The organism is Phycicoccus elongatus Lp2 (assembly GCF_000367525.1).
Lineage (GTDB): Bacteria > Actinomycetota > Actinomycetes > Actinomycetales > Dermatophilaceae > Phycicoccus_A > Phycicoccus_A elongatus.
In genome coordinates, this window is sequence record NZ_HF570956.1 from 1,305,185 (window position 1) to 1,362,855 (window position 57,671).

The following is a 57,671-nucleotide window of genomic DNA, read 5'->3' on the forward strand; positions in this document are numbered from 1 at the left end:
CCCGCCAGCTGGCGACGGCCCTGTCGGTGACCGACGCGGCCACCCTCGCCGAGCAGCAGGCTGGCGCGACCCTCGCCGCCGCCCGAGCCAGCGCCCAACTGCGTGACAGGGGCCGGTGGGCCCGGTCGGCCCTCGCGGCCCTCGACGCAGCCCTTCCCGCCCACGCGGCGAGGATGGCCGAAGTCGAGGCTGCACGCCGTGCCGCCGGGTTGGCCGGTCACCTGGCCGCCGTCCGCCGCACAGAGGCCGAGGTCGAGAGGGCGGCGACTGGCCTGCGGGCCAGCCTCACTGCCCTGACGGCACGAGGCCTCCCCACCGAGCCGGAGACCCTGGACGACGTGCTACGCGCTGCCCGGGACCTGGACCCCACGGCACGCGAGCTCCAGGCATCGCTCGACGGGGCCACCAGTGACGACCTGACGCTCCAGGCAGCACGAGACGCCGAGCGCACCGCCGCGGCTGCAGCCGAGGAGCGCAGTCACTTGGTCAGCGCCGCACAGGGGCGGGTCGACGAGGTCACGCGTCGACTGGCAGCCGCCACCGAGGCCGAGCACGACCTCACGGCGGTCGATCGTGACCTCGCCGCCGCCCGAGACCAGCAGACTCTCCTGGTGGCCAATGTTGCCGACCACGACACCCGATCTGGGCTGGTCGAGCAGCGCCGGGGGGCCCGGGACCACGCCCATGAAGCCCGCACCGCTCACGCCGACCTGCGCGACCGGCAGTTCGAGGGCCGCGCCGCGCAGCTGGCGGCGGCACTCGTCGACGGGTCGCCCTGCGCCGTTTGTGGGGCAGTCGAGCATCCCGCGCCGGCCTCGGATGCCGATCCGGTGAGCGACGTCGAACTGTCCGGCGCCGCCATGGCCGCTGATGAGGCACAGGCGCAGGTGGCGGCCCTCGATGTGCGGATCGCCGCGATCGAGGCGGCCATCGCCACCCGTGAGGCACAGTTGGACGGCCAGGACGTGGCGACGGTCGATGCACGGCTGGCTGAACTCACCCAGCGTCGCGCGCGTGTGCTCGCCGCCCACGACCGGCTCGCCGCCCTCCGGGCGGAGGCAGCCGACAGCACCACAGCGCTGGTGTTGGCCTCGGAGGAGCACCAGCAGGCACAAAAGGCCCACGCTGCTGCCCTGGCCCTGCTCGAGCGCGCGCGGGAGGCACAGGCTCGGCACCGAACCACGGTCGAGCGACTCACTGGCGAGCATCAAGGGTGTCCGTGCCGTCCGGACGGCGTTGAGCGATGGACCATCGAGCACCACGACGGGGTGTGCGCGCTGCTGCAGGCCGCACTCCGCGCTCGAGAGACACTGCGCACGGCCGGTGATGCCCACCGGGCCGCCACCGACGCGGCCACCGAGGCCCTGGCCGAGGCCGGCTTCGAGAATGCCTCTGACGCGGCTGCCGCTCGCCTCTCGGCAGATGCGCTCGCCTCACGACTCGAGGCTATCCGTGAGCACGAGGAGCGGCGCGTGGCCGCGCGCACCACCCTCACGGACCCGGGCGTCTCCGCGGCGATGGCCGACCCGCCCGTGGACCTCGAGGCCATCGCCGCAGCTCACGAGTCCGCGCGCGTCGCTCTCGCCGCTGCCACCCGCGACCAGGTCGATGCCGAGCGCACCGTCGCGGCACTTCGGCGGCTCACCCCGTCGGCGATCACCGCCGCTGCGGCCCGGGACGCAACCGTGGCCCGCCACGACCGCGTGCAGGCGCTCGCCGACCTCGCGACCGGGGTCGGTGCGGACAACACGCTCAGGATGCGGCTGACCGCCTATGTCCTGGCGGCCCGCCTGGAGCGTGTCGTGGCCTTCGCCAATGACCGACTGGGCTCGCTCGGAGCGGGTCGCTACCTGCTCGAGCACACGGACACCCGCTCCGGTCAAGGCCGCTCCGGGCTCGGCCTGCGGGTCCTCGACCAGTGGACCGGGCAGGCGCGTGAGACCTCCTCACTCTCCGGAGGGGAGACGTTCATGGCCTCCTTGGCGCTCGCCCTCGGCCTGGCGGATGCGGTCCGATCCGAACTCGGCGGCCGCGACCTCGGCACCTTGTTCGTCGATGAGGGCTTCGGCACCCTCGACGACGAGAGCCTCGAGGACGTCATGGCTCTCCTCGACGGACTGCAGTCCGGCGGGCGCATCGTCGGCATCGTCAGCCATGTCGCGGATCTGCGCGCACGGATCCCGCACCAACTCGTGGTGACCAAGACGCCGGACGGCTCGACGGTCGACGTGGTGCGGGATGACGCCCTGCACCGCACCGCCTGAGCGGGTTCCGGAGGCGACCGCTGCCGTCAGCTCTCGAAGGCCTCGGGCGGCGGGCAGGAGCAGACCAGATTCCGGTCCCCGAAGGCACCATCAATACGCCGCACGGGTGCCCAATACTTCGCCGTCGGGTCAACGCCGGGCGGGAAGACGGCCGCGGCTCGGTCATAGGAGGCCGTCCACTCCTGGGTCAGGGATTCGGCCGTGTGTGGGGCGTGCCGCAACACGCTGTCGGCGGCCTCGACCGTGCCGGCCGCGACCTGGTCGATCTCGCCCTTGATCGCGATCATCGCGTCGCAGAACCGGTCCAGTTCACCCTTGTCCTCGGACTCGGTCGGCTCGACCATCAGGGTGCCGGCCACCGGGAAGGACATCGTCGGCGCGTGGAATCCGTAGTCGATGAGTCGCTTGGCAACGTCGTCGACGGTCACGCCCGTGTCCTTGGTGATGCCACGCACGTCGAGGATGCACTCGTGGGCGACCAGATCACGGTTGCCCGTGTAGAGGACGGGGTAGTGCTCACGAAGACGGGCTGCGATGTAGTTGGCGTTGAGAACGGCGATCTCGGTGGAGCGCTTGAGTCCGGCCCCGCCCATGAGGCGGACGTAGGCCCAGGAGATCGGAAGGATCGATGCCGATCCGAAAGGTGCCGCCGACACCGGCCCGACCCCGGACTCGGGGCCGGCCTCCGCATCGAGGGGGTGATTCGGCAGGTGCGGCGCCAGGTGGGCGCGCACCGCGACCGGGCCCACGCCGGGGCCGCCGCCTCCGTGCGGGATGCAGAAGGTCTTGTGCAGGTTCAGGTGCGAGACGTCGGCGCCGAAGCGTCCGGGCCGCGCCAACCCCATGAGCGCGTTGAGGTTCGCGCCGTCGACGTAGACCTGCCCGCCGGCGTCGTGCACCATCGCGCACAGATCGGTGATCGTCGCCTCGTAGACGCCGTGCGTCGACGGGTAGGTCACCATGATCCCAGCCAGGTGTTCCCGGTGGTCCTCGACCTTGGCCTTCAGGTCGTCCATGTCGACATTGCCGGTGATCGAGTCGGTCTTGACGACGATGACCTTCATGCCGGCCATGACGGCGCTGGCGGCGTTCGTGCCGTGGGCGCTGCTCGGGATGAGCATCACGTTGCGCTCCGTGTCGCCATTGGCCCGGTGGTATGCCGCGATCGCCAGCAGCCCGGCGAACTCGCCTTGCGAGCCGGCGTTGGGTTGCAGGGACACCGCGTCGTAGCCGGTGACCTCGCACAGCCAGGCGGAGAGCTGCTCGACGATCTCCCGGCTGCCGCGCGTCTGGTCGGCCGGCACGAACGGGTGGAGGTTGCTGAATTCGGGCCAGGTGACGGCGAGCATCTCGGTCGTGGCGTTGAGCTTCATCGTGCAGGAGCCGAGCGGGATCATCCCGCGGTCGAGGGCGAAGTCGCGATCGGCCAGGCGGCGCAGATAGCGCAGCATGGCGGTCTCACTGTGGTGGCTGTTGAAGACCGGGTGGGTGAGGTACTCGCTGGTGCGCTGCAGATCGGTGTCCCACGCGGGGGCCGCGAGGGTGACCACGGGCCGGTTGACACCGAAGGCGGTGGCCACGGCGGCCAGGTCGGCCTCATCGGTCGTCTCGTCGACGCTGATCAGGACGGTGTCCGCGTTCGCGCGCCACAGGTTGACCCCCTGCTTCAGTGCCGCATCGACGACGGCGTCCGCGCGGCCCGGCACGTGCACGGTCAGGGTGTCGAAGAAGGGCTCGTCCCCCACCTCGACGCCGCCGGCCCGGAGGGCATCGGCAAGGGCGATGGCGTGGGAGTGGACGACCGTGGCGATCGCCTCGAGCCCACGCGGGCCGTGGTAGACGGCATACATGCTTGCCATCACTGCGAGGAGAACCTGCGCGGTGCAGATGTTCGAGGTGGCTTTCTCGCGACGGATGTGCTGCTCGCGGGTCTGCAGAGCCAGTCGATAGGCGCGCGCACCCACCTCGTCGACCGAGACACCGACAAGGCGTCCCGGGAGGTTGCGTTCGAGGCCGGAGTGGACGCTCATGTAGCCGGCGTGCGGGCCACCGAAGCCCATCGGCACCCCGAACCTCTGGGAGGTGCCGACGGCGATGTCCGCGCCCCACTCTCCCGGCGGGGTGGCCAGAGTGAGCGCGAGCAGGTCAGCGGCTGCCGTGACCAGTGCGCCGTGCTCATGGGCCGCCGCAGCGAGGGCTCGATGGTCACGCAGACGGCCTGCGCCGTCGGGGTACTGGACGATGACACCGAAGACGTCCTGGTCGCCAGCGGCGGCCCGCAAGGCGTCGACATCGTCGACCCCCCCGAGGTCCGCAACGACCACGGGCAACCCGAGGGGAACGGCGCGGGTCCGGATGACCCCCAATGTCTGGGGAAAGACCGCCTCGTCGACGAGCAGAACGGCACCCGCTGGCGCCTTGCTCACGCGTCGCATGAGAGTCATCGCCTCAGCGGCGGCCGTCGCCTCATCGAGCAGGGATGAGCCGGCCAGGTCGAGGCCCGTGAGGTCGGTGACGACCGTCTGGAAGTTGAGCAGCGCCTCCAGTCGTCCTTGGGAGATCTCTGGCTGATAGGGCGTGTAGGCGGTGTACCACGCGGGATTCTCCAGCACATTGCGGGCGATGACCGGGGGGACGATGGTCCCGTAGTAGCCCAGACCGATCATTGAGGTGAGGACCTTGTTGCGGTCGGCAATCCCCCGCAACTCCTTGACGACGACGTGCTCGCTCGGCGCTGCCTCGATGTCCAGTGCGTCGGCGGAACGGATCGCATCCGGCACGGCCGCGGAGGCCAATTCGTCCAGGCTGCTCAGACCAATGGTGGAGAGCATGTCGGCGACGTCGTGGTCACGAGGCCCGATGTGGCGGGCGGTGAACGCGGAAAGCGAGTCGGTCATGTCGGGAGGCTCCTGGCACGCGAGATCGAACACGATCTCCCCTTCTGTCGCGCGGGGACGCTCCAGAGGTGCCTGCTCCGCGTGGTCCTGGTGCCTGAGAGGTTCCGGGGAGTTTGCCCCTTCGGCGCCGGCAACAAACCCGGGACGGGCTTGCCGGTCTCTCCCACGCGGGGTGAGCAGCCCTCACAAGATATCAGTGCCCTGACGCAGCGGAGGTCCCACGACGGCCTGTGGCGCGTCTGGGACCTCGGTGCGGGTGGGCGCGGTCAGGCCATCTTGGCCTGCCGCCGGGCCCGCAACTCGTCACCGGGGACGGCGACCGGGGTCTCGTCCTCAGGTCGCTCGCTGGGCAGTTGGGCGAGTTCTCCCTCGACCTCGCGCCAGACCCTGCCGACCGCGATGCCGAAGACGCCCTGGCCACCGGCGAGAAGGTCGATGACCTCCTCTGTGGAGGTGCACTCGTACACGGAGGCACCATCGCTCATCAGGGTGATCTCGGCAAGGTCGTCGACGCCGCGTTCACGCAGGACATGAACGGCCCCGCGGATCTGCTGCAGCGAGACGCCGGTGTCGAGCAGGCGCTTGACGACCTTGAGCGCCAGGATGTCGCGGAAGCCGTAGAGGCGCTGGGTGCCGGAGCCGGACGCGGTCCGAACGCTCGGCTCGACCAAACCTGTGCGTGCCCAGTAGTCGAGCTGCCGGTAGGTGATACCGGCCGCCTTGCACGCGGTCGGGCCACGGTAGCCGCTCTCGGTGTCGTACTCCGGCAGGGCGTCGGTGAAGAGCACCCCCTGGCCGCCGGCGGGGACGACCGGACGCGGGGTGCTCCCCCGGGACTCCTCGATCGCGTTCACTTCTGGCTCCTCAACCCTCAAACCGGCCCATGGAATGACATCAGCGTGACTACACCGACGTTGTTCTCCCTCGAAGGTACGGCGCACGGCCCTGTAGGTCAATCACCAGTTGACTGTTGTCACTAGCGTGTCGCCAGCAACATTCGTAACAGTAAACCTGAAGTTGATCCTCAGGCTCGTGCATTCAGCCCTGCCGATCGTGCTCAGTTGGGACGTTGCTCCCCGGTCTCGAAGTCCTCGGGCGACACCGAGTCGAGGAATTCCTTGAACTCGGCGAGCACATCTTCGCTCGGCGTGTCGCCGGTCTCCCCGCCCTCGACCTCCGCCTCAGGGGCCATCGTCACCCCTACTTCGGCCAGGAGTGACTCACCCGCCTCGATCGGCGCCCCCGCGCGCAGGGCCAGGGCGATCGCATCAGAGGAGCGCGAGTCCACCCGGGTCTCGTGGCCGGCCTCGCTGCTGAGGACGAGCACCGCATGAAAGGCCCCGTCCTTGAGTTCGGTGATCTCGACCCGGCGCAGGGACGCTCCGAGTTGGACGAGGAGATCGGCCATCAGGTCGTGAGTCAGCGGGCGCGGCGGCACCACGCCTTGCTGCGCGTAGGCGATGGCACTGGCCTCGGCCGCGCCGATCCAGATCGGCAGGTGCCGACTGCCTTCGCGCTCCTTGAGGAGCACGATGGGCTGATTGTTGGGGAGTTCGACCCGCACGCCGAGGACGTCCATGACTGCCACCCGACCACCGTAATCCCTGACCGCGTCAAGGTCACCGGTCAGGGAGTTCCGCGCAGTCCCGCCTTGAGCAGGGCCGCGTGCAACTGCAGGCACAATCGCGCCACGGCAGCTCGTTCAGCGGCCGCATCCTTGCTCGATCGCCCAGCAACCGCCTGCTCGACCAAGCCGACCTCCCGATCGACCGCAGTGCGAAACATGCGCAGGTGTCTGGCCTCGATGCCATAGGCCGACAGGGCACCGGCGGCATGGGCCGCCCGCAGTGCCAATTCGTCGAAATGGCCGGTCTCGTCGGGGGTCAGCATCCCGAAACCGACCATCGTGTCCACGAGCGAGGTGTCGATGGCTGCCGCCTTGGCGAGTTCGGGAGCGGTCAGTCGTAGGCGCCCACCGGTGCCGGCGGGTTCGGCGAGGTCGGGATCTGTCGTGGGCTGTGGTGGGCCCGGCCGACCCGATTCCTGCATCGGCGGCGTCAGGCCGCGATCGAGGGCGTCCAAGGCCTCGCGGATGACCTTGAGGGGCCAGAAGTGCTCGCGTTGTGCTCGAAGGATGTAGCGCAGGCGCTCGACATCTCCTGGCCGATAGTGCCGGTAGCCCGATGGAGACCGATCAGGCGAGATCAGGCCCTCGGACTCGAGGAAGCGAATCTTCGAGATCGAGACGTCCGGGAACTCCTCGCGCAGACCCTTGAGGACGGCCCCGATCGTCAGCGGTCGATCGACGGACGGGCGTGGCACCGGCCGGTCAGGCCTTGGCGGCGTAGAAGACGAGGCGGTACTTGCCGATCTGGACCTCGTCACCCGTGGTGAGAACCGTCTCGTCGATCCGCTCCCGGTTGACATAGGTGCCATTGAGCGAGCCGACATCGCGCACGACAAATCGGCCGTCCTGACGGCTGAAGGTCGCGTGCTTGCGCGAAACGGTCACGTCGTCGAGGAAGATGTCGCTGTCCGGGTGCCGACCGCTGGACACCTCGTCATCATCGAGCAGGAAGCGGGCGCCGGTGTTGGGTCCACGAAGGACCACGAGCAGAGCGGTGCCCGGCCGGAGTGCATCGACGGTCGCCTGGTCGGCGCGGGTGAGGACATGCTCCCCCTGCAGTGCCTCGGTGGACTCCTGTCCACCCAAGCCCGGGAAACGCATCGTCGTCGGCTCGTTGGGACCGACGCCGGCAGCCTCCTGACCGTCACTCATGTGGCAGCACTCCTCGTCCATGGTTTACGGAGCACTCACCCTAAATCACGAGGTGAGTGTTGCGGTAGGGGGCCGTCGGCCCATTGCATGGTCAGCCGAGCTGACCCTCGTATGCCGTGGCGTCCATGAGGCCATCGATCGTGGCCGGGTCGGAGACCCTGACCTCGAAGATCCAGCCGTCGCCGTAGGGGTCGCTGTTGACCAATTCGGGGGTGGCATCCAGCGCGTCGTTGACGGCCACGACCTCGCCCGACAGGGGCGAGTAGAGGTCGCTGACGGACTTGGTGGACTCGACCTCGCCACAGCTGTCACCGGCAGTGACCGCGTCGCCGATGCTAGGGGCGGAGACGTAGACGACATCCCCCAGTGCCTCCTGGGCAAAGGATGTGATGCCGACCCGCACGGTGTCCTCTCCAGTGCTCTTCACCCACTCGTGCTCGGCGGTGTAGCGCAGGTCCGTGGGGTAGCTGGCGTCGCTCATGATGCTCCTTGGGCCGGGATGTTGGTCATTTGCTGGGACTCGCCTGATTCTCGGGCAGAGCGTAGCGAGGGGTCGAAAGCGGCCGCAATGCGGTGATGTCGACCGTGTCCCGGATCAACACGGTCGTGTCGCCGCCCATGCGGCGCGCAGTCTCACTGACCCCTCCGGGTATTTCCATGGCCGCGGCGAGGGTGTTGTTGTCACCGATGGCCGTGATCACGAAGGGACGGGACAAGGTGCGCCCGTCCATGGTCACGGCCCCGCTGGCTCCGTCGGCGAACCAGGTACTCGCCCCGACTCGGCCGTCGTTGATCTGCACGGCCTCGGCACCGGCATCCCGAAGTTCCTGCAGGGCGTCGAGCAGCATGGCGGCGGTGTACTTCGCCTGCGGATCGCGGATCGTCATGACGATGCCCGGCCCACTGGCCGGTGTCGTGCCGGCCAGGATGCCCAGCGCGTCGAGTCGCTGTTGGGCAGCGGCCCGCGCCTGCTCGAGGTCCGTGCTCGTGGCGAGTTCGTCGCGCTGCACCTCGAGGCGGACGATCTCGTCACTGAGGCGGGAGTTGTCCTGGTTGACGGTGTCCAGCAGTCGGACCAGGTCACCCTCGCGCAGGCCCTCCAGACCGGCGTTGGACGTCTGTCGGACCTGCACCGCGATCGCGAAACCCAGGGCGACTGCGAGGACCCCTGCCAGCAGAGTTCCCTTGGTCGGGCGCGGACTCGCTGCACGGAGCAGGCGCCGCCACGCCGTGCGGGTCGAGGGTTGCACGTCCAGGTCGCGTCCATCCTCGGGAGTTTGGGGTATCTGGGTCATCGCGAACGTCAGGCGTTGAAGAGGTGTCGGCGAATGGAGGCGACGTTCGAGAAGATCCGGACGCCGAGGACCACGACGACACCGGTCGAGAGTTGGCTCCCGACCCCCAACTTGTCGCCGAGGAAGACGATCAACGCCGCCACGAGCACATTGGACAGGAAGGAGACGACGAAGACCTTGTCGTTGAAGATCCCGTCGAGCACCGCCCGGACGCCGCCGAAGACCGCGTCGAGCGCCGCAATCACGGCGATCGGCAAGTAGGGCTGCAGCCACAACGGCACCGTCGGCTGCAGGGCCAGACCGATGATGACGCCGAGGAGCAGACCGAGCGCAGGGATCATTTGCGGTCTCCTGAGGACGCTGAGGGCGATGCTGCGGGGGTGGATGACGAAGCGGGCGCAGGGGCTGGGACGGCGGGCGGGGAAGCGGAGCCGGCGGGCGGATGCGCGACCCTCGTCTGGATGCCGGCCAGCCCCGGCAGGGTGACGGACTCATTGGTCCGGGTCTCGACGCGGATGCCGAAGGAGCCCTTCAGGGTGGACACATAGGTCCCACCCGGGCCTTGGGCGAAGCGCGTGGGCAGCGACGCCGGATCGCCGATGGCGGTCACGGCATACGGAGGAACCAAGGGCCGGTAGTTCACCAGGATCGCCTCGCCGGCGAAACGGATCGCGGAGGTGGCCGTGAGGCGCTGTCCGTTGATCATGATCGCCTCGGCCCCGGCCATCCAGAGACTGTTCGCGACGATCTGCAGGTCACGGGCCCGGACCACACCGTCCTGGGAGCGAGCGGAGTTGCGTGGATCGCTGTTGTTGCCCGCGGCGTTGGTGTCGGGCGCGTTGTCGAGGGTCACGACCAGTCCCGGTCCGGTGACCGTCGCGGAGCCGGTCACCAGGGCGAGCTCCCGGAGTCGCGAGGCGTCCTCGCCCGACTCCGCAGCCAGGATCTGGGCATCGCGCGCGGACACCTCGGCCGTCAGTGCCGCGACCCGGGCCGCTCGGCCGTCATGGGTGGAGCGGGCCGCGTCGATCTGCCGGATCAGCTCGCTGCGGGCCTCCGCCCGGGCGGTGGCGCTGCCACGCAGGGTGGAGGCGCCCAAGCCGATGACCGACCCGAGGACGACGAGGGTCACGACGAAGAGCGCAGAACGCGAGCCCCGGCTGGCGGGCAGCCCCGCGGCCACGCGGCGGCGGGCGAGCGCACCATAGGCAGGGTCGAGCGGTCGCTCGAGGATCTCGGTCAACAGGGTCATCGACTCATCGACGCGCCGCGGTGCCGACGGCGGTGCGTTCATGCCGTCGCCGGTTCGGCCACGAGCAGCCGCAGCTGCACGGCATACAGGATTCCGGCCACCCAGTAGAGAACGATGCCCCACCATGCGAAGCCCCACGCGATCGGTTGGGCGGCCGCCGCCACGGCGCCATCGCCGTCTGCCAACAACAGCAGGGGAAAGGCGTAGAGCAGGTTGAAGGTCGCGGCCTTGCCGACGAAGTGGACCGGGAGGCCGTTCCACCCGTGCTTCTTGGCGATGAGAACCACGACTGCCATGAAGGCTTCGCGCGCGAAGAGCACAATGACCACCCACCACGGGATGATCTCGCGCCAAGCCAGACAGAGCAGCGTCGAGACGATGTAGAGCCGGTCGGCGATCGGGTCCAGGAGCTGCCCGACACGAGAGACGAGGCCGAACTTGCGAGCGATCTTGCCGTCGAGGTAATCGGTGATCCCGGACAGCGTCAGGATGATCAACGCCAAGCCGTCGCGGTGGGTCAGGATCGCCCACACGAAGAGCGGCACCCCGAGCAGTCGCAATGCCGACAGGGCGTTCGGCAGGGTCAGGACCCGGCCACTCACCCCCAAGGTCTCCGGCATGCGCTCAGCCTATGTGACCCCTCCCCTAGGGTTCCTCCATGGCGCGCATCCTTGCCCGAGACGTGACCCAGCAGCGCCGGGACCGCACCAGCGTCAAGTGGACGCTCTGGGGCCCTGACGTGCTCCCCCTGTGGGTCGCGGAGATGGACGCCGCGCCCTGTCCGGCCGTCGTCGAGGCGGTGTCGTCGGCCATGGCACGCGGCGACACCGGCTATCCGGACGGTCTGGCGTATCCCGCGGCCTACCGCCGGTATGCCGCGGACTCGTGGGGTTGGGACGTCCCCCTGGACGCGGCCCGCACCTGTTCGGACGTCATGGGTGGGATCGACGCAATCCTTCGGGTCACGACCGCGCCCGGCGACGCTGTCGTGGTCTCTCCCCCGGTCTACGACAACTTCTTCAACCACATCGCTGCCGAGGGACGGCGGCGTATCGACGCGCCGCTCACGCCGGCGGGCCGGCTGGACCCCGACGCCCTGCGCTCCGCCTTCGCCGCAGCGATCGCGGGAAGTGGGCGCGCGGCATACCTGCTGTGCAACCCTCACAACCCGACCGGGACGGTCCCGAGCCGGGCCGAGTTGGAGACCCTCGCGGAGTTGGCGGACGAGTTCGGCGTGACGGTGGTGTCCGACGAGATCCACTCCCCCCTTGTGTATGCCGGTGGGCCGGGGTTCGTGCCATGGCTCACCGTGTCGGAGCGTGGGTTCGCCGTCTTCTCGGCCGGGAAGGCATGGAACCTCGCGGCGTTCAAAGCGGCCGTGCTCGTCGCCGGCGAACAGTCCCGCGAAGACCTGACCCGGCTCCCCCTGGTCGTGTCCTACGGGATGGGCCACATGGGGTCGATCGCGCACGTGGCGGCCCTCGACGCTGGGCGCGGATGGCTGGCCGAGGTGCTCAGCGAACTCGATGACAGTCGCGCTCTGCTTGCCCGCCTCGTCGCCGACCACCTGCCCGCCGTGTCCGTGAGGGTGCCGGATGCCACCTACCTGGCCTGGTTGGACTTTCGGGCGACCGATCTCGGGGAGGACCCGGCCACCGCGGTGCGCCAACGGGCCGGGGTCGCCCTGTCGTCCGGCCCGCACTATGGGGCCGTCGCGGGACGGGGCTTCGCCCGACTCAACTTCGCGACCGGCCCGGAGATCCTCGCCGAAGCGGTCACGCGGATCGCGTCCGTGGCGGGGAGCGCGATCGGCTGATCCGGGGTATCAGCCGATCTTCATGCGCTCCTTGAGGGTGTCGCGCTTGTCCTCGAACCGGCTCGCCTGCGTCTCGAGGGTGTCCATGAAGTCGGAGACCTCCTGTCGGGCCGACTCTCCCGTCTCGTCGAGTCCTTCCAGGTCCCAGATCTTCCAGAAGCGGAGCACGGGAGCAACGACATCGTCCCGGTGGATCCGCAGGTCGTAGATGCCGGCGACCGCCATCTCCACGGCCTTGCGCTGGAAGCCGGGGATGTCCGTGCCGGGCATCTGGAAACCCGTGACGACGTCACGGATCGCGGCCATCGCCTGATTCGGGCTGAGCTCGAGGGCCGCACCCAGCAGGTTGCGGTAGAAGATCATGTGGAGGTTCTCGTCGGCCGCGATCCGAGCCAGCAACTCCTCGCACATCGGGTCGGCGGTGAACGTGCCGGTGTTGCGGTGGGACACTCGGGTGGCGAGTTCCTGGAAACTCACGTAGGCCAGCGAGTGGACGAGTTCGCCAGAGTGCGCCGACTCGTAGCCCGTCGACATGTGGGTCATCCGGAAGCGCTCGAGGGCCACCGGGTCCACCATCCGCTTGACCAGCATGTAGTCCCGCATGGCGATCCCGTGCCGTCCCTCCTCGGCCGTCCACCGGTGCACCCACTCGCCCCAGGCGTCGTCCCGGCCGAAGATCTGGGCGATCTCGTGGTGGTAGCTGGGCAGGTTGTCCTCGGTCAGCAGGTTGACGATCAGGGCGCTGCGAGCGACATCGGACAGTGGCGCGTCGTCGGGACTCCACTCCTCGCCCCCCATCCGGCCGTCGAAGTTGCGCCCCTCGCTCCATGGGATGAAGTCGTGGGGGAACCACTCCTTGGCGACCCTGAGGTGGCGGTTGAGCTCTCCCTCGACGACCTGGTTCAACTCACGCAGCAGGTCGGTCTGGGTCAGGTCGACGGTCGTCATGGCGTGGCTCCTGGCGGGTGACACGGACGGCCTGCCTCGTAGCAGCCGTGAGCGCCAACCTACGCCTGCGTAAGTCCGCCGTCGCCCTACTCGTGAGTTGGGCTTCGGCGGCCCGCCTGAGACAGCTCAGGGGCGGCCTCGGATGCTCCGAGACCGCCCCTGACCTTCTTCCTCTGGTCGGGCTGACAGGATTTGAACCTGCGGCCCCTTGACCCCCAGGCGTCCAGACGGCTCGATTCGAGCTGAAAGCCGCGTAGTTCCGCGGGTCAGATCATGCAGGGCACGTCATGAGATGCATGGTTTGCATGATTCTGGTCCCCTTTTGGTCCCCCACGGAAATTATCGCGGAGGCTCACCAGCCTTGCCGCAAGACCTCTGCCTCTTCAAGACCTACTCGCGAAAACTCAGAGGACAGACGCTCCACCACCCTCTGCGCGTGATCAGTCTTGAGGTCGCCGACCCAGCGCCAAGACTTGCCTCTCCCTTTCACCTTCACCTCGGAAAACCGTCCGACTTTTCGGTACCAGCGAACTTGCACGGTTCCGGCTGGTCCCCCGTTGAAATCACGCATCAGAATCCGCGACGGCTTGGGCACTACCCGCAATCGCACGTAGCCACTTGATGCTTGAGGGTCGGGTACCGTCAAATCGCTCGGAGCGCGGTCGCCTTCGCTAACGACCTCAAGCGGCAACAACGGGAACATCCGGGACCCGTTGATCCTGACGCTGTCACAAAGTGGTTGGACACACACTGCGTACGTGCCTTCCTGTTCCACGATCGTTCCGAGCTGCATGACCGGCGAAGGCTTGGCATACCTGCTGCGTAGCGACATGCGCATTGAGAAGATCTGATCTGAACGCTGCTTCTCCTCTAGAGTCTCCACGAACAGGTGAGTTGCCTCGGCAGCGAGCTTCTTCTTTCCGATGCCAGCATCCTGCAACTCCTGCACCGCTTCATGACTAAATCCTTCGGCAAGAAGCCGTAGTCGGAGTTCAGCGGTCATCGACTCGAAGGTCGATACGCCTCGCGAGCCAATCCCGCTCTTATGTTTTAGCCACTCACGGACCCGCGGTAAGCCCACATGCGACCCGACTTCATGGTCCTGTACGATCGCCGCTAGCTCCGAAGCAATCAGGCCTTCAACCTGTCGCTCGACGTCTTCTGGGTGGGCTAGCGATACGCGCTGGCCAAGCACGGCGCCATCGATCTCTGGCCCCAAGGCTGCCAGCAGTCGGTGAGCATCGTTGCGGATGCCGGCGAGGGCGGAGAGAGAAGCAGTCGTTACAAGCCCAAGACTGTGGCGACCGAACTCCTCGACAACCACTGTGGGCAGCGCGGAAATCGCCCGTCGGCGGTCAGCAAGCTCGGCCGGAATGCTCTGTACATGCTCCTTTGCGAAAACAGCAACGCGCACCGGGCCGCGGCTAAAAGCGACGTGACGATCATCGTCCCATTTCAGCTCATCCTCACCAAGGCTCTCACTCGTGGCGTTCGCGATGCGGTCCGTAATCTGTCTGAGGTCAGGTTCACCGGTATAGACGGTAACCAACCGAAGACGTCGGCGCGGAGACTTGGTGTCTTCACGCAGAACCGCGCGAATGAGCTTTTCAGCCGTAGCACCATTGTCGCCGTTGAGGTTCCAATCGAGAATAAGCGCGTCAGCTCGCTTCGCTGTCCGAACAAACGCCGGCCTGAAGTCTTCATTCTCTTCCGCCGACTGCGGAGACAAGATGGCGCATGACAGTGCCGCCTCCGCAAAGCTACGCGACACAGCTTGGACATCAAGTTCATCGCCCTCGGCCGAGGCCCCCGGAGCGACCAGTTTGAGCGCCGAACCTACCGGTGGAGTGTCATCGTCGGCCCAGTCTTCGTCTGCAGCCTGCTCCGGACCCGAATCTCTACGAAAGGCTTCGTCGTCGATCATCAAGATCGTCTGAAGGAACTCCAGCACCTGGCGCCGTACGTGAAGCTCAAATCTCGTCGCCACCTCAAACCTCGCTCTCGTCCGGAAGAACGATCTCGAACCGAGCTCCTCGATCCGCGACGGGGGCGGCGAGGGTGATATCGGCACCGTCGCGCCGTAGGACCTCTCGCGCAACGAACAGGCCGTATCCCGATCCTGCGGGCTTTCGTGAAAAGCCCTGTTCGAAGACGGCCTCTTCATCGCCCAGGCTGATTCCGGTACCTGAGTCGGTTACGGTAATCACTCCAGGCTTTTTGTCGAGATAGATCACTCGATCCCCGGTGTAACGACTAAGCCAATAGATGGCGTTATCAATCAGGTTGACAATTACCGGATACAGGGTCGAAGGGTACATACGAATACGCATTCCCTCAAACGCCTCAGAGATGCTGAGCGTGATGCCTTGGTCGAGTAAGCGCTTCTCGAAAACATCATGAAGATAACGTTGAACGTCGACGCCACGTATCTCGACCGGCTCACGATAGAGCCGCCGATGAAGCGGAGTGAACAGCTTGAGGTATCCATCCAGATGATCGAACGAGACTCGCAGGTCCGTGTATAGGGGTCGCAAGCCGGCATTCTGTTGCGCCCACGATCGGAGTCTTCGCAAATTATCGCGAACTGACTTAATGCTGTTCTCGAACTCGTGAGTCACGATGTTGACAGCCATGCCGATTTGCACCAGTTCAAAGTCCTGTGCGGCACGATCAGTAAGCGCTTCAACGCGCGCCTCTAGCTGTTCCACTTGGTCGAGCAGGGATATGCGATCATTTCCGTCGCCTTCCGACGACCATGCAACGGCACGTAGTTGCTCGGATATGGCGTTGAGCTCTTCTACTTGAGCGGCGGCCATACTCCGAACACGCCCTTCAAGCGAATTCCTCAGTAGTGTGAACGCGTTGTCATTCATGCTGGACACATCCGTCGCGCTCGCCTCCTGGAGCACGCCGACAGCAACATCCTCAAGAGCACGGTGAGCATCCCTGGCGACGTCCTTGGCTTGGCTTGCGACAGCGTTCGCACGTCCGCTGAGGTCCTGTCTCGCCTGGCCTGCGATGGTCCGACTCTCTGAAACTGCCTGACCAATAGCCTGGTCGAGGCGGAGCCTCCTGTGCAATGCGGCGTCCAGGGCGAGGCCCGCCTCGCCAAGAACTGACTCGATCTCGCGTTCGGCCGGTTCGACAACTGACGACAGAACCTCCGATCGAGCCGCTTCGTAAGCGACAGAACGACGGCTCAAGTCAGCACTCAACGCTACGCCACGGGGGCGCTTGACTTGGAGGTCTGAGGTCAGTTCACGAAGTTGCGTCCTAGCAGCCAGTTCGGCGCGAACGAGGCGGTCGGCCCCTGCCGCAGCGCTATCATCGCGCTTCGCTGTCTCAATGGCGGCCAGGATGCCGGCCCGTATTTCTTGAACTCTCGCTTCGGGAGCATGTGTGTCAACCGCATCAAAAAACTTGTCGAGCGCCGCGCTGTACTCTGATCGGCGGACGCGTACTTGTTTGCTTCGCGCTCGTCGCGCCTTTTCCATCCGTTCGTTTGCGAGACGCCCCTCCTCGTATATCTCAGCTTGAGCGCCACCTTCGCGGAAAAACTCGGCCGCGACCTGAAGCAGAAAATTCTGAAGAATAGCGCGGAACTGGCGATAAGCCTCGTTCGTGGCAAACCCTTCGCGCCCGGCCTTCTCTCGCAGGAGACTGTTCGCTTCGCGCGATATCTCGACCGCGCCGAACATGCGACGATAGGAGAAAAAGTGATCAGAAGCCGACTTAGTTCGCCTAAGCTCGACGTCCAACCAGTCGAACCTGCTGTCGCCGTATGGAAGGACTCTGATCCCGTCACGGTAGATGTAAAGTCCGCCGTAGCGATCTAGCTTTTCGATGATCAAGAAGTAGTCATTCGGGTCGAGCCTAGATTGCTTGGCCCTGCCCTGGATGTATGCGAGATTAAGCTTAAAAGGCCCGCATTGGGTCTTGACTCCTCGGGCGGCGGGCCAAGCGAGCGGAAACGGGATTGGATCGCCACCGAAAATCGATACCGTCCCCGTGAATTGCCCATACTCGTCAAACTGGCCCTGAAAATGATGATCGGCATTCAGAAACTCTTCAACGGTAAAGAACTCCTGTTCGTCGATCAGATCGCGAATGTTGTCCGGAGCATGATGATCCCGAAATACCGTTCTCAGCTCCGGAGCGCTGTGACCAGGAGTCATCGTGTTTGCGAATCCGATTAGGGTTCTGAGCAACGGAGCCGCCTCTTTTGGGGTCGGCGGCTCAAGGTCGGCTTCTAAGTCTGGCGACGTGGGCAGGATTATGAAGGCCGTCCCGGCGTCGAATGTGGCTAGATCAAATCCCGCCATTCGAGCAATCTCGACGATATCGGTCTTACTCCAGCGCGCAATGTCCTTCTCGATGCGCTCATAAAGACCTTCATCATCGACAGTAACAAGTTCGCGTAAATTCGAAAGAATCCGACTTCCCATACTCTGGACGTCGGGAGACTCACCCTCCGACAGTTCTTCGACTGGAACAGCGAGTTGCGATAGATCAGCATGGGATAGCTCAAAGACACCCCAATGGATCAGAGAGACAACGCGGCGGTGTCCACGCGCCTTCGTTATGACCAGGGTCTGTGGCCCGATTGCTGCGATCGCGAGCCGGCCGATCCCCTTTTCGCCCAGAATCGCGCGTTTGGGGCCGGGGTGAGCTTGGACCGTCGAACTCTGTGCCGACTTAAAGGAGGTGCCGAGTGTGAGCCAGCGTCCCTCGAAGTCTTGCCGCGACATCCCGTCGCCATCATCCCTGATTACAAACGCATCTTTGAACCTAATGAAGTCTGCTTCAGCTCTTTCGGCGTACGCATCATGCGCATTCTTGAATAGTTCGCTAATCGCGCTAGGGATTCCCGCGATCTGCTGTCGGCCCAGCATGTCGACGGCCCGGGCGCTCGTCTTGAACTCAGCCATGATCGCCGAACCGGGACGCCTGCAAGCGCTCGACGATGTGCTCACCCATCGCTTTCGAGACGAGCACGGGCACGGCGTTTCCGATCTGTCGCGTCACCGACTTCAAGCTGCCGAGGAACTTGAAGTCCGGAGGGAAGGTCTGCAACAAAGCAGCCTCACGGACGCTGATCGCGCGGTGTTGCGTCGGATGCCCATATCGGCCGTTGGTTATGTCCGTGCACTTAGTCGTGAGGACCGGCGCCGTGTCATCGTATTTCATTCGACCGTATGTGTCCTGGTGCCCCTTGCTGTTTCGGTGGCAATCTAGCCAGAGATCCGCCGGCCATTCCGATCTGCTTCCCCCCTCAGGAAGCGCCATGATTCGACGCAGGTTCAGATCGCCAAGTGCCCCGGAACGATGGAGTGGATCGTCTGGGTGCGCTTCGCCAGCCTCAATGGCTGGCAGGGAGCCGATCCAGTCTCGTACCGTTGAATACGGCTGTCGATCGCGTCCATGAGTTGGTTCGGGCAGGTCGATGGAACCGTGTCGGGACGCGAGCAGAACCAGCCGCTTACGCCGCTGGGGCACACCGTAGTCGCGGCAATCTACTACCTCCCACCGAGTCGAGTAGCCAGCGCGAGCTAGGTACCGCAGGAATCGGTTCCAGGTGGAGCCACCGGGAATCTTCTGCAGACCCGGAACATTCTCGACAATAAGAGCATCCGGCTTTAGCCGATCCATGAACGGAATGAGCGTGAGTAGCAACGATCGCTCTTGCGGACGGGCCCGCGATGCGGACGGTCGCATCGAACTGTATGGCTGACAAGGAGCGCAGGCAGAGAACACGAGCGGAGCATCCTTCTCGATCAAGTGGTCGAAGACATCAACCCCAAGCTTGCGAATGTCGACTTCGTGAAACTCCGCTTCTGGGAAGTTGGCTCGATAGGTAGCCGACGCCGCAGCATCGAAATCGACTGCCGCGGCGATTCGCATACCCGCGTCGCGCAGACCAGCGCTGGTTCCTCCGCAGCCGGCGAAGAAGTCAATGACAGTCGGCTGGTGTCCCAGATACTCAGGGACCGTAGAGGTGACGACCTCTGTCAGTGCCGCGGTCATCCATCTCCTCCCTTCCGTCCACGCTTGCTATCGGCTCCGCGCACGAAGGACAGAACATCGCTCCGCAGGAAGCGCCACGCTCGCCCGACCTTCTCTCCGGGCAACGCGCCCGAGTTGGCTAGGGACAGCACGGTCTTCGTGCTGACACGAAGAAGCGCTGCCGCCTCGTCGGTGGTCAACACCTCGTGCTCTTCCGTCATCTTCCCGCAATCTCTCACTGTCGGCCGTAAGTTCAGTCTAGCCAGCGACACAGACGTCCCAGGCCCTAACCCGACGGCGCGCCGCGGGCAGGAGTGAGCTGCTGCCGGCGTGTCTGTGGGGGATGCACCACTGCTTGAACTCTCTCGACCCGCTAGGCGAGCCGATCGGATCGTTCGTCTGGATCGGGCTCGGGATGCGAACGCCGGAGCAAGTAGGCGAGTGTTACGGGTCCGATCCAGAGAAACTTGAAGGCGTTCCAGACGAACAGCAGGACCAGCAGGTACAGCCAGCCGGGGCCGCCATCGTTGATGATCGTGGTGCAGATCGCGGCCGCATAGAAGTAGACCGCGGCCAGGAGCATGGCGGGGATGCCCCACTTGAGGCCGGGCAGGGCTTTCGCTCCGGCCTTCTCGACCTCGCGGGTGATCCGGTCCAGCGAGGCGGTGCCGGCGAGGGAGGCTTCGTCGATGATGACGAGCTGACCCGCCTCGACCGTGGTTCCGTGCATGAGGTGGTTCTGCCACCACTTCGCCGTGTTCTCGGTCGCGATCCCCAGATCGTCGGCGAGGACCTGCGCGGCGACCGCCGAGGGCGCGAGCCCGACCACGGACCCGGCGCCGTGCTCCTTCTCCCATGCCCGGCGCAGCGCGTTCATAGCGGTGGTCTTCCCGGCGCCTGCCGGGCCGACCAGCACGTCCACGACCCGACCAGAGACGGCGATCGCGGACAGGGCGGCGGCTTGATCCTCGCCGAGCACCCGGCCGCGGGCGTCGGGCGTGCGGGCGACCCGCTCCACCGTCTCCAACAGCACCGTGGGTCCGGTTGGCGCGTCGGCGCGGGCCAGGAGGCGGTCTTCGGCGGCCAGCAGCGCCTCGGACGAGAACAGCGTCGAGTGCCGAGGCCGGAACCGGGTGGTGCCGTCCGGGCGGCGGAACTTGAGCGGGCTGGTCGCCAGCTCCGGCGGAGTGAGCCGCAGAGATGCACGCTCGGCCGCGTCCACGACCAGGCCGGTGATCGCTTCGCGGTCTTCGATGCTGGCGAACCGCCAGCCCATCAACTGTCGGGAGGCTTCCGCGTGCAGGTTCCACCGGGTCCAGGTCGAACGCTTTTCACCGACCGTCTCCATCACGGCCTGCCCGACCTCGCCCACCACGTCCAACGGCACATCATCGGCACGCAGCACCCGATGGGGAGTTGCACCGCTGGTGAGGGTGCGCGCCCATCCGGTCACGTTCTGGCCGAGCACGCGGCCGGCGCGCTGCCGCCACTCGCCGGTGAGGTCGGCCAGCGACCTGACCTGCTTCTCCGGCCTCGTGGTGAGCGTCGCTTGCGCCCGCAGTTTCAGCACCGTCCGCGCCGAGGGCTGCCGGCCGTGCTTGGCGACGTACTCCGCGATCAGGCGATCCTTCTCGGCCTCGATGTGCCGGGAGCGGGTAGAGAACTCGGCCACCAGCTCCTCGGGCACGCGCTCGACCTCCCACGCCGGGTTCCGATCCCGACCCCGCTCCCGCGCATCCCAACCCAGCCCGAGCGTGCGGGTCAGCCGGTCAGCCAGGGCCGCGTTGTACAGCTCGGAGACCGCCACGACCGCCGAGTGCATCGGCCGTCCGGCGAGAGTCCGCCAGCGGCCGTCTTGGACGGTCAGCACCTTGTTGCTGATGACGACATGGGTGTGCAACTGCGGGTCACCGGAGCGGCTGTCGTAGTGATCGAACGCCGCCGCGACGACCCCGGCGACATCGACGTGTGCAACCGCTCCGTCCGGGCCGGTTGCACCGACACGGGTTGCTGCAACCTCGCGTTCGAGGAACGCAACCAGCTCTGCAAGCGCCGCATGATGCGCGTCCGCGATCAGCGCTTGCGTGCCCGCGTCCGCGACCGCCCAGATCGCGGAAACCGACTTCGGCACGCTGAACGTGAAGTCGAACCCCGCCACCGCACGTCGGGTCCCGCGCTCGGCTTCCTCCGCCTCGATCGCGGTCACTTCCTGTGCCCGCGCCGCTGGACCGAGTTCGGGATCGAGCGCGTCGACGCGCTGCTTGACCCGTTCGGCGATCGACGCGAACTGCTGGTAGGCGCGTCCGAGCGGTTCGCCGGTGATCGGGTCGTGACCCGTCCCGATCAAGAGCCGTAGTTGGGCCTCCGAGACCTGAGCACCTTCGCCCAGCTCGCCGCGCCCGAGACGGCCCAGGCCCGAGCCCATCCAGAACCCCGGCGGCGCGCCCGCCTCGGCGTAGTAGCGAGTCAGCGGCGTGCTGAGACTCCGGTCGCCGTCGCCCGCGGCGACCGACTTCAACAGGTACTTGTAGCCATCACCGGCCGACATCACACGCATCGAAACCGTCACCGTCGCGCCCCTTCCTCTGGCGCCAGGTGGGCGTGACACGACCAGTCAACGCCGCTCCATCACGCCGCCCTCGGGCGGCGTCGGCCTCGTCTGAAAGACGTGTGATGGCTCGGGGAGTCGGCGCCGTACTCGGCGACCTGGCCGACCTGCGGTATGACGCGGAATGGGTCGGCCTACCAGCGTCCCATGTCGGTGCTCCTCATCCCAGGCTCCGCATCTTCATCGCCGCCCGCAACCAAGGCACTGTTCAGGACGCCGCTCGCCACGGACTCGACGCGCGGCGGAGAGTCACTGGAACAGGTGAGGGCACGGCGGGGAACGATCGCGCTCTCGCATCAGATCATCGACCTCGCTCTCAACGGGGCGGCTGGCTCGCAGAGCAGGGGCAGCGAAGCGGAGATGCTGTGGTCGCTGGTCGAAGACATCTTCATCGCTGGGGACGCTACGCCCCGCGATCGCCCAGTGGGAGCACATCTCGGGAAGATCGGCTCCCGCACCAGCACTCCTGACTGGCGATTCCGGGCCACGTCCGGCGCCGGAGTTCGTGGAGTGGCGGATGGGTCTCGAAGCCGGATGGGTCACCGACGTTCGTCACGGGCTTAGCCCGAACCAGCAGCTAACGGCCCTCGGCAACGGGGTGCTCCCGCTCCAGGCCGTCGCCGCCCTCACCGAGCTCAAGCTGTCTTGGGAGCCGACACGACCGGCTTCGGTGCCTGGCAGTCTCGACGCCGGATACACATCTGTGCTGAGCGTTGATTGAGGGTTTTCGTGATCCATGTGAGCTGCTAACTGCACAGAGTCTCAACCTAATGTGCAGTGATAGGATTGATGTCTGTGGCGCACCGAGTCACTGCTCGCGACGGCCACAGGCGTTTCCGTCCTGCCTGCTGAGCTGCGCCATCTGCGTGGTCAGCGTCACCGCCGGCGTCGCCTCAGACACCGCCGAAGAACGTGGAAGAGGAATGTGAATGACAGCAGATGCGACCGACTGGCTCGACCAAACGAGGTCGAAGCTGAAGCGTGGAAATGTGGTTCTGTTCCCCAAGAACAGTCCGCTGTTCGGTGAGCTGAGCCACATCATCGACCGCGAGAGCCACAAGGTGATGGTTCTCTGGGCGTTCGACTTCGCCTCGCAGGCCGTCGAAACACTGAGGCGACGTTACCCAGAAGAGACGCGCCCACAAGTTGCTCTCGACACGACTCGTGCATGGGCGGCTGGCGAGGTCAAGATGCCAGTTGCAAAGCGGGCTATCCTGGCCTGTCACGCGTTCGCGAAGGAGTTGGAATCCCCCAGCGATATTGCCCTGTGTCATGCCGTCGGGCAAGCTTGCGGAGTCGTCCACGCGAATGGGCATGCACTCGGGTTTCCGGTTTACGACCTCACTGCGATCGTGCTGGGTAGCGGAGTCGACAACTGTCGAGAACCTGTCGAGCGGCGTGTCAGCGAGTACATCGATCGCATCACGTACTGGCGGGAACACCAGGCGGACTACAAGGGTCCATGGGCGCAGTTCATGACGCGATAGCGACCTGCCACAGGGTGCTCGCAGCTCAGGTAGGCGATATCGATGCTCTTCTGGCGCATTGAGCGGACCGAAGATCGGTCCGTCAAGCACCTATGGCATTGATGTACGCGAAGAGTCGGGCAGCACCGTTCATCTGGGCGAGTCCGCGCAGTCTGAGCTGACTCCGCCATTCGGCCAACATCCCTTTGAGTGCCTGGATGCTGCCAGCGTCTCGAAGCTCGACCAAGACGGTTCTGATGGTGCTGAGCGGTTGGCCTCCCCGGCGGAGCAGGTGCGCCAGCTCGGCGTCACGAACATCCTGAGCGTGGTACTGGCGGTGTCCGGTGTGTGCGTCGCGCTGCGGATTGAGCACTCCGGCGCGTTCCCAGGCCCTTAGCGTGGCTGGGCTGATCCTGAGGTGGCCGGCAAGTTCGCCGATGCTGTACCTGACCCGTGTTCCGCGCACTTCTGGCGGGATGTCCGCCCCGAGATGTTTCAACGCCGTCTCGACTGTTCTGAGCGTGTCGCGGTCACGAGCCAAGAGGGCATGGCCCTGATCGACGAGTTCTAGCGCCTCGTCTAGGGCGCCACGGGTTACGGCAAGCATGATGCGACGGCTGAACGGATAGCCGCAGGCGGGGATGAGGGCCATATAGGCTGCCACGCCCGCCGCATGAGCGGCGGTGTAGTCCCGGTAGCCGCTTGGGCTGCGCTGAGCCCGAGGGATGAGGCCGGCTTCCTCGTAGTTGCGGATCGCCTGCGTGGAGAGGCCGTGCTCGCGGGCGATGTCGATGGACCTCACCTTGACCTCCATTTGAGGGTTGGAGTGGCACCTGGCGGGCTTCTTGTCGACAAGTGCCAACGGATTATTCAAGGATACTATTGATGAACATGGCACAGCACAGCGGCACCGTACCGGGAGACTTCGATCTGACGATAGGCGAGCTCCGCACCGTCGTGCGTTACGTGGTGATGCATGCCGAGGACGTGCTCGATGTGTTCGAGCAGGCCGTGCCCGATGATCCGCGTCCCCGTGCCGCGATCGAGGCGGCCTGGACGTTCGTCAACGGGGCGAACCGAACCAAGCTGCAGCGCGTCGCGTCGCTCGACGCTCACCGGGCCGCTCGCTCTGCTCCCTCCGAAGCTGCACGGCTCGCCGCACAGTCAGCCGGGGATGCGGCGTCCGCGGCGTACCTGCATCCGATCGCTCAGGCGAGCCAGGTCGGTCACATCCTGCGTGCTGCGGCAAATGCGGCCCACATCGCGGAGCTGACAGCCGGAGGCGACCCCACCCTCGGCGATGCGTTGCTGAACAGGTCTCGACAGCGAGCGACAGCGGTGCTCAGTGATGTCCTCCGCCGGTATCCGCACCCCCCGCGTGGGCGAAGTCGCGTCAGCCAGTTGATTCATGCACTGGATCAATCTTTGCGCCAGTCTGACGGCGCCGACCCAGGTCGAGCGCAGCTCGCGAAGGACCGGCCAAGAACCAAGACACCGGGCGCACTCACTCTCAGTGAGAACGACCGCCGAATCCTGGCCTTGTGGGCCGCTGACTGTGCCGAGCGTACGTTGCCGCTGTTCTTGGCCGAGGCGCCCGATGACCCGAGGCCACGCGAAGCTATCGAAGGAGCGGGAGGATGGACGCACACTGGCGGCTGGCGAGACACTACGGGCTGGCGAACCTGCTCGTGTTCCACAAGCTCACCGACTTGGAGAACGTCGGCGACGCAGGGTCGGCGAACCGGGCGCTGGCGAACAGCCTGCTGGCAAATGCGGAGACGAGGATCGTCTACCGGCAGGAGACCGATCAGCTCGGCCCGACTGCCGCGGCGCTAGGACTGACCGGCACCGAACAACGCCTGCTGCCCGGACTCGGCACCGGGCAAGGCTTGTGGCGCATCAAGGATCGCTCGTTTGTGGTGCAGCACCAGCTCCACCCCGCCGAGCTGGCCGCGTTCGACACGACTGCCCGCATGACCGGCATTCAGGATCATGCGCGGGCCTCCGTGAACTGAAGCATTGCAATCGGCACGGGCGCACTTGGTGTCTTGGGAAGATCGACTACGGGGAGTGCAACGGACACGTTGGCTGGGTCATCGACTCCGAGCTCCAACCAGTCGGTGCAGTCGACGTGGGGGAACGAGCCAACCAGTTGTCGGTCAGCAAGGAGCAGGCTGAAAGGCGGGAAGTGAATCACCGCGGATGGCGCCGGCGTAGTCGTGCTTGACCACCCACCGCTCTCGCTGTCCTGTGACATGCGGACAACGAGAGCCTCGTGGCTTCCCTCCACATGGGCCGAGCTTCCGTCCGGTGCGATGGCTACCAAGAATCGCATGTCTTGGGGCGCCTGGATCGGGATGCCCTCGCGCACAGCACGCACAAGGTCAGAGTGCGAGTCGATGAGGTTCGGCGTCAGCGCGGTCATGCCCGCAATGGCCGCGCGGATGAATCTGCCAGGACGCACATCGGTCAGCTCGCCCGCGATGTGGGTCCGCTCGCCCTTCCATTGCGATCTGAGCAGGTGGCCGGCAAAACAGTGCGCCCATCGGATGTACTCGTCATCCCAGGGGGACGTGTGTGCGCGGCAAGCCTCACAGTGCGCGTACAGGCTCGCGCCTCCGAGCTTGGGCCGTCCGTAGCCGAGGCTGTTGTCTTCTGTCGTGCCGCCCCAAGCGAAGCTTCCCTGGTTGAAAGCGGCCCTCGGCGGAACGTGAGCTTTGGTCAGCCGGGCTCGGTTCCCGCACAGGGTGCACCTGCCTGTCCTGGTCCGCCGACCAGTCGGCCGAAACCCCTCCTGTCCAGTGATCTTCTCCTCCTCCTAGAAGGCTAACGGCGGAAGCCGAGTTCGCCGTGGGTCGTCCGGCCGGGTGCGGTTCTGGCTCACCTTGCGGCATGAGGAAACCCGAGCCTGAGCCCGTCCCGGTCTCCATCCCGCTCGTCGTGCTCGACGTGCACGAGGACGGCACCGTGACCGTCACCGTCGACGGGAAACGGCTGGACCCCGACCCTTTCGCGCCGCCGTGGCGACGATCCTCGTTCGGGCAGATCATCGACCGCGCCACGAACGACCGGACGACACCGGCCAGGGTCGAGGTCCGCGAAGCGGACGGCACGACCTTCACCGACATCATCGCCGCGCGTCGCCGGCGTTCCCGCCCCGAGCCCGAACCGGAGGTGCCGGCCGGGCCGGTGTTCCACGCCGTCGAGGGCGAGGGGTTCGTTCCCGGCGAGGACGTGGCGGTCGCCGTCGTCACCGGGCATACCGACGCCGCCCACACCGGCACCGCGCGCGCCCTCATCGACCCGGCCGGGGTCGGCGTCGACCGGGCCGGCGGGGTCATCGAGGTCATCCTGTTCGGCCGTGTCTCCGGCACCACGATCATCCGGCGGCTGCCGTGAACGAGCAGGGCCGGCAGACCGGCTCGTTCGGAGACGAGTTGACCAACGCCGCGATGATCGGGCTGGTCGTCCTGTTCGGCGTCGCGCTGATCCTGCGCGCCGCTGGATCGGTGGCCGCGTTCCTGACCGGCACACCCCAGCCGGCCGGCGATCCCGCCTCCGGGGTCGGAGTGCTGTTCCGCCCCGGCGATCCCGGCTCGGCGCTCGACGCGGACGGCCTGAACCCGGTCGTCTACTGGATCGTCTTCGGGCTGCTGCTCGCCGGCCTCGTCTCCGGCGGGCTATGGGCGTGGCAACGGCTGCGCCGTCACACCCACCGGATCGAAGCCGATCCGCGCCGCATGGCCGGCATCGCCACCCGGCACGAAGTCGCCGCCGCTGCATCTGACAAGGCGCTCCTGCGCCGCGCGGGAAGCCTGCGCCCCGGCCTCAGCGACCCGAAGCCGCAGGACGTGGGCTACAGGCTCGGCACCTCCAAGGGCACCAGCGTGTGGGCCTCGGTCGAGGACTCGATCATGGTCATCGGCCCGCCCCGCTCCGGGAAGGGCCTGCATCTGGTGATCCCAGCGATCCTCGACGCCCCCGGCGCCGTCGTCGTCACGTCGACCAGGCCGGACAACCTGACCGCGACCATGCGTGCCCGCCGCAGGATCGGCCCTGTCGCGATCTTCGACCCGCAACACTTGGCCGATGGTCTGCCCGCCGGTCTGCGCTGGTCACCCATCCGGGGCTGTGAGTCACCGCAGACGGCGCTGATCCGCGCCGCCGGCCTCGCCGCCGGCACCGGCCTGTCCGCGGGCAGTGTCGATGGCTGAGGCTTCTGGGAGGGCAAGACACGGGCGGCGCTCCAAGCCCTGCTGCACGCGGCGGCGATCGACAACCGACCACCGGCCGAGCTGTTCCGGTGGACTCTCGATCCGACCGCGGCCGCTGACGCGGTGGCGATCCTGACCGGCTCCACCCAGGCCGCTACCGGATGGGCCGAGTCCCTGGAAGCAATGATCGACTCCGACCCCCGCACCCGCGACTCCATCTGGCAGGGCGTCTCCCTGGCTCTCGGCTCGCTGGCCGACCCGCGCGTGCTCGACGCCGTATCACCCGGCCCCGGCGAGGGCTTCGACCCCGAAGCATTCATCCGCGACCGCGGCACGTTGTTCCTCCTGGCAACCGGCTCCGGTGCCGGAGCCAGCGCCGCGCTGGTCGCCGCGCTCGTGGAAGACCTCATCGAGACCGCCCGCCGCCTGGCCGCACGATCGGCCGGCGCCCGGCTCGATCCGCCGATGCTGCTCGCGCTGGACGAGATAGCCAACCTCTCGCCGTTGCCGTCGCTGCCAACGCTGATGGCCGAAGGCGGCGGGTCGGGCATCACGACGATGCCGGTGCTCCAATCGCTCGCGCAGGCGCGGGACAAGTGGAACGAGCACCAGGCGAACGCGATCTGGGACGCCTCCATCGTCAAGATCATCCTCGGCGGCGCATCCAACAGCCGAGACCTGCAAGACCTGAGCGCCCTGGTCGGCGAACGCGACGAATACACCGACTCCGTGACGCTGGGCGACCACGGCACCCGCTCCAACCAGCGCTCCGTGCGTCGGGTGCCGATCTTCCCGCCCGACCGCATCCGCCGTCTCCCGTTCGGGACCGGGATCGTGCTGCTGCGCTCCGCACCCCCGATCGTCACCGACCTGCACCCCTGGCCCAAGCGCCCCGACGCCGCCCAGCTCACCGCCGACCGCACCGAGATCGAAGCCCTGCTGCGCCGCTCCGACACCTGAACGCCGGTCGCGGCAAGGAGCACCTGCCCGCCACAACGGCCCGGCACCACCGGGGCCGGAGAGCAGACAGGAGTACAGCATGTCCGACGAACCTCACGGCGACGCCACGACGAACGACGTTCCCGACTCGAATGTGGACGAGATGGACGACGGCTACGACGAGCTGCTGATCGCCGAGCCGCCGCACCCGATCAACTGGAACCTACTGAGCGCCGAGGGCGCCGAGGCCGAGTGGCTGGAACTCAACCGCTGGGTGGACTGGCTGCGCCACACCTACGGGCTCCCCGCCTCCGTGATCCCGCCCGCCTGGCACATGCACCCCGAGCTGCTGTGGGAGCTGAGCGCACTGCACCTCCACTGGCTCTGCGCCTACGACCCCGACCAGAACGGCAGCGCACCGCTCGGCTGGCACCGCGACTTCGCCGACGCCCGGCAGCGGCTCCGCGAATGGGTCGCCGCCTGCGGCACCCGGCTCGACCACGACCGCCCCACCAGGCAGACCGTCTGGCCCGGCGAGGAACCGAGAGACCCGATCGAGGACATCCCGATCATCGACCGCGACGCCGAGTTCGTGGAGTTCGTCATGGCCGACGTCCAGGCCCGCCGCGAGGCCGAGGAAGCCTTCTACCGCGACCTCGACCCGGACACCGGAGAAGTGTCGTGAGCGACAAGACCGAGGCACTGGTCGTCTCGCCACTGCTGGACAGCCGGGAGGTGGCGGCGTACTTGAAGGTCTCGGAGTCCACCCTGTCGCGGTGGCGCTCAGCCGGCACCGGCCCGCCGTTCCTGCGGCTGGGAGGGATCGCCCGGTACCGGCTCGATGCGATGGACCGCTGGCTGAGCGAGCTGGAACACGACCATGCCTCGGAGATCTGAGCCGCAGCCGACCGCTGAACCCAAGCCGGTCCCGCCGATCGGTGTGAAGGTCTCCACGGACATGGAGCGTCGCTCCTACGGCATCCGCGCCCGCGCCCGGTGGACGGACCCGACCACCAAGCGCCGGGTGATCCGATCGGAGATCGTGCGGGACGAAGCGGCCGCGCACGCGTTCTTCGACCAGCTCCGCAACTCCTCGACCAAGGGCATGGACGTGTGCATGACGCTGCTGGAGTTCGTCACCTCCATCGGCGACCGGTGGGCGCGTGGCCTGGACCCGACCTCCACCGGCGAGACCTACGGGTACGGGCTGAAGCTGCGGGTGCTGCCCGCGCTCGGGCATCTGCCGGTCACCCAGATCACCGCGGGGATCATCGACCGCACCATTGATGAGTGGGAACAGCGTCACGGCGCCTCAACCATCAAGAACACCATCGCCCCGCTCGTGCGGGTGCTTGATGAAGCCGTGCGGGACGGGCTGATCCAGATCAACCCCGCGAAGAACCGTGCCAAGCGGAGCCTGAACCGCAACGCCTTCCGCAGCCAGTCCGCCGAACACGCCTCCCCGCGGGCACACGCAATCCCGGACATGAAGACCCTCAACCGCCTCGCCAGGGCGTGCGGAAAGGTGCATCAGTCCTACAGCGACTTTGTGATGCTCGCCGCGCTGCTCGCCGCACGGTCCTCGGAAGTGTCCGGGTTGCAGGTAGGGGACGTGGACTTCAGTAAGAACCTCGTCGTGATCCGCCGGCAGGTGTTCCCCGGCAAGGGTGGCCTGGTCACCAAGCCGACCAAGAGCCGCAAGGAACGCCGCGTGCCGATCCTGGAACCGCTCCGTCCTGTGCTGAAACGCCTCACCGATGGCAAGCAGCCGGAGGACTCGTTGCTGGTCGGCCCGAAGGGCGGCTACCTCACCACCGCGACCGTCCGCGACGCCACCAACTGGGACGGCGTCGTCGCGAAGCTCGGACTGCCGGACCTCACCCGGCACGGGCTACGTCACACCGGGGCGACCTGGATGGCCGATGCCGGTATCCCGCTGCACGTCCTCCAAGACATCCTCGGGCACGCCTCGATGGAGACCACACGCGGCTACCTGCACCCCGACGACCGTCACCTCGCCTCCGCCGCCGAGCAGGCCAACGCCTTCCTCTCCGCCGCCGGACAACGCAAGCACGCCCGGCGCAGCAGCCCCGCGACCAGGGGCCTGTGATGCGCTCCGACGCCCGCGGGAGTGCTCCCGGAAGCGTTCTGGTCCCCTTTTGGTCCCCTTATCCACAGGAAGCGGGTTCAAGGCGCCCCGTTCGGCCACAGGTGACCGCCGGCGAGAGCGCCAGGGGGGACCAGATGGGGACCACGAAAGACGACCGCCGGACATGATGAAGCCCAGGCGAGAAACCTGCTCTCACCTGGGCTTTTACGTCGGGCTGACAGGATTTGAACCTGCGACCCCCTGACCCCCAGTCAGGTGCGCTACCAAGCTGCGCCACAGCCCGTGGCATAAATTTTCAGTTGTTCGGGCCGACCAGAGCGGGGTAAACCCCTTGACCCCCAGTCAAGTGCGCTACCAAGCTGCGCCACAGCCCGAGAGGGTGCCTTCCGTGGAAGGGCGTGCCAACTTTAGCCCATGGGAACCGGTGGTCCGAATCGGTTCCGGCGGTGCGGCATCCGGGGCAGCGTGCCGGTCGATGCGTCCTGGGATGCCTCAGGACGGACTCCGGATGTCAGCGGCGGGAACGCTTCTCGCGGACCCGGACCGAGAGCTCGATCGGGGTTCCTTCGAAACCGAACTCCTCGCGCAGGCGGCGCTCGATGAAGCGGCGATACCCGGCCTCAATGAAGCCCGAGGCAAAGACGACGAATCGCGGGGGGCGCGTCCCGGCCTGGGTCGCGAAGAGGATGCGCGGCTGCTTCCCGCCGCGCACCGGGTGCGGGTGGGCCGAGACGACCTCGCCGAGAAAGGCGTTGAGGCGCCCGGTGGGAACTCGGGTCTCCCACGAGTCCAGGGCGGTCTCGATGGCCGGGACCAACTTCTCCAGGTGGCGGCCGGTGCGTGCCGACACGTTGACCCGTGGGGCCCACGGAATCTGCACGAGGTCGCGCTCGATCTCCCGCTCGAGGTAGTAGCGCCGTTCCTCGTCGGTCAGGTCCCACTTGTTGTAGGCGAGCACGAGTCCGCGCCCGGCCTCGATGACCTGACTGATGATCCGCACGTCCTGCTCGGTGAGCGGGTTGGCGGCGTCGAGGAGCACCACGGCAACCTCGGCCTTCTCTAGAGCCGTCTGCGTGCGCAGCGAGGCGTAGAAGTCGGCGCCGCGAGTCTGGTGCACCCGACGCCGGATGCCCGCGGTGTCGACGAATCGCCACGTCTTGCCGCCGAGTTCAATGAGCTCGTCGACCGGGTCGCGCGTGGTGCCCGCCATCTCGTCGACGACGACGCGCTCCTCCCCGGCGAGTTTGTTGAGGAGACTGGACTTGCCGACGTTGGGGCGGCCGAGGAGCGCCACGCGGCGCGGGCCGCCTCGCTGGTAGGCGCCGGACACGGAGGACTTCTCGGGCAGCACCTCGAGCAGAGCATCGAGGGCGTCCCCGGTGCCGCGACCGTGAAGCGCCGAGACCGGCCATGGCTGGCCCAGACCGAGGTTCCAGAGCGCTGCGGCGTCGGCCTCGCCGCGCTGGTCGTCGACCTTGTTGGCGATGAGGATGACCGGCTTGCCGCTGCGCCGCAGCAGCTTCACGACGGCCTCGTCGTCGTCGGTGGCCCCCACCGTGGCATCGACGACGAAGAGCACGGCGTCCGCCAGGTCGACGGCGACCTCGGCCTGCTCGGCCACGCGCAGGTGGATGCCGGTCGCGTCGATCTCCCAGCCGCCGGTATCGACCAGGGTGAAGTTGCGGCCTGACCAGTCGCCGTCATAGGCCACCCGGTCGCGGGTCACTCCCGGGACGTCCTCGACGACGGCCTCGCGCCGACCGATGATCCGATTGACGAGGGTCGACTTGCCCACATTGGGGCGCCCGATGATGGCCACGACCGGTCGGGTCGCCTCCTCGTCATCGGCGACGTCGTCCCCGTCGTCGCGCCCGAGAAGGGCAAGGTCCTCGTCGGAGAGGTCGAAATCGTCGAGCCCTGCGCGCAGGGCGTCAGCCACCTGGGACTCGTCGGCCGCGGTCTCGTCGGTGCTACTCGGCTGGACCTGGTCGGCGTTCATCCCTCCATTGTCCCGTATGCCGCGGGGTCGCCCGACCGCTCGGTCTCAGGTCCCGACCAGACCCTCGGGGATGTCCTCGGGCAGGGGTATGCCGTGTCGCCGACTCGCCTCGGCCACGTGCCCGGCCAGGGCGAGCCTCACCTGCTCACCGGCGAGGTGGAGTCGCTGCCGGCCCGGGATGCCGTCGGGAAGCTCGAGGACCACCGGGGCACCGAAGTCGACGACCAGCCGGCTGCGCACGCGCGGCCAGGAGTCGGCGTGCTCACCGGTCGCTCGGGTGCCCAAGCAGGCGGTGGGGATGATCGTGGCGCGGCCGTTGATCGCGAGCCACGCAACCCCCCGGCCGGCCTCGGCAAGGTCTCCCCTGCCCCGCCCGCCTTCGGGAAAGATGCCGATGACGCCATCCCGCCGCAGCACCTCGATGGCCCGTCCGAGCGCCGTGCGATCCCCGACCTTCTGGTCGAGGGGGATCTGGCCAGAGGCGCGCAGCAGCGGCCCGGCCACGGTGTCGAAGGTGTCGGTCAGCACGAGGAAGTGGGCCGGTCGCGGGCTCATCGAGGCCACGAGGGCGCCGTCGAGGTAGCCGGTGTGGTTCGCGGCGAGGAGGACCGGCCCGCGGCGCGGGACACGCGTGACGCCGTGGCGCTCCACGGCATACAACACCTCGAAGAGCCCACGCCCGACGACGTGCCCCCACGTGGCCTTCCACGCGGAGGGGGCCGGGGTGCTCACCGAGGGACTCGACCAGTGCGGTCGGTCACCACAGTGAGGACGGCGTCGACGCTGCCCTCGAAATCGAGGTCTGAGGTGTCCACGGTGACGACGCCGTCGGAGGCGGTTGTGAACTGCGAGACCGTGGCGTCGGCGGCATCGCGCTTGACGATCGAGTCCCGGGTGGCCGCCACGGCCTCGGCCTCGGCATGACCGTGCAGTTCGGTCGAGCGGCGCCGCAGCCGGGCCTCCTCCGACGCGGTGAGCAGGATGCGCACGTGGGCGTCGGGAGCCACGACGGTCGTGATGTCCCGACCCTCGGCGACACAGCCACCGGTGTCCTCGGCTATGGCCGCCATCAGGTCGCGCTGGGCCAGCTGGAGGATCGGTCGGACGTCGGTGTTCGTCGCCACCTTGGTCACGGCAGCGGTGACCTCGGGCGTGCGGATCGCCTGGGTCACGTCGGTGTCACCGACCTGCACCACCGGGTCCTCGGGGTCGGTGCCGATGGCCAAGGGGTAGTCGCCGGCCGCGTCGGTGACGGCGTCCCGGTCGTCGAGGTCGATGCCTTGATCGAGGCACCACCAGGTGAGAGCGCGATACATCGCCCCGGTGTCGAGATAGCCCACCCCCAGTCGGCTGGCGACCGCCCGGGACACGCTGGACTTGCCGGAGCCCGATGGCCCGTCGATGGCGATGATCAGTTGCTCAGGCATGCAGGGTCCATCCCTTTCGTTGCAACGCCTCGGCGAGTCCCTCGGCGGCCGCCGGGACCACGTAGACCTCGCCGACACCGAACTGCCCGCCGAGACCGTGGTCGATGATGAATTCCTCGATGTTGGTGCCGGTGTCCCCCACGTCCTGGAAGAGCCTTCCGAGTTGGCCCGGCTCGTCGGGGATGAGGACGCGCACGACGCCGTACTGCGTCGGCGCCGCACCGTGCTTGCCCGGGATCCGGGCGTGGCCGGCGTTGCCGTTCGCGATCGTCGTGGCGAGTATGCCGCGGGCACCGGGTGCGTCGTCACCGTCACCCAGTTGGCCCAGGGCCCCGATGACGGCTTCGAGATCGCCGGAGAATGCCTTGAGCTCGTCACGCACAGCCCGGGGGTTGGCGGCGAGGATCTGCGTCCAGAGCCCGGGGTCGCTCGCCGCGATCCGGGTGACATCGCGCAGGCCCTGGCCGGCGAGACCGACCGCCTCCTCGGGCAGGTCACGCAGCCGGGCCGCAGCCAGGGAGGCCACCACCTGGGGAACGTGGGAGACGGCAGCAACCGCAGCGTCGTGGGACGCAGGGTCCAGGACCGTCACGGCCGACCCGACGAGCCGGGCGAGTTCCTGCACGGTGGCCAGTGCGTCGGCGGCGGTCGCATCGGTGGGGGTGACGACCCATGGTCGGCCCTCGAAGAGGTCGGCGCGCGCGGCAATGGCCCCGGACCGCTCGCGCCCGGCCATTGGGTGGGAGCCGCAGTAGCGACGGAGGTCCCCGGATCCACCGCCGCGCTGCTCCAGGGCGCGCACGATCGACCCCTTGACCGAGGCGACGTCGGTCACCACCGCGGACGGCCACCGGTCGAGCGCACCCGCGACGATTCCGGCGGTGACATCAGGGGGCGTGGCCGCGACGACGACATCGGGTGTGTCGAGCGGTTCGGGTAGGGCCCCCGCCCCGAGGTCGCGAGCCAGGGCGGCGTTGGTCGACGAAATGTCCTCCAGGGTCACGTGGACTCCGCGCCGGGAGAGCGCCAGACCCAGGCTGCTCCCGATGAGGCCGGAGCCGATGACGTGGACGCGCTGGATCGTCACAGGTCGGCTGCCTTGTAGAGCGCTCCGACCTCGCTCGCCGTCAGGGCTCGCCAGCGGCCGGACTTGGTGTCACCCAAGCGAATCGGTCCGACCTGCGTGCGGACGAGGGAGAGCACCGGGTGCCCGACCTCGGCCAACATGCGCCGGACAATGTGCTTGCGCCCCTCATGGAGGACCACCTCGACCAGGGCCTTGCCCGGCTGGGAGTCCACCACCTTGAAGGAGTCGACGGCCACCATGCCGTCCTCCAATTCGATCCCCTGTCGCAGGCGCTTGCCCAGGTCACGGGGCACCGGCCCGGGAATCTGGGCGAGGTAGGTCTTGAGGACGCCATAGCGTGGGTGCTGGAGCCGATGAGCGAGTTCACCATCGTTGGTGAGCAGGAGCAGGCCCTCGGTGTCGGCGTCGAGACGACCCACATGGAAGAGCCGTTCCTTGCGGTTGGCGACGTAGTCGCCGATGTCGATCCGGCCGAGTTCGTCGTTCATGCTCGTCACGACACCCAAGGGCTTGTTGAAGGCCAGGTAGACGCGGGACTCATCGAGTTGGACCCGCACCCCGTCCACGTGGACGACCTGGCCCGGGTTGATCCGGACCCCGAGCTCACGGACCACCTGGCCATCGACCTCGACGCGACCGTCGGCGATCAGCTGCTCACACACCCGCCGCGAGCCGACGCCAGCGGCGGCCAGCATCTTCTGCAGGCGCGTGCCCTCCGGGTCATGGACGTCGACGAAGGGTTTGCGCGGCCATTGAGGGGCCTTGGTCGGCTGTGAGGGCTTGGTCGTGCCCGATCCGCCCTTCTCCCGGCGAGGGCGGCCAGCCCCACGCGATTGCCCGGACCCCCCCTTTGCTGGGCCACCGCGGCCCGCTCCGCCCGTCGGGCGACCGCTTCCGCCACCACCACGGCGCGGGGCGCCGGGGGTCATGACCGGCCCCGCTCGATGATCTCGTCGAGCACGTCGACATCGGGCAGGTAGGGCGCCAGGGCAGGCAACTCGTCCAGGCTGGACAGACCCATGCGCTCCAGGAAGTGGCTCGTCGTGCCGTAGAGGATGGCCGTGGACTCGGTGTCGTGCCCGACCTCCTCGATCAAGCCGCGGGAGAGCAGCGTCCTGATCACGCCGTCGACGTTGACCCCCCGCACGGCCGACACGCGGGACCGGGACACCGGCTGGCGGTAGGCGATGACCGCGAGCGTCTCGAGCGCCGCCTGGGTGAGACGTGCCTGTTGTCCGTCGAGCAGGAATCGTTCGACGACAGGGGCATAGTCGGCACGGCTGTAGTAGCGCCAGCCGTCCCCGACCCGGCGCAGCGAGAACCCGCGGAACTGCGCGGCATACTCCTCCTCCATGGCGGCGAGCTCGGCCTCGACGTCCGGCACCGGCACCTCGAGCGCCGACGCGAGAGCGACGGCAGACAGCGGCTCGTCGACCACCATGAGCACCGCTTCGAGGGCCCCACGCACACCACCGGGAAAGGCGTGGACGTCAAAGGCCAGTTGCGTGTCCTCCGGCGGCGCCTCGGGGATTGCCTCATCGACCGCGCTGGTCGCCTCACTCATCACGGGCTCCATCCTCTGGCTGTGCGTGTGAATCGACGTCCTCGTCGAACTCGTCGTCGACCTCGATCTCCCCGTCGAGGGCCCCGGTCCATCGGACCGTCAACTCCCCCAGCGCCTCGGCCTGCTCGAAGCCGACGCTGTTGTCGCGAGCCAATTCGAGCAGGGCCAGGAAGCGGGCCACGACGACGAGGGTCGAATCGGCGTCGGCAACCAAGGCCCGGAAGGTCGACGGTCCGCGCCGGAGCCGCTCGCCGATGATCCCCGCTTGCTCCCGGACGCTGACGGCCGGGGCGTGCAGGTGGGCAAGGCCGACGTTCTCGGGCACCTTGGGCGTGAGGGCGCGCGCGGCGAGCATGGCGAACTGCTCAGGGGTGATGGTCATGACGAGCTCGGGCAGGAGCTTGGCGAACGCCGCTTCGAGACCGACCACGCGCGGCTGCATGCGGCCGGCCGTTGCCATCCGCTCACCGAAGGTGTGGGCGAGGTCCTTGTAGGCGCGGTACTGCAGGAGGCGGGCGAAGAGCAGGTCGCGGGCCTCGATGAGGGCGAGGTCGTCGTCGTCCTCGGGTCCGGTCTGCGGCAACAGCCGGGCCGCCTTGAGGTCCAGCAGGGTCGCCGCCACGAGCACGAACTCGGAGGCCTGCGACAGGTCCCACCCGGCCTCGGATGACTGTGCTGCCCGGATGTGCGCCATGAACTCGTCGGTGACCTTGGCCAGCGAGATCTCGGTGATGTCGAGCTTGTGCTTGGCGATGAGACCGAGCAACAGGTCGAAGGGCCCTGAGTAGACATCGAGGTGCACCTCGAAGGCCTGGGTGGGTACGCGCCGGGTCAGGACACCACCCGGGGTCACCTGGTCGGGATCGGGGCCGGGCAGCCCGGGAAGGGCCTGCGGTGCGGGCCCGACCGGAGCGGTCGTGTCCATCGCTCAGGCCGCGCCGCCGCGAGCGATCAACTCACGGGCCAGCTGGCGGTAGGCACCGGCCCCCTTGTGCGTCGAGTCGTAGGTGGTGATCGGCTTGCCCTCGAGGGTGGCGTCCGGGAACTTCACCGTGCGGCTGATGACCGTGTGGAAGACGGTCTCGCCGAAGTGCTCGACGACGCTCTGGACGACTTCGCGCGAGTGCAGGGTGCGCCCGTCGTACATGGTCGCCAGGATGCCGTCGATCTCGAGCCGGGGGTTGAGCCGATCGGTGATCTTCTCGATCGTCTCGACGAGGAGCGCGACACCCCGCATCGCGAAGTACTCGCACTCCAAGGGAATGATCACTCCGTGGGCTGCCGTCAGGGCGTTGACCGTGAGCAGGCCCAGGGAAGGCTGGCAGTCGATCAGCACGACGTCGTAGTCGTCCAGCACCGGCCGAAGGACGCGGGCCAGGATCTGCTCACGAGCAACCTCGCCGACCAGTTGCACCTCGGCGGCCGACAGGTCGATGTTGGCGGGGATGATGTCCAGTCCCTCGACCGCGGTGTGCTGGATGACATCGCGGACATCGTGACCGCGCTCGGTCATCAGGTTGTAGATGGTCACGTCGAGTTGGTTGGGAGTGATCCCCAGCCCCACGGACAGGGCGCCCTGCGGGTCGAAGTCGACGAGGAGGACCCTGCGCCCGCACTCGGCCAGGGCGGCTCCCAGGTTGATCGTCGTCGTCGTCTTGCCGACCCCACCCTTCTGGTTGCACATCGCGATGACGCGGGCCGGGCCGTGGGCGCTGAGGGGCGTGGGCTCCGGGAAGTGAGGCAAGGGACGCCCGGTCGGCCCGATCTGGCCGACTCCGGCCTCGCGGATGCCGGGCAGGTGACCGTCGCTCCCGCCCTCCTCGGTCGCCTCGGGGGCGCCGCTGTGGGCTGCGGTCTCGACGTCCATTTCACTCCCAACGTGCACGTGCAACGGTCAGCGTCCCGCTGATCGGGTCGACCCTATCAGCGCGCCCGGGGGTGGCTCTGGGCATAGACCTCCCGCAGTTGCTGCACGGTCACCAGGGTGTAGATCTGAGTCGTTGTCACCGACGCATGGCCGAGCAACTCCTGGACCACCCGGACATCGGCGCCGCCCTCCAGGAGGTGGGTGGCGAAGGAGTGTCGCAGGGTGTGCGGTGACAAGTGGCCACCGAGGCCGGCCCGCTCGGCCGCACCCCGCAGGATGCTCCACGCGCTCTGCCGAGAGAGCCGCCCGCCGCGCTGGTTGAGGAAGATGGCGGGGGTTCCCTTCCCCTTGCCGGCCAGCGTGGGGCGTCCCCGGACGAGGTATGCCGCGAGCGCGGCAGAGGCGTAGGACCCCAGCGGCACGAGGCGTTCCTTGCCGCCCTTGCCGCGCAGCCGCACGACCCCCTCTTGCGTCGCCACATCGTCGATGTCCAGCCCCGTGGCCTCGGAGATCCGGGCGCCGGTGCCGTAGAGCACCTCCAGCAGGGCTCGGTCACGAAGCGCGGCGGGGGTGTCGCCCACGGCAGCCGCTTCGAGCAGGCGCTCCACCTCGGTCACGCTGATGGCCTTGGGAAGTCGGCCAGGTGGCCGGGGCGGGCTCACAGCGGCGGACGGGTCGGCCGGCACCTCGCCTTCGAGCGCGAGGAATCGGTGCAGTCCGCGCACCGCGACGCCCGGTCGACCGCCGTGGGAGGGGTCGACCGGGCCGTGGTGGTCGGGGGGTGGTTCAGGAGAGAGCCTCCTCGAGGCTGATCGAGTCCATGCCGAAGGCGTCGCCAACCGCTGCGTAGGTGATCTGCCCGGCATCGGTGTTCAGGCCCTTGGCCAGCGCCGGGTCGGCACGCATGGCGTCCTTCCAACCCTGGTCGGCGAGCTTGACGGCATACGACAAGGTGGCGTTGGTGAGCGCCCAGGTCGAGGTGTGCGGCACGGCCCCCGGCATGTTGGCCACGCAGTAGTAGATCGAGTCGTGGACGGTGAAGGTCGGGTCCGCGTGCGTCGTCGGGCGCGAGCCCTCGAAGCAGCCGCCCTGGTCGATGGCCACGTCGACGAGCACCGAACCGGGCTTCATCTGCGCCACCATGTCGTCGGTCACGAGTTTGGGTGCCTTCGCCCCGGGGATGAGCACCGTGCCGATGACCAGGTCAGCCTGGAGAACCTGCTCGCGGACGGACAGCGAGGAGGAGGCGATCTGGTGCACGCGGTTGTCGTAGCGCCAGAACGACATCCGCAGCTTGTCGAGGTCGGTGTCGAGAAGGGTGACATCGGCCCCCATACCCAGCGCGATGTTGGCGGCGTTCTGGCCGGCAACCCCGGCCCCCAGGACGACGACCTTGGAGTTGGCGACGCCCCCGACGCCGCCCATGAGGACGCCGCGCCCGCCATTGGCCCGCAGCAGCGCCATCGCACCGACCTGCGGGGCGAGGCAGCCGGCCACCTCGGACATCGGGTAGAGCAGCGGGAGCATCCCGCTGGGCAACTGCACCGTCTCGTAGGCAACCGCTGTGACCTTCTTGGCGACCAGTTCCTCGGTCAGCGGCTCGTCGGCAGCCAGGTGCAGGTAGGTGTAGAGCAGCAGGTCCTCGCGCAGGCGGTGGTATTCCTCAGCCACCGGCTCCTTGACCTTCATGACCATGTCGGACTCGCCCCAGACGTCATCGGCCGAGTCGAGGATCTGGGCACCTTGCCCGACGAAGTCCTCATCGGTGATCGAGGAGCCGACACCGGCGTCCTTCTCGATGTAGACGGTGTGGCCGTGGTTGACCAACTCGTGCACGCCCACGGGAGTGATCCCGACGCGGAACTCGTTGTTCTTGACCTCGCGGGGGATGCCGATCTTCACAACTGCCGTCCTCGCTTGCTCGTAGGCCGCGTCCGCGCCATTGCGTCCGCGAGCCACCGCCATGGGTGGCACCTGCCACTCTATTGCCCGGCGTGAGCGATCAGTCCGTGCGCAGCGCCGGCCGCAGGTCCTCGTCGGGGCAGGTCCACGTCTGCGCCTGGGCGGGCACCTGCGCACCCGACCGGATGTCCTTGACCTGGTCCCCGTCGTCATCCCCGGTCCCCGGGAACCAGACGTAGGGGATGCCGCGGCGGTCGGCATACCGGATCTGCTTGCCGAACCGGTCAGCCTTGGGCGCCACCTCGCACGGTATGCCGCGGGCGCGCAGGGCGGTCGCGACGGCGGCGGACCGGGGTCGGCCCGCATCGTCGGTCACGGCCACGAGCACGGCCGAGGGGGTCGAGCGCGTGGTGGTCAGCCCTCGTCGGGCAATGAGCAACTGCACCAGCCGGGTGATGCCGACCGAGATGCCGACGCCCGGATAGGTCGTTGCTCCATCCGAGGCCAGCGCGTCATAGCGGCCACCACCAGCGACCGAACCCCAGGACTCGAAACCGACCAGCTGGGTCTCGTAGACCGTCCCTGTGTAGTAATCGAGCCCCCGCGCCACGGACAGGTCGGCGACCACGCGACCGGGACGCGTCGCCGCGCTCGCGGCCGACATCACCTCGGCCAGCGTCTGGAGCCCCTCCTGGAGGAGGGGGTGGTCGACACCGAGCGCCCGGACCTGGTCGACGAAGCCACCGTCGGCGGTGCTGATCTCGGCCAGAGCCAAACACTGTTCGGCCTGCTGAGCAGTGGCACCGGCCTCAACGAGCATGGCCCGGACGCCAGCGGCCCCGACCTTGTCGAGTTTGTCGACGATGCGCAAGGTGGTCACGATGTCGGTCAAGCCGATCCCGAGATAGAAGCCCTGAGGGATCTTGCGGTTGTTGCACCGCACCCTGAAGTCCCCCACGGGGAGTTGCTCGAAGATCTCCGCGAGGACGATCGGCATCTCGGCCTCGAAGTGTGCCGGGAGGCTGCCGATGTCGACGACATCGATGTCGGCCTGCGTGAACTCCCGGAAGCGGCCCTCCTGGGGGCGCTCCCCCCGCCAGGACTTCTGGATCTGGTACCGCCGGAAGGGGAAGTCGAGTTTCCCCGCGTTCTCGAGCACGTAACGCGCGAAGGGAACGGTGAGGTCGAAGTGCAGGCCGAGCGAGGCATCGCGGGCGTCCTCGCCACCAGCCAGTCTGGACACCGCATAGATCTCCTTGTCGGCGTCACCGCCCTTCCCGACGAGGCGCTCGACGGGTTCCACGGCGCGCGTCTCGATCCCGGCATACCCGTGCAACTCGAAGGTGCGGCGCACGACGTCCAAGACGTGCTGCTCGGCGAAGCGTTCACGAGGCAGCAACTCGGGGAAACCGGAGATCGGCGTGATCTTGGTGGCCATGAGGTCAGAGTCCTTGCAGGTAGGGGTTGGTCGCACGTTCGCGGCGCATTGTCGTGGCGGGGCCGTGGCCGGTGAGCACGAGGGTGTCGTCGGGCAGCGGCAACACCACCTCGCGCAACGATCGCGTCATCAGGTCGGCGGATCCGCCGGGCAGGTCGGTGCGACCGATCGAGCCGGCGAAGAGCACGTCGCCGGAGACCATTGTCCGGGTCAGCTCCTCCCCTGCCTCGACGCCGGCCGGGATGCCCTCGAGCCCGAACATCACCGAACCCTCGGTGTGGCCGGGGGCGTGCAGGACGTCGACCTCGAGGCCGGCCAGCGTCAGGTGCTGGCGGTCGGTGACCTCGACCACGCGGTCGGGCTCCCGCCACGTCGCGCGCTGCCCGAACTGCTGTTCCATCATGGCCAGCATTCCCGGATTGACCAGAGCGAGGGGGTCCTGGAGGCGGTAGCGGTCATCGCCGTGGATGTAGGCCGCGGTGTTGCCTCCGCAGACGGGAGCCACGGCATAAACGTGGTCGAGATGACCGTGGGTGAGCAGGACGGCGGCCGGTTTCAGGCGGTATTGCGCCAGAACCTCCGCGACGGTGTCCTCGACGCCGATGCCGGGGTCGACGATCAGGCACTCCTCCCCTTCCCCGGGCGCGATCACATAACAGTTGGTCGCGAAGGCCTGGGCGGGGAAGGCAATGGCGAGCACGATGAGCAAGCCTAGACTGCCCGGGACGACCGTCGCCCGGAGTAGGAACAGATGACCAAAGCACAGGAGCGCGCCCGCGCCCGCCGCCGCTACGAGAAGGTCCAGGCCAAGCAGGCCCGCAAGGCCGCCGATGCCGCACGCTTCCGACGCGTGCTGGCGGTCCTGGGTGTCGTGGCCGTCGTCGCCGCAGGCCTGGCTGTGCTCGGCCTCAAGCTGTCGAAGGTCGACCCTGCTCCGGCGGTCAATGCCGCCGGCTGCCAGGCACCTCCGACGTCGCTCGGAACCGGTGCCCAGTTGACCCTTCCCGACAAGGCGAGCGCCGAGGGCAAGACGTTCACTGCCGTTCTGACGACGAACTGCGGTGACATCACCATGGAGTTGGACGGCACGAAGGCTCCACAAGCCGTCGCGTCCTTCGTGCAGCTGGCCAACGAGAACTACTGGCTCAACGCCCCCTGTCACCGCGTCGTGCGCTCAACCGCGATGACGGTCCTGCAGTGTGGCGACCCGACAGGCACCGGCCAGGGTGGCCCCGGCTATGGCTTCGGGGTCGAGAATCCACCGGCCGACGGCACCTACGAGCGCGGCACCGTCGCGATGGCCAGGACCTCGGATCCGCAACAGGGCAACGGTGGCCAGTTCTTCATCGTGGACGCCAAGACGTCCCTGCCGGACCCGAACGGTTACACGGTGTTCGGGAAAGTGGTGGCCGGGTTGGATATTGTCGACCGCATCGTTGCCGAGGGCGTGGCCGGAGGCAATGGCGCCACCGACGGTGCACCCGCCGCACCCATCAGCATCCTGCGTGTTGCTGTCACCGAGAAGAAGGCCTGAGCGTGTCCGAGCAGACCCCCACTCCAGACCCAACCGAGACCAGCGAAAGCGCCGGAACCACCGAGACCGTCGAGCCGACCGCAGCGCCTGCACCGTCGCCGGCTTCGATTCCGACACCGGCGGCGATCCCTTCACCCAGTGCGATCGCCGCCCGGATGGCCTCTCGCCCGCCGGCCCAACCTGCCGCCGCACCCACGCCCGCCTCCGAATCGGCTCGCTTCGGCCGGGTGGAACCGGACGGCACGGTGTTCGTCACCATCGAGGGTGAGGAGCGCGAGGTCGGCTCCTACCCCGGCGCCGAGCCCGAGGACGCGCTGCAGTACTTCGCTCGCAAGTTCGACGAACTGTCAGGCACCGCTGATCTGATCGCCGCTCGCGCCGAGAAACCGGAGGTGCCGGCCAAGGAACTCAGCGACGCGCTCAAGGCCCTCAAGGAGCATCTCGAGGAGGGCAAGGTCGTCGGTGACGTGGCCGCCCTCAGGTCACGGGTGGGTGCGCTGGATGCCGTCGTCGCGGAACGCCGGGAGCACGAGAGCGCTCAACGGGCCGCGGCCCGGGCCGAGGCGATCACGACCCGCGAGGCGCTCGTCGCGGAGGCCGAGCAGATCGCCGCCCAGCCCGAGGGGTCGACCCAGTGGAAGCGCAGCAGCGAGCGTATGCGGGAGTTGCTGGACGCCTGGAAGACCCACCAACGCCAAGGTGCCCGCATCGACAAGCCGACCGAGAATGCCCTGTGGCAGCGGTTCAGCCATGCCCGCAACTCCTTCGACAAGGCGCGCAAGGGCCACTTCGCCACCCTCGAGCAGAGCCGCGGTGAGGCCAAGGCCACCAAGGAGCGGCTCGTCGGCGAGGCCGAACGTCTCTCGTCCAGCAAGGACTGGGCGTCGACCGCTCGCGCATTCAAGGACCTGATGGGTCAGTGGCGGACCGCCGGTCGCGCCGCACGAGGCGATGACGACGCGCTCTGGGAGCGTTTCAAGTCCGCACAGGACTCGTTCTTCGCCGCCAAGGACCAGGTGGCCGCCGCCGAGGACGAGGAATTCCGGGGCAACCTGGGCGTCAAGGAGGGGTTGATCGCCGAGGCGGAGTCGCTTCTGCCGATCACCGACCTCGAAGCGGCCAAGGCGGCGCTCCGCACGATCCAGGACAAGTGGGACCGGGCCGGCAAGGTGCCCCGGGCTGACATCGACCGGACCGAGAAGGCCCTGCGTCGCGTCGAGTCGGCCGTCCGCGAGGCCGAGGACAAGAAGTGGAAGGCCTCCAACCCGGAGGTGGCCGCACGGGCCAACTCAATGGTCACCCAGCTCGAATCCTCGATTGCCTCACTGACCGATGATGTGGCCAAGGCACGCGCGAAGGGCAACGAGAAGAAGGTTGCCGAACTCACGGCCAAGATCGAGGCCCAGCAGCAGTGGCTGGACCAGGCGAAGGCGGGACTGGACGAATTCGGTCGCTGAGCCTGTGAGGTCGCAGCCGCGAACTCAGTCGCGGCCGCCCTGGTCGCGTTGCACGTCGAGGACCCCGTCGACCTTGCGCACGGTGCGGATGACGTGGTCGAGGTGACCGGGATCGCCCATTTCGAAGGTGAACTTCAACGCGGCGACCCGATTGCGCGATGTGGTCACCGACGCCGAGAGGATGTTGACCCCACTGTCGCTCAGGACTCGCGTGACATCGGAGAGAAGTCGCGACCGGTCGAGCGCCTCCACGTGCAGCTGGACCAGGAACACACTGCTGGCCGTCGGTGCCCATTCGACGTCGATGATCTTCTCGGACTGACGCAAGAGCGACTCGGCGTTCGTGCAATTGCGCCGGTGGATGGACACCCCGTTGCCCCGCGTCACGAAACCGAGGATCTCGTCCCCCGGCACCGGGGTGCAGCACCGCGCCAACTTCACATACACGTCCGACATGCCCTTGACCACGACGCCGGGGTCACCCGAACGGCTGCGTCGGGGCCGGCCCGGCGTCGTGACCGTCGTCTCGGCCAGGTCCTCGACGCCACCCTCCTCGCCCCCCATGGCAGCGAGCAGCCGACTGACCACGTGCTGGGCCGAGACGTGACCTTCGCCGATCGCGGCATACAGACCGTCGATGTCGATCAGGTGCAGCTCCTCGGCGACGCCGGTGAGAGACTCGACCGAGGCCAGGCGTTGGAGGGGCACACCCTTCTTGCGCATCGCCTTGGCCAAGGCCTCCTTGCCGTCCTCGACCATCTCCTCGCGGCGCTCGCGGGTGAACCACTGCTTGATCTTGTGTCGGGCACGTGCCGACTTCACGAAGTGCAACCAGTCGCGTGAGGGCCCGGCCGTGTCGGCCCGGGAGGTCAGCACCTCGACGAGGTCACCGTTGTCGAGCGTGGACTCCAAGGGCACGAGGCGGCCGTTGACCCGGGCCCCGATGCAGTGATGGCCGACCTCGGTGTGCACGGCGTACGCGAAATCGATGGGGGTGGACCCCGCGGGCAGGCCGACGAGCTGCCCCTTGGGCGTGAAGACGTAGACCTCGCTCGCGTTGATCTCGAAACGCAGGGACTCGAGGAACTCGCCGGGGTCGGATGTCTCCTGCTGCCAGTCGAGCAACTGACGAAGCCAGGCCATGTCGTTGGCCGAGTTGCCGGAGCGCGCCGAGGGGCCGGTGGCACCGGCCAGGCCTTCTTCCTTGTACTTCCAGTGGGCTGCCACACCGTACTCGGCGCGGCGGTGCATGGTGTGGGTGCGGATCTGGATCTCCACCGGCTTGCCGCTGGGGCCGATGACCGTCGTGTGCAGCGATTGGTACATGTTGAACTTCGGCATCGCGATGTAGTCCTTGAACCGGCCCGGCACCGGATTCCAGCGCGCATGCATCGACCCCAGGGCGGCATAACAGTCACGGACCGTCTCGACGAGCACCCGCACTGCCACCAGGTCGTAGATCTGGTCGAAGTCGCGGCCCCCGTGCACCATCTTCTGGTAGATGGAGTAGTAGTGCTTCGGGCGACCCGTGACGGTCGCCTTGATCTTGGCGTCGCGCAGGTCAGCACCCACCTGGTCACGAACCTTCGCGAGGTACTCCTCGCGCGCCGGTGCGCGCTCGGCCACGAGCCGGACGATCTCGTCATAGACCTTGGGATAGAGCGTCTGGAAGCTGAGGTCCTCCAGTTCCCACTTGATCGTGTTCATGCCCAGCCGATGCGCCAGCGGGGCGTAGATCTCGAGGGTCTCCTTGGCCTTGCGCTGGGCAGACTCGCGGCTGACGTAACGCCAGGTCCGGGCGTTGTGGAGTCGATCGGCGAGTTTGATGACGAGAACGCGGATGTCGCGGGCCATCGCGATGACCATCTTGCGGACCGTCTCCGCCTGGGCGGCAGCGCCGTAGGTGACCTTGTCGAGCTTGGTGACCCCGTCGACGAGAGCAGCGATCTCCGCACCGAAGTCGCGCTCGAGCTGGCTGAGGTCGTAGTCGGTGTCCTCGACCGTGTCGTGCAGGAGGGCCGCGGCAAGCGTCGGCGGCGTCATGCCGAGTTCCGCGAGGATGGTCGTGACGGCCAGCGGGTGGGTGATGTAGGCGTCACCGCTCTTGCGCATCTGGCCCTCGTGGGCCCGCTCGGCCACGGCATACGCCCGCTCGATGACGGTCGTGTCCGCCTTGGGGTGGGTGGTGCGGACGCTCTGGAGCAGGGGGGCCAACACCGGGTTGGCGGCCTCTCGCTGGCCACCGAAGAAGGCCAGCCGCGCGCGAGCCCGCGCACGGCTGGAGGACCCACCACCGGGCAGCGGGATCTGGGTGGTGTCCTCCGTCATGGACGGAGTCTAGGTGACGGCGCGAGCTGCCTGTCAGACGGTGAGGAGGGCGTGGACGTCGCGACCCGCGAGCCGCTCGCGCCCACCCAACGCGGCGAGTTCGATGATGACCTCGAAGCCGGTGACCTCGGCCCCGACCGACTCGAGGAGATCCCACGCGGCCACGGCCGTGCCGCCGGTCGCCAGGACGTCGTCGACGAGCAGCACTCGGGCGCCGCCCGGGATGTCGTCGGCATGGACCTCGATGGTCGCCGAACCGTATTCGAGGTCGTAGCTCAACGACGCGGTGCGTCCGGGCAACTTCCCCGCCTTGCGCACCGGGATGAAGCCGACGCCGAGCGCATGCGCGAGAGCAGCACCGATGACGAACCCGCGTGCCTCCACCCCGGCGACGAGCTGGACGGCGCGATGGCGGGCAGCCATGTCGGCGATGACCGCGGCGAACGCCGTGGGGTCGGCCAGCAGCGGGGTGATGTCCTTGAAGAGGACACCCGGTGCCGGGAAGTCAGGGATGTCGCGCAGAGCTCCCTCGACGAGCTCGGCGATGGTTCGGCTCATCGCCGTGACTTCGGGGTCCGTTTGGGCTGGTTGCGCGGCCCGGTCTGGCCGGTCTGGCCTGCTTGAACCCACTTGTGGACCGCGCGGCCGGTGACCGTGGACGCGCCGTCGACGCCTTCGGCGCCCGAGGGACGGTATGCCGTGGCCTCACCGTCGACGCCCGCTGCGGGCTCGCTCGGCGCGGTCGGCGAGGACTCATCGCTGGAGTCGGACCCCGTCCCCCCCGTGCGTGCCGCGACCTTCGCCCGAGCGGCCTGCGACCGCTTGGCACGCTTCTCGAGGTCCACAACCGCCGGATCCCTGCGCCGCAACGAGACCAGGATCGGAGTCGCGATGAAGATCGAGCTGTAGGCACCGACGACCAGGCCGATGAACAGCACGAGCGACAGGTCGAGCAGAACGCCCGGGCCGAGCCACACGATGCCGACGATCAGAACGGCCAGGATCGGGAGCGCCCCGACGACAGTCGTGTTGATCGAGCGGACCATCGTCTGGTTGACGGCGAGGTTGGCGGCCTGGGCATAGGTGGATCGCCCATTGGCGAAGGCTTCCGCGGTGTTCTCGCGCACCTTGTCGAAGACGACGACCGTGTCGTAGATCGAGTAGCCCAGGACCGTGAGGAAACCGATCATGGTCGCGGGTGAGACCTCGAAACCGGTGAGGGCGTAGACGCCCACGGTGATGACCATGTCGTGTCCCAGGGCAACCAGGGCTGCCGCCGCCATCTTCCAGGTGCGGAAGTACAACGCCATCACGAGCGCGACGAGCAGCAAGAAGATGACGAGCGCCTGGAGCGCCTTCTGACTGACCGTCGTCCCCCAGGAGGGGCCGATGAAGGTCGCGCTGACGTCCTTGTCCTGCACACCAAAGGTCTGGACGAGAGCGGCCTTGACCTTCGCGCTCGCCTCATCGGAGAGTCGCTCGGTCTGGATCCGGATTGTGCCGGTGCCGAGCTTGGTGATGTTGGCCGAGTTGCCCTCGCCCGAGCTGCGGACGGCTTCGCGTGCCTTGGCCTCGTAGTCCGCAGGAGCGCTCGTGGCCGCCACCCGGAACTCGGATCCGCCGCGGAACTCGAGCCCGAGATTGAGTCCCTTGAACAGCAGGCCACCGACGGCGATCGCCAGCACGACGAGCGAGACCAGGTAGAACCGGCGACGCTGGGGAACGACGGGGACCGAGCGCTTGCCGCTGTAGAGGTCATTGCCGAAGGTGGAGAAGCTCACGACGCGCTCCCTTCACTCGTGGCCACGGCTCGCCCGGGATTGGGCACGAACCGGCCGCGACCGGCATACGAGGTCCGCTTCTGGGCGCCCAGCTTCGTCGGATCCAGGCCGGACCACGGGTGGCCATCCCTGAAGAACTTCCGGCGCGCCAGGAGGGCCACGAGCGGATGAGAGAACAGGAAGGTGACGAGCAGGTCGATCAAGGTGGTCAGGCCGAGGGTGAAGGCGAAGCCCCGGACACCCGACGACGCCAGGAGGTAGAGGACGACGGCGGCGAGGAAGTTGACCCCGTCGGCGGCCAGGATGGTCCGCTTGGCGCGGTTCCACCCCGTGGCGACCGCACTCTCCAAGGAACGTCCCGAGCGCAACTCGTCCCGGATCCGCTCGAAGTAGACGATGAACGAATCAGCGGTGAAGCCGATGGCGATGATCAGACCGGTGACACCGGCCATGTCGAGGCGGTAGTTGTGCGACCACCCGAGGATGGTGATGGCCAGGTAGGTCAGCAGCCCGGCGAACACGATGGACGCGACCGTCACCAGGCCGAGCACGCGGTACTGGGCCAGCGAGTAGAGGAAGACCAGGAGGAGACCGGCCAGGCCGGCCAGCAGGCCGTAGCGCAACTGCTCGGAACCCAGCGTCGGGCTGATCTCCTCGCGGGTCTGGAGGTCGAAACTGATCGGCAGGGCGCCGAACTTCAACTGCTGGGCCAGGTCGCGGGCCGTTTCGATGGTGAACCCGCCGGTGATGCTCGCGCGGCCGTCGAGGATGGCCTCATTGAAGCGCGGCGCGACGATGACCTTCGAGTCGAGCGTGGCCGCGAGCTGGTTCTGCGGTTCGGAGAGGCTCACCATCTTGCGCGAGATGTCGGCGTACTCCTTGGCACCGGTTGACTTGAGGGTCAACTGGATTTCGACGATGTTGCTCATCTGGCCACTGGGGAGCGCCTGGTAGCCGGCGGCCGCGTCCTGGATCTCGGATCCGGGAACGACAACCGGTCCGAGGATGTACTTGACCGCACCGGTCTGGTCGCACGTGACCAACGGCTTGGCCGGGTCGTCGATGAGGGAGTCGACGGCGCCGGGGTCGGCACAGTTGAGCGCCGCAAAGAGGGTCTGGAGCTCGGGAGTGACCCACTCGAGACTGGTGGGGTCCGGTGCCGACGAGTTGCTGCCTGATGCGCTGGCCGATGGTGACGGCGAGGGCGTGGCGGCCGGCGAGGCACTGTCTGTCGCTGCCGGGGTGGGGGTGTCCATGAGCGCGCCGGGGATCGCACTCTGGGCCGTGGGGCTCGCCTCGGGCGCCGGGCTCACGACCGGCGCCTCGGTGGTCGACGGCGCCGGGCTGGCACTCGGGTCGACCGTGGGCGACGCCGAGTCCGTCGGGGTCGGGGCGAGGACGCCGTCCGCGATCGCCAGGACCGGCCGGAACTGCATCTGTGACGAGCGGCGGATCGCGTTCAGGGTCGACTCGGTTGGCGTCCCGGGGATGCTGACGACGATGTTGCGGCCTCCTTGCGTCGTGACCTCCGCGCCGGAGATGCCACCGGCATCGACACGCTGCACGATGATGTCGCGGGCCTGGTCGATCTGCTCGGCGCTCACTGTGCTCGCGCCGGTCAGCCGCGGCTCGAGGATCATCTGGGTGCCGCCCTCGAGGTCGAGGCCGAGCTTGGGGGTCCACCGAGCGTCCCCCCACTGGTGGGCTCCGGTGAGCAGGCCCAGGAGGGCGACAGTGATCAGCACCATCGCCAGCAGGGCTCGGCGGGCAGCAGTGTGCGCCGAGGTCTGGGCCACGACTCAGCTCTCCGCGTCGGGTGCGGTGCTCGCCGGACCAGAGGGCGTCGCCGGTGGCCGCGTCACGGCGCGCCGGTCGTAGCGGACGTTGACGCCGGGGGCGACCTCGAGGGTCGCGATCGAGTCGTCGAGGGCGACGATGCGGCCGTAGAGACCCGAACTGGTCATGACCTCGTCGCCCACCGTGAGCGAGGCGTTGATCGCCTGCATGTCACGCGAGCGCTTGCGCTGGGTCCACATGAGAAAGCCGAGCAGCAGCAGGGGAAGGAGGAGCAACAGCAGGTTGCCGGTGCCGGCACCAGAAGACATCGAGAAGGCCCTTCACGTCGTGCGCGCGGTCCCCGACGGGGACGCGGGAGCGGCCCGGGCACGCCGGGCCGTCGGTCCATCGTAAGCGAGGCGCACGAGCCCTCCCAATGGGACGCGCCCGGAACACCACCGAGCCGGGTCCGTGGTGCCGTCAGTCGGTGGCCGAGCCCAGGCGCCCCGGCCCGTCGTCCAGCGGCAGCACGTCCTGGGTCGTCGAGCCGACCGGAGGTGTGAGGTTCAGGTGCTCCCAGGCCCGACGAGTGGCTGCTCGGCCCCGGGGTGTGCGGACCATGAAGCCCTCCCTCACCAGATAGGGCTCGGCCACCGTCTCGACGGTGTCGGTCTCCTCCCCCACGGCGACGGCGAGGGTGGAGAGTCCGACCGGGCCGCCCGCGAAGCGTCGGCAGAGGGCCTCGAGCACGGCACGGTCGAGCCGGTCCAGACCGGCCGCGTCCACATCGAAGAGGCGCAGCGCAGCGAGCGCGGCAACCTGGTCCACGCGGCCGGATCCGTGCACCTGCGCCCAGTCCCGCACCCTGCGCAGCAAGCGGTTGGCGATCCGAGGGGTGCCGCGACTGCGCCCGGCGATCTCGGCGATGCCCTCCCCGTCCGCGTCGACACCGAGCAGACGTGCCGAACGATGCAGGATCGTCTCGAGGTCGGCGGCATCGTAGTAGTCGAGGTGCCCGGTGAAGCCGAAGCGATCGCGCAGCGGGGCCGGCAGCAGGCCGGCACGCGTCGTCGCGCCGACGACCGTGAAGGGGGGCAATTCGAGCGGAATGGCGGTGGCCCCCGGGCCCTTGCCGACGATGACGTCGACGCGGAAGTCCTCCATCGCCAGGTAGAGCATTTCCTCGGCTGCTCGACTCATCCGGTGGATCTCGTCGAGGAAGAGCACCTCGCCCTCGTCGAGACTGGACAGTACGGCGGCAAGGTCACCGGCGTGCTGAATCGCTGGCCCACTCGTCACTCGGATCGGCCGCTCGATCTCGGCTGCGACGATCATCGCCAACGTCGTCTTGCCCAGTCCCGGAGGTCCGGAGAGCAGCACGTGATCAGGAGTGCTGCCTCGCTGCTTGGCTGCCCGGAGGACCAATCCCAACTGGTCACGGACACGGGGTTGGCCGGGGAACTCGGCCAACCGCTTGGGCCGCAGCGCCGCCTCGACGATGCGTTCGTCGTCGTCCCCGCCCGCATCGACGACGCGTGCTGTCGCCTCGAGCGAACCGTCGGACTCGCGGATCTCGCTGCGAAAGCCCTCGGTCATCGCCGCAACTCTCGGAGGGCAAGACGCAGGTATGCCGCGATCTCAGCGTCTGCGGGGGCGGTCACCGCGACCCGCTCGACGGCATCGCCGGCCTGCTTGGCGTTCCAGCCCAGCCCGACCAGCGCCTCGGCGACCTGGTCGCGCCAGCCGTCGGTGGTGACAGCCGCGGACCCCGGCGTGGTCGCGGTGGTGGCCCGCGGCATACCTGCCACCTTGTCCTTGAGTTCCAGGACGAGGCGTTGTGCGGATTTCACGCCGATCCCCGGGACCGTTGTCAGGGCCTTGGTGTCACCGGCCGAGAGGGCAGCGGCCAGATCGTCCGGCCCCATGACCGAGAGCATGGCCAGAGCAATCCGTGGGCCGACGCCGGAGACGGACTGCACCGTCTCGAACATGTCACGTTCGTCAGTCGTCAGGAATCCGAAGAGGGTCAGCGAGTCCTCACGGACGACCAGACTGGTCGCCAGCGTCACCTCATCCCCGCGATGGCTCGCCGCGGCCGCCGCAGGGGTGGTGTGGACGAGCAGCCCGACCCCGCCGACGACGACGGTCACGCGATCGAGACCGGCCTGCCCGATGGTGCCGGTCACACTGGCGATCATCGCCGGCTCCCCGCTGCCAGCGCGGTCAGGCGGTTCTCGGCCTGGCCACGCCACAGATGACAGATCGCCAATGCCAGGGCATCAGCAGCGTCGGCCGGCTTGGGCGCGGTGTCGAGGGCGAGGATACGCGTCACCATGGTGGCGACCTGGGCCTTGTCCGCACGGCCGGAACCGGTGACCGCGGCCTTGACCTCCGTGGGGGTGTGCAGGTGCACGGGAAGACCGCGTTTGGTGGCGGCCAGCATGGCGATCGCGGAGGCGTGGGCGGTGGTCATGACCGAGGCGACATTGACGTCGGCGAATACTCGCTCGATCGCCACGACGTCCGGGGCGAACCGGTCCAGCCAGGTCTCGAGTTCTTGCTCGAGGTAGACCAGCCGCTCGCCGGTCGCTGCGGCGCTCGGCGTGCGCACCACACCCACGGCGACCATGGTGGCTCGTCCGGCGCGGCCCTCGACGACACCGAGCCCACACCGGGTGAGACCGGGGTCGACACCGAGCACGCGCACGAGGTCTCCTTGGTCCGGCGAGGCGGCCCCAACGGCATACCGCTGGGGTGAACAGATGTTCGATCACCCACGCTACCCCGCGTGCCCCACGCGTCACCTCCGCGACACGCGCGGAGGCAGTTCACTCCTCGTCGAGCGCTGCCAGCACCTCGTCGGGGATGTCGCCGTTGGCGAAGACGTCCTGGACGTCATCGGAGTCCTCGAGGGCCTCGATGACGCGGATCATCTTCTTGGCGCCCTCGAGGTCGAGCGGCACCTGCAGGTTCGGCACCCACGAGGCCTCGGCCGAGTCGTAGTCGACACCGGCCTCCTGGACCGCCTTGCGGACCGAGACGAAGTCGGTGGCCTCGGAGACGATCTCCCAGGAGTCACCGTTGTCGTTGACCTCCTCGGCACCCGCGTCGAGGACGATCTCGAGGATGTCGTCCTCGCTGCGGTCACCCTTGGGGATGATGACGACGCCCTTGCGGTCGAAGACGTAGGCGACCGAGCCGGGATCCGCGAGGTTGCCGCCGTTGCGCGACAGCGCGGTGCGAACCTCGGCTGCCGCCCGGTTGCGGTTGTCGGTCAGGCACTCGATGAGGAGGGCGACACCCCCGGGCGCGTAGCCCTCATAGGTGATGTTCTGCCAGTCGCTTCCGCCGGCCTCGGCACCGGAGCCGCGCTTGACGGCGCGGTCGATGTTGTCATTGGGGACCGAGGACTTCTTCGCCTTCTGGATCGCGTCGTAGAGGGTCGGGTTGCCCCCGGGGTCACCACCGCCCTGCTTGGCCGCGACCTCGATGTTCTTGATCAGCTTGGCGAAGAGCTTGCCCCGCTTGGCGTCGATGGCGGCCTTCTTGTGCTTGGTGGTCGCCCATTTGGAGTGGCCGGACACGTCGGTCTCCTGCTCGTGGTTCTCGGTTCTCGATCGCCGAGCATCCTAACCCCGGCCTGCCCGGCACCTCGTGCGCAGAGCGGCATACCGTCGTCGCATGGCGCACCGCTTCCGTTTCGCGACCACCTGGCGGGGCGCCGGCCGGCGCGGCGACACTCTTCGACACCCTCGCCGACGTCGACGCGTATGCCGCGTGGTGGCCGGAGGTGTGCGGCGTCGCCCGGCTGTCGGCGGACGCCGGTCGCGTGTCGATCCGCTCGGTGCTGCCGTGGACCCTGGACCTGGTCATCACCCGAACCGTGGAGGACCGGCCCTCGGGGATCCTGCGGGTCGACCTGGCCGGGGACCTGGCCGGCTGGGCGCAGTGGGTCGTGCGCGACGGCCGTGCCGACTACGACCAGGCCTGCGACGTGCGCACCCCGGTGCTGCGGAGACTTCCCCGGGCACTCGACCCGCTCATGCGGTGGAACCACGCCGCGATGATGAGCTCGGGCGAGGCGGGGCTGCGCCGGCACCTGGCCGGGCACGAGGGGAGCTGACCGCGCCACGCCCCCGGACGCCATCGGTTCAGAGCGGTCGAGCCCCCACCCGCGAGGAGCGCGGAGGCCGACGAACAGATCACTCACGCCACCACGGTGCCCCGGACGGTCGCCACGAAGTGGGAGTGGAAGCGGTGGTCGCCGGTCACCTCGGGATGGAACGAGGTGGCGAGCAGGTTGCCCTGCCGCACCGCCACAGGATGCTCGCGACCCAGGGGACGGACGGACGCGAGCACCTCGACCTCACTCCCCCACTGCTCGACCCAGGGCGCGCGGATGAAGACCGCACGAACCGGCTGGGGACCGAGTTGCCGGATGTGCAGGTCCTCCTCGTATGAGTCGACCTGGCGCCCGAAGGCGTTGCGCCGCACCGTGATGTCGAGACCGCCGAGCGTCTGCTGGTCGCTCGTGCCATCAGTGATCCGGTCCGCGAGCATGATCATCCCGGCACAGGAGCCGTAGACCGGGAGCCCGTCCCGGATGGCCGTGACCAGCGGGTCCCGCAGCTCGAAGGCGCGCACGAGCTTGTCCATGACGGTGGACTCGCCGCCGGGGATGACCAGGCCGTCGATCTCCTCCAGCTCACGGGGGCGACGGATGGCCCGGGTGGCCGCACCCGCGGACTCCAGCGCACGGACGTGCTCGCGCACGTCGCCCTGGACGGCGAGGACGCCGATGACCGGCATGCCGCTCACGGCCAGCCGCCCTCGTCGACGCCACCGGGGATGTCGGCGTCCACGGCATACGGGGTGCGGGAGAAGCGGAACGACGCGAGGTCGAGGTGCGAGGGCGTCCCGTCGGCGACGTGCAGGGGCTCGCCGGCGAAGTAGCCGTCCATGATCGAGCCCATGCGGTACTGCACGTCCTCGCCCGGCACGGGTCCGGTGGCGCGGCCGTCGAGGGTCCCGGCGGCCCCGGACCAGACGAGCTCTCCGCCACGCACGACGCCGGCGACCATCGAGGGGGTACCCCCCTCGCGCTGGGCGGAGGCCAGCGTGTGGTCCAGGCGCGTGCGGGTGCGTTCGGTCAGGCTCACGACATCAGAGGGTATGCCGCGCGGGAACCTCCCGTCGCCGCCGGTCGTTGACACCCGCTCCCGACGAAAGGACACCACCCCGGTGCCGCTCCCCCCAGCTGCTGACCAGGCCCGACGACTCATCGACCTCGGGATCGCCGACGTGGCGGGAGTCGACCCGCAGGCGGTGCTCGCCCTGGCCGGTGGGGCAGCCGATGGCGACCTCGTCGTCCTCCCCGCACCGGCGTCCGTGCTTGCCCCACTCCTCGGGCTCGGCGGGCGGCCCGGCTTCGTCGTCGAGGACATGACCGACGTCGACGAGTTCGTGCCGACGATGGCGATGCCGGGAGGGCCGTACGTGGTACGCGGGCTCGACCGTGGAGACGAGTTCGCGAGCGTCCGACCGGCCGACGCGGTGCCGGTCATCGAGGAACGAGGGCGGTCGCCACTGACCCTCGTCGAGGGCCTCCATTGGGCGATCCAGGACGACGGGGTGCTGGAGCGCAACCACTGCTACATGACGATCGGGTCGCGAAAGCAGCGGGCGAACGGGACGTTCGACGCGCGCACGCCGGCGCTGTGGATCAGCAACGGCACCGGCCGCGACGGCCGGGAGCGCAAGGGCGCACCAAAGGTCGGCTGGTGCTGGTGGCGCAACCACCACACCTGGCTGGGAATCGCCTCGTGCGCGGCGCGCAGTGCCCTTCAGCCAGCCAGTAGTGGGCGCCGGTAGACCGTCCACGTCGGGCGGTCCGGCTCGAAGCCCACGCCCCGGTAGACGCGGCCGGCAGGATTGTCGACCCCCGTGACGATGACGAAGCGCGTGACCCCCTGGGTCGCCGCCCACTGCGCTGCGACACCGAGCAGGTGGGCCGCGAGGCCTCGGCGCCGGTGCTCCGGGCGGGTGCCGACGTCCTGGTACCTCGCCAGACCGTCACCGACGACGATCCCCAGGTCCGCGGCGAGCCGCCCGTCGCCGTCGAAGGCGCCGACGAAGAGCGCCCCACCGGCCGCAACGACCTCGCGCTGGATGTCGGTCCGGGCCCTGACGAAGCGCTCGTGGCTGCTCGCTTCGTACTCCCCGCTCTCCTCGTTCTCCGCGAGCTCGACCGCGATGCGGGCCCCCCAGTCGGCGTCCGTGGTGAGCGGGCGGACGGCATACCCCTGCGGGCAGGGCGCCAGACGCGGGAGACCGGCCATGGCGAGGGACTCGTCCTCCTCGAGCTCGACACCGTGACCGTCCCAGGCGCTCGGCGTCGGGGCGCCCACGAGGCCGATGCTCACCCAGTCCGCCTCGGCAAAGACATCGGCGTGGCGGGCCAGCCAGCGGGCTGCGTCGTCGCTGGCACTGGGGTCGGTGACGAGGACGAAGTTCCCCCAGTGGTAACCGGGGTTGCGGGGGGTCCGGACGACGAGGTGGTCGTCGTGGCGCTCGACGTGCGACCCACTCGCCTCCAGCACGGTGAGGTCGGTGGCCCAACGGGCGGGCAGCGGGGAGGGGTCCACCCGTCGAGGGTATCGAGGTCGGGGCCCGACCTTCGATGCAATACCGTCCAGTCATGGTCGATGACGCCCTCGCTGCCCGCGCTCGCTCCCTCGACGAGGAGCACCATGACACCGATCTCCGCGGCCGGTTCCGGTTGCCGGCGGGCACGACCTACCTCGACGGCAACTCACTGGGCGCACTCCCGGTCGGCGTGGCGGAGGCGGTCGCTGACGCAGTCACCCGGCAGTGGGGCAACGACCTCATCGCGAGCTGGAACACCGCCGACTGGTGGGGTG

The 57,671-nt window shown here is 68.0% G+C and carries 51 protein-coding genes, 2 tRNA genes, 5 pseudogenes and 1 riboswitch (1 of these 59 cut by a window edge); of the genes and pseudogenes, 15 read left to right on the forward strand and 43 right to left on the reverse strand.

Features of this window, described 5'->3' with window-relative positions; all coding sequences use genetic code 11:
• Window positions 1–2,264, forward strand: a 2,264-nt coding sequence (locus BN10_RS06175; protein WP_051369635.1) for an SbcC/MukB-like Walker B domain-containing protein, incomplete at its 5' end; no start/stop codon positions are given.
• Between the two features lie 26 nt (window positions 2,265–2,290).
• On the opposite strand, the gene gcvP is transcribed toward BN10_RS06175, so the two are convergent.
• The 10 genes from gcvP to BN10_RS06225 form a co-directional block, all read right to left on the reverse strand.
• Entirely contained in the window at window positions 2,291–5,161 is a 2,871-nt protein-coding gene (gene gcvP / locus BN10_RS06180) for an aminomethyl-transferring glycine dehydrogenase (RefSeq protein WP_040750995.1), read from the reverse strand.
• Between the two features lie 72 nt (window positions 5,162–5,233).
• Window positions 5,234–5,337, reverse strand: a riboswitch (glycine riboswitch).
• Between the two features lie 90 nt (window positions 5,338–5,427).
• Window positions 5,428–6,015 carry a MerR family transcriptional regulator gene (locus tag BN10_RS06185; protein ID WP_010850335.1) on the reverse strand — a complete coding sequence of 196 codons (588 nt, stop codon included), beginning with the start codon at window positions 6,013–6,015 and terminating at the stop codon, window positions 5,428–5,430.
• 203 nt (window positions 6,016–6,218) lie between these two features.
• Window positions 6,219–6,749, reverse strand: a complete 531-nt coding sequence (locus BN10_RS06190; protein WP_010850336.1) for a bifunctional nuclease family protein — start codon at window positions 6,747–6,749, stop codon at window positions 6,219–6,221.
• Between the two features lie 38 nt (window positions 6,750–6,787).
• Window positions 6,788–7,483, reverse strand: coding sequence for a transcriptional regulator FtsR (gene ftsR, locus BN10_RS06195; RefSeq protein ID WP_010850337.1), 696 nt, complete (start codon window positions 7,481–7,483; stop codon window positions 6,788–6,790).
• Window positions 7,484–7,490: 7 nt separating this feature from the next.
• Entirely contained in the window at window positions 7,491–7,940 is a 450-nt protein-coding gene (locus tag BN10_RS06200) for an FHA domain-containing protein (RefSeq protein ID WP_010850338.1), read from the reverse strand.
• A 91-nt stretch (window positions 7,941–8,031) separates the two neighbouring features.
• On the reverse strand, window positions 8,032–8,421 hold the full coding sequence (gene gcvH / locus BN10_RS06205; protein WP_010850339.1) for a glycine cleavage system protein GcvH: 390 nt from the start codon (window positions 8,419–8,421) through the stop codon (window positions 8,032–8,034).
• A 25-nt stretch (window positions 8,422–8,446) separates the two neighbouring features.
• Window positions 8,447–9,235, reverse strand: coding sequence for a DUF881 domain-containing protein (locus tag BN10_RS06210; RefSeq protein WP_010850340.1), 789 nt, complete (start codon window positions 9,233–9,235; stop codon window positions 8,447–8,449).
• A gap of 8 nt (window positions 9,236–9,243) precedes the next feature.
• Window positions 9,244–9,576: a small basic family protein gene (locus BN10_RS06215; protein WP_010850341.1), complete on the reverse strand. Its 333-nt coding sequence runs from the start codon at window positions 9,574–9,576 to the stop codon at window positions 9,244–9,246.
• On the reverse strand, window positions 9,573–10,487 hold the full coding sequence (locus tag BN10_RS06220) for a DUF881 domain-containing protein (RefSeq protein ID WP_233354273.1): 915 nt from the start codon (window positions 10,485–10,487) through the stop codon (window positions 9,573–9,575). Before BN10_RS06220 ends, BN10_RS06215 begins: the two co-directional genes overlap by 4 nt.
• 38 nt (window positions 10,488–10,525) lie before the next feature.
• The gene (locus tag BN10_RS06225) at window positions 10,526–11,107 is read right to left on the reverse strand and encodes a CDP-alcohol phosphatidyltransferase family protein (RefSeq protein ID WP_010850343.1); all 582 of its coding nucleotides are present in this window, start codon (window positions 11,105–11,107) and stop codon (window positions 10,526–10,528) included.
• A 38-nt stretch (window positions 11,108–11,145) separates the two neighbouring features.
• Here BN10_RS06225 and BN10_RS06230 point away from each other — a divergent pair, with 38 nt between their 5' ends.
• Entirely contained in the window at window positions 11,146–12,303 is a 1,158-nt protein-coding gene (locus BN10_RS06230; protein WP_010850344.1) for a MalY/PatB family protein, read from the forward strand.
• Between the two features lie 9 nt (window positions 12,304–12,312).
• Here BN10_RS06230 and BN10_RS06235 read toward each other — a convergent pair whose 3' ends face one another.
• The 6 genes and pseudogenes from BN10_RS06235 to mobF form a co-directional block, all read right to left on the reverse strand.
• Window positions 12,313–13,251: an acyl-ACP desaturase gene (locus BN10_RS06235; RefSeq protein WP_010850345.1), complete on the reverse strand. Its 939-nt coding sequence runs from the start codon at window positions 13,249–13,251 to the stop codon at window positions 12,313–12,315.
• Between the two features lie 352 nt (window positions 13,252–13,603).
• Entirely contained in the window at window positions 13,604–15,202 is a 1,599-nt protein-coding gene (locus BN10_RS06240; RefSeq protein ID WP_233354274.1) for a response regulator receiver domain, read from the reverse strand.
• A 37-nt stretch (window positions 15,203–15,239) separates the two neighbouring features.
• Entirely contained in the window at window positions 15,240–18,179 is a 2,940-nt protein-coding gene (locus tag BN10_RS06245) for an ATP-binding protein (protein WP_010850349.1), read from the reverse strand.
• Window positions 18,172–19,275, reverse strand: coding sequence for a DNA cytosine methyltransferase (locus tag BN10_RS06250; RefSeq protein ID WP_010850353.1), 1,104 nt, complete (start codon window positions 19,273–19,275; stop codon window positions 18,172–18,174). The genes BN10_RS06245 and BN10_RS06250 overlap by 8 nt, the downstream gene beginning before the upstream one ends.
• Window positions 19,272–19,475 (reverse strand): helix-turn-helix domain-containing protein, encoded by a 204-nt coding sequence (locus tag BN10_RS16245; RefSeq protein WP_084310954.1) that lies wholly within the window; start codon window positions 19,473–19,475, stop codon window positions 19,272–19,274. Before BN10_RS16245 ends, BN10_RS06250 begins: the two co-directional genes overlap by 4 nt.
• Before the next feature lie 389 nt (window positions 19,476–19,864).
• Window positions 19,865–21,811: pseudogene (mobF, locus tag BN10_RS06255) on the reverse strand (MobF family relaxase); the annotation flags it as partial.
• A gap of 980 nt (window positions 21,812–22,791) precedes the next feature.
• On the opposite strand from mobF, the gene BN10_RS06265 reads away from it, so the two are divergent.
• Window positions 22,792–23,349, forward strand: a complete 558-nt coding sequence (locus BN10_RS06265) for a putative immunity protein (protein WP_010850358.1) — start codon at window positions 22,792–22,794, stop codon at window positions 23,347–23,349.
• A gap of 82 nt (window positions 23,350–23,431) precedes the next feature.
• On the opposite strand, the gene BN10_RS06270 is transcribed toward BN10_RS06265, so the two are convergent.
• Window positions 23,432–24,142: a MerR family DNA-binding transcriptional regulator gene (locus tag BN10_RS06270; RefSeq protein ID WP_010850359.1), complete on the reverse strand. Its 711-nt coding sequence runs from the start codon at window positions 24,140–24,142 to the stop codon at window positions 23,432–23,434.
• 158 nt (window positions 24,143–24,300) lie between these two features.
• On the opposite strand from BN10_RS06270, the pseudogene BN10_RS18250 reads away from it, so the two are divergent.
• The 7 genes and pseudogenes from BN10_RS18250 to BN10_RS06310 all read left to right on the forward strand — a co-directional run.
• Window positions 24,301–24,912 (forward strand): annotated as a pseudogene (locus tag BN10_RS18250) (putative immunity protein); the annotation flags it as partial.
• A 50-nt stretch (window positions 24,913–24,962) separates the two neighbouring features.
• Window positions 24,963–25,343 (forward strand): annotated as a pseudogene (locus tag BN10_RS06280) (ATP-binding protein); the annotation flags it as partial.
• 877 nt (window positions 25,344–26,220) lie between these two features.
• Window positions 26,221–26,727 carry a hypothetical protein gene (locus BN10_RS06290; protein ID WP_010850363.1) on the forward strand — a complete coding sequence of 169 codons (507 nt, stop codon included), beginning with the start codon at window positions 26,221–26,223 and terminating at the stop codon, window positions 26,725–26,727.
• A gap of 53 nt (window positions 26,728–26,780) precedes the next feature.
• Window positions 26,781–28,502: pseudogene (locus tag BN10_RS06295) on the forward strand (type IV secretory system conjugative DNA transfer family protein).
• A 79-nt stretch (window positions 28,503–28,581) separates the two neighbouring features.
• Window positions 28,582–29,166, forward strand: coding sequence for a hypothetical protein (locus tag BN10_RS06300; protein WP_010850366.1), 585 nt, complete (start codon window positions 28,582–28,584; stop codon window positions 29,164–29,166).
• Window positions 29,163–29,378 (forward strand): helix-turn-helix transcriptional regulator, encoded by a 216-nt coding sequence (locus tag BN10_RS06305; protein WP_010850367.1) that lies wholly within the window; start codon window positions 29,163–29,165, stop codon window positions 29,376–29,378. The genes BN10_RS06300 and BN10_RS06305 overlap by 4 nt, the downstream gene beginning before the upstream one ends.
• A gap of 61 nt (window positions 29,379–29,439) precedes the next feature.
• Window positions 29,440–30,591 carry a tyrosine-type recombinase/integrase gene (locus tag BN10_RS06310; protein WP_156917159.1) on the forward strand — a complete coding sequence of 384 codons (1,152 nt, stop codon included), beginning with the start codon at window positions 29,440–29,442 and terminating at the stop codon, window positions 30,589–30,591.
• Window positions 30,592–30,800: 209 nt separating this feature from the next.
• Here BN10_RS06310 and BN10_RS06315 read toward each other — a convergent pair.
• The 14 genes and pseudogenes from BN10_RS06315 to BN10_RS06380 form a co-directional block, all read right to left on the reverse strand.
• Window positions 30,801–30,874 (reverse strand) — tRNA-Pro (locus tag BN10_RS06315).
• Window positions 30,875–30,894: 20 nt separating this feature from the next.
• Window positions 30,895–30,965: transfer RNA gene (locus BN10_RS06320), tRNA-Pro, on the reverse strand.
• A 137-nt stretch (window positions 30,966–31,102) separates the two neighbouring features.
• Window positions 31,103–32,590, reverse strand: coding sequence for a ribosome biogenesis GTPase Der (der, locus tag BN10_RS06325; RefSeq protein WP_010850369.1), 1,488 nt, complete (start codon window positions 32,588–32,590; stop codon window positions 31,103–31,105).
• Between the two features lie 45 nt (window positions 32,591–32,635).
• The gene (locus tag BN10_RS06330; RefSeq protein WP_010850370.1) at window positions 32,636–33,322 is read right to left on the reverse strand and encodes a lysophospholipid acyltransferase family protein; all 687 of its coding nucleotides are present in this window, start codon (window positions 33,320–33,322) and stop codon (window positions 32,636–32,638) included.
• The gene (cmk, locus tag BN10_RS06335) at window positions 33,319–34,017 is read right to left on the reverse strand and encodes a (d)CMP kinase (RefSeq protein WP_010850371.1); all 699 of its coding nucleotides are present in this window, start codon (window positions 34,015–34,017) and stop codon (window positions 33,319–33,321) included. The genes BN10_RS06330 and cmk overlap by 4 nt, the downstream gene beginning before the upstream one ends.
• Window positions 34,010–35,104, reverse strand: coding sequence for a prephenate dehydrogenase (locus tag BN10_RS06340; protein ID WP_010850372.1), 1,095 nt, complete (start codon window positions 35,102–35,104; stop codon window positions 34,010–34,012). Before BN10_RS06340 ends, cmk begins: the two co-directional genes overlap by 8 nt.
• Complete coding sequence (locus BN10_RS06345; protein ID WP_010850373.1) at window positions 35,101–36,033, reverse strand: pseudouridine synthase; 933 nt, start codon at window positions 36,031–36,033, stop codon at window positions 35,101–35,103. Before BN10_RS06345 ends, BN10_RS06340 begins: the two co-directional genes overlap by 4 nt.
• Entirely contained in the window at window positions 36,030–36,668 is a 639-nt protein-coding gene (gene scpB, locus BN10_RS06350; protein ID WP_040751004.1) for an SMC-Scp complex subunit ScpB, read from the reverse strand. The genes BN10_RS06345 and scpB overlap by 4 nt, the downstream gene beginning before the upstream one ends.
• A complete protein-coding gene (locus tag BN10_RS06355) occupies window positions 36,661–37,593 on the reverse strand; it encodes a segregation and condensation protein A (RefSeq protein WP_010850375.1) in 933 nt (310 codons plus the stop codon). The genes scpB and BN10_RS06355 overlap by 8 nt, the downstream gene beginning before the upstream one ends.
• Before the next feature lie 3 nt (window positions 37,594–37,596).
• Window positions 37,597–38,535, reverse strand: coding sequence for a ParA family protein (locus BN10_RS06360; protein WP_010850376.1), 939 nt, complete (start codon window positions 38,533–38,535; stop codon window positions 37,597–37,599).
• 56 nt (window positions 38,536–38,591) lie between these two features.
• Window positions 38,592–39,275: pseudogene (locus BN10_RS06365) on the reverse strand (site-specific tyrosine recombinase XerD); the annotation flags it as partial.
• 46 nt (window positions 39,276–39,321) lie between these two features.
• Window positions 39,322–40,437 (reverse strand): alanine dehydrogenase, encoded by a 1,116-nt coding sequence (ald, locus tag BN10_RS06370; RefSeq protein ID WP_040751007.1) that lies wholly within the window; start codon window positions 40,435–40,437, stop codon window positions 39,322–39,324.
• A 100-nt stretch (window positions 40,438–40,537) separates the two neighbouring features.
• The gene (gene hisS, locus BN10_RS06375; protein WP_010850379.1) at window positions 40,538–41,875 is read right to left on the reverse strand and encodes a histidine--tRNA ligase; all 1,338 of its coding nucleotides are present in this window, start codon (window positions 41,873–41,875) and stop codon (window positions 40,538–40,540) included.
• A gap of 4 nt (window positions 41,876–41,879) precedes the next feature.
• Entirely contained in the window at window positions 41,880–42,575 is a 696-nt protein-coding gene (locus tag BN10_RS06380) for an MBL fold metallo-hydrolase (RefSeq protein ID WP_010850380.1), read from the reverse strand.
• A 51-nt stretch (window positions 42,576–42,626) separates the two neighbouring features.
• On the opposite strand from BN10_RS06380, the gene BN10_RS06385 reads away from it, so the two are divergent.
• The gene (locus BN10_RS06385; protein WP_010850381.1) at window positions 42,627–43,409 is read left to right on the forward strand and encodes a peptidylprolyl isomerase; all 783 of its coding nucleotides are present in this window, start codon (window positions 42,627–42,629) and stop codon (window positions 43,407–43,409) included.
• Between the two features lie 227 nt (window positions 43,410–43,636).
• Window positions 43,637–44,866, forward strand: a complete 1,230-nt coding sequence (locus tag BN10_RS06390; protein ID WP_233354275.1) for a DUF349 domain-containing protein — start codon at window positions 43,637–43,639, stop codon at window positions 44,864–44,866.
• Between the two features lie 24 nt (window positions 44,867–44,890).
• Here BN10_RS06390 and BN10_RS06395 read toward each other — a convergent pair whose 3' ends face one another.
• The 9 genes from BN10_RS06395 to BN10_RS06435 all read right to left on the reverse strand — a co-directional run bounded on the left by BN10_RS06395 (window position 44,891) and on the right by BN10_RS06435 (window position 54,335).
• The gene (locus tag BN10_RS06395) at window positions 44,891–47,194 is read right to left on the reverse strand and encodes a RelA/SpoT family protein (protein WP_010850383.1); all 2,304 of its coding nucleotides are present in this window, start codon (window positions 47,192–47,194) and stop codon (window positions 44,891–44,893) included.
• A gap of 33 nt (window positions 47,195–47,227) precedes the next feature.
• Window positions 47,228–47,752, reverse strand: coding sequence for an adenine phosphoribosyltransferase (locus BN10_RS06400; protein WP_010850384.1), 525 nt, complete (start codon window positions 47,750–47,752; stop codon window positions 47,228–47,230).
• On the reverse strand, window positions 47,749–48,975 hold the full coding sequence (secF, locus tag BN10_RS06405; RefSeq protein ID WP_010850385.1) for a protein translocase subunit SecF: 1,227 nt from the start codon (window positions 48,973–48,975) through the stop codon (window positions 47,749–47,751). Before secF ends, BN10_RS06400 begins: the two co-directional genes overlap by 4 nt.
• Complete coding sequence (gene secD, locus BN10_RS06410; protein WP_010850386.1) at window positions 48,972–50,771, reverse strand: protein translocase subunit SecD; 1,800 nt, start codon at window positions 50,769–50,771, stop codon at window positions 48,972–48,974. The genes secF and secD overlap by 4 nt, the downstream gene beginning before the upstream one ends.
• Window positions 50,772–50,774: 3 nt before the next feature.
• Window positions 50,775–51,080 (reverse strand): preprotein translocase subunit YajC, encoded by a 306-nt coding sequence (yajC, locus tag BN10_RS06415; protein ID WP_010850387.1) that lies wholly within the window; start codon window positions 51,078–51,080, stop codon window positions 50,775–50,777.
• Between the two features lie 151 nt (window positions 51,081–51,231).
• A complete protein-coding gene (gene ruvB, locus BN10_RS06420) occupies window positions 51,232–52,347 on the reverse strand; it encodes a Holliday junction branch migration DNA helicase RuvB (protein WP_010850388.1) in 1,116 nt (371 codons plus the stop codon).
• A complete protein-coding gene (gene ruvA / locus BN10_RS06425; RefSeq protein ID WP_010850389.1) occupies window positions 52,344–52,949 on the reverse strand; it encodes a Holliday junction branch migration protein RuvA in 606 nt (201 codons plus the stop codon). The genes ruvB and ruvA overlap by 4 nt, the downstream gene beginning before the upstream one ends.
• Window positions 52,946–53,458, reverse strand: a complete 513-nt coding sequence (gene ruvC, locus BN10_RS06430; protein WP_010850390.1) for a crossover junction endodeoxyribonuclease RuvC — start codon at window positions 53,456–53,458, stop codon at window positions 52,946–52,948. Before ruvC ends, ruvA begins: the two co-directional genes overlap by 4 nt.
• 121 nt (window positions 53,459–53,579) lie before the next feature.
• Window positions 53,580–54,335 carry a YebC/PmpR family DNA-binding transcriptional regulator gene (locus BN10_RS06435; protein WP_010850391.1) on the reverse strand — a complete coding sequence of 252 codons (756 nt, stop codon included), beginning with the start codon at window positions 54,333–54,335 and terminating at the stop codon, window positions 53,580–53,582.
• Window positions 54,336–54,580: 245 nt separating this feature from the next.
• Between BN10_RS06435 and BN10_RS06440 the strand changes: the two genes are divergently transcribed.
• Window positions 54,581–54,874: an SRPBCC family protein gene (locus BN10_RS06440; RefSeq protein WP_198014019.1), complete on the forward strand. Its 294-nt coding sequence runs from the start codon at window positions 54,581–54,583 to the stop codon at window positions 54,872–54,874.
• An 83-nt stretch (window positions 54,875–54,957) separates the two neighbouring features.
• Here BN10_RS06440 and pdxT read toward each other — a convergent pair whose 3' ends face one another.
• Together pdxT and BN10_RS17280 are read right to left on the reverse strand one after the other, a co-directional pair.
• Window positions 54,958–55,560: a pyridoxal 5'-phosphate synthase glutaminase subunit PdxT gene (pdxT, locus tag BN10_RS06445; RefSeq protein ID WP_040752764.1), complete on the reverse strand. Its 603-nt coding sequence runs from the start codon at window positions 55,558–55,560 to the stop codon at window positions 54,958–54,960.
• Window positions 55,561–55,565: 5 nt separating this feature from the next.
• The gene (locus BN10_RS17280; protein WP_040751009.1) at window positions 55,566–55,910 is read right to left on the reverse strand and encodes a DUF7586 domain-containing protein; all 345 of its coding nucleotides are present in this window, start codon (window positions 55,908–55,910) and stop codon (window positions 55,566–55,568) included.
• A gap of 82 nt (window positions 55,911–55,992) precedes the next feature.
• Here BN10_RS17280 and BN10_RS06455 point away from each other — a divergent pair, with 82 nt between their 5' ends.
• Window positions 55,993–56,622: a DUF5701 family protein gene (locus BN10_RS06455; protein WP_010850395.1), complete on the forward strand. Its 630-nt coding sequence runs from the start codon at window positions 55,993–55,995 to the stop codon at window positions 56,620–56,622.
• On the opposite strand, the gene BN10_RS06460 is transcribed toward BN10_RS06455, so the two are convergent.
• Window positions 56,595–57,395: a GNAT family N-acetyltransferase gene (locus tag BN10_RS06460; RefSeq protein ID WP_010850396.1), complete on the reverse strand. Its 801-nt coding sequence runs from the start codon at window positions 57,393–57,395 to the stop codon at window positions 56,595–56,597. The genes BN10_RS06455 and BN10_RS06460 overlap by 28 nt on opposite strands.
• 53 nt (window positions 57,396–57,448) lie before the next feature.
• Between BN10_RS06460 and kynU the strand changes: the two genes are divergently transcribed.
• On the forward strand, window positions 57,449–57,671 hold the start of the coding sequence (gene kynU / locus BN10_RS06465; protein ID WP_010850397.1) for a kynureninase. 1,022 nt of this gene lie beyond the right edge of the window; the window shows 223 of its 1,245 coding nt (coding positions 1–223); it begins with the start codon at window positions 57,449–57,451; its stop codon lies beyond the right edge, outside the window.

Coding starts and splice junctions, on each gene's coding strand:
- hisS (WP_010850379.1), bottom strand. CDS start 41,875: ATGGCCACCAAGATCACGCCGATCTCCGGTTTCCCCGAGTTGCTGCCT.
- BN10_RS06250 (WP_010850353.1), bottom strand. CDS start 19,275: ATGACCGCGGCACTGACAGAGGTCGTCACCTCTACGGTCCCTGAGTAT.
- BN10_RS06300 (WP_010850366.1), top strand. CDS start 28,582: ATGTCCGACGAACCTCACGGCGACGCCACGACGAACGACGTTCCCGAC.
- BN10_RS06355 (WP_010850375.1), bottom strand. CDS start 37,593: ATGGACACGACCGCTCCGGTCGGGCCCGCACCGCAGGCCCTTCCCGGG.
- BN10_RS06265 (WP_010850358.1), top strand. CDS start 22,792: ATGACAGCAGATGCGACCGACTGGCTCGACCAAACGAGGTCGAAGCTG.
- BN10_RS06215 (WP_010850341.1), bottom strand. CDS start 9,576: ATGATCCCTGCGCTCGGTCTGCTCCTCGGCGTCATCATCGGTCTGGCC.
- BN10_RS16245 (WP_084310954.1), bottom strand. CDS start 19,475: ATGACGGAAGAGCACGAGGTGTTGACCACCGACGAGGCGGCAGCGCTT.
- gcvH (WP_010850339.1), bottom strand. CDS start 8,421: ATGAGCGACGCCAGCTACCCCACGGACCTGCGCTACACCGCCGAGCAC.
- BN10_RS06200 (WP_010850338.1), bottom strand. CDS start 7,940: ATGAGTGACGGTCAGGAGGCTGCCGGCGTCGGTCCCAACGAGCCGACG.
- pdxT (WP_040752764.1), bottom strand. CDS start 55,560: ATGCCGGTCATCGGCGTCCTCGCCGTCCAGGGCGACGTGCGCGAGCAC.
- gcvP (WP_040750995.1), bottom strand. CDS start 5,161: ATGACCGACTCGCTTTCCGCGTTCACCGCCCGCCACATCGGGCCTCGT.
- der (WP_010850369.1), bottom strand. CDS start 32,590: ATGAACGCCGACCAGGTCCAGCCGAGTAGCACCGACGAGACCGCGGCC.
- BN10_RS06210 (WP_010850340.1), bottom strand. CDS start 9,235: ATGACCCAGATACCCCAAACTCCCGAGGATGGACGCGACCTGGACGTG.
- cmk (WP_010850371.1), bottom strand. CDS start 34,017: ATGCCTGAGCAACTGATCATCGCCATCGACGGGCCATCGGGCTCCGGC.
- BN10_RS06225 (WP_010850343.1), bottom strand. CDS start 11,107: ATGCCGGAGACCTTGGGGGTGAGTGGCCGGGTCCTGACCCTGCCGAAC.
- BN10_RS06245 (WP_010850349.1), bottom strand. CDS start 18,179: ATGGCTGAGTTCAAGACGAGCGCCCGGGCCGTCGACATGCTGGGCCGA.
- scpB (WP_040751004.1), bottom strand. CDS start 36,668: ATGAGTGAGGCGACCAGCGCGGTCGATGAGGCAATCCCCGAGGCGCCG.
- BN10_RS06385 (WP_010850381.1), top strand. CDS start 42,627: ATGACCAAAGCACAGGAGCGCGCCCGCGCCCGCCGCCGCTACGAGAAG.
- BN10_RS06345 (WP_010850373.1), bottom strand. CDS start 36,033: ATGACCCCCGGCGCCCCGCGCCGTGGTGGTGGCGGAAGCGGTCGCCCG.
- BN10_RS06310 (WP_156917159.1), top strand. CDS start 29,440: ATGGAGCGTCGCTCCTACGGCATCCGCGCCCGCGCCCGGTGGACGGAC.
- BN10_RS06395 (WP_010850383.1), bottom strand. CDS start 47,194: ATGACGGAGGACACCACCCAGATCCCGCTGCCCGGTGGTGGGTCCTCC.
- BN10_RS06400 (WP_010850384.1), bottom strand. CDS start 47,752: ATGAGCCGAACCATCGCCGAGCTCGTCGAGGGAGCTCTGCGCGACATC.
- ruvB (WP_010850388.1), bottom strand. CDS start 52,347: ATGACCGAGGGCTTTCGCAGCGAGATCCGCGAGTCCGACGGTTCGCTC.
- BN10_RS06360 (WP_010850376.1), bottom strand. CDS start 38,535: ATGGACGTCGAGACCGCAGCCCACAGCGGCGCCCCCGAGGCGACCGAG.
- yajC (WP_010850387.1), bottom strand. CDS start 51,080: ATGTCTTCTGGTGCCGGCACCGGCAACCTGCTGTTGCTCCTCCTTCCC.
- BN10_RS06230 (WP_010850344.1), top strand. CDS start 11,146: ATGGCGCGCATCCTTGCCCGAGACGTGACCCAGCAGCGCCGGGACCGC.
- ruvA (WP_010850389.1), bottom strand. CDS start 52,949: ATGATCGCCAGTGTGACCGGCACCATCGGGCAGGCCGGTCTCGATCGC.
- BN10_RS06220 (WP_233354273.1), bottom strand. CDS start 10,487: ATGACCCTGTTGACCGAGATCCTCGAGCGACCGCTCGACCCTGCCTAT.
- BN10_RS06290 (WP_010850363.1), top strand. CDS start 26,221: ATGAGGAAACCCGAGCCTGAGCCCGTCCCGGTCTCCATCCCGCTCGTC.
- BN10_RS06270 (WP_010850359.1), bottom strand. CDS start 24,142: ATGGAGGTCAAGGTGAGGTCCATCGACATCGCCCGCGAGCACGGCCTC.
- BN10_RS06235 (WP_010850345.1), bottom strand. CDS start 13,251: ATGACGACCGTCGACCTGACCCAGACCGACCTGCTGCGTGAGTTGAAC.